The following is a 57,671-nucleotide window of genomic DNA, read 5'->3' as shown; positions in this document are numbered from 1 at the left end:
AGCCTGCTCAAAGCCTCTTCTGCCCAACGGGTAACACTTACAGCAAGCAAGCAACCGCTGGAGCCAAGCGGGCATGCGATCTATCTCGCAGAGCGCGGGGAGTTGATTTTCCAGGGAAGCCACCTCAAGAGCTTGCCCGAAGGTAAGACCTATGAGCTTTGGATTATTCCTTCCGATGGAAGATCGCCAATTCCTGCGGGCCTCTTTCGACCGGATGAGAGCGGTGAAGCCAGCTTGATGATGCCTACACTTCCTGTTGGGGTGAAAGCAAAGGCATTCGGAGTAACTATTGAAGAGCTGGCTGGCTCGAGCAAACCGACTATGCCTATTGTGCTGTCTGGCACACCAAACGGCGAAGCGTAGTTCGCCACCAAGGCCTATGAGCTTGAAGGAATGGCAGGTTGACATGCCTGAACATTTCCGAGATCCGCAGGCGTCACTTCACTATTCACTTCGAGAATGTCAATTGGCGTCGCCAATGGGTGCTTGGGGACCGATGAAGAAAGTAAAGTTCACGGTGTGGCTTTACAGTTCGATCTTCCTGAGTGCCCAGCTCCCCACAGCTTTGTCGGAGTCGCAACGAAACAGGTGAGTCTTGTACGATCGGCGATGCCGGGCGATTCTGCCTCAGTTCATCGACCAGATGCGAAATCGATAGCGCAGCGGCTTGAGGACTAACTAAAAGTTAGTAACATATTCAGGCAACGAATTTTTTACCCGTAGAAGGCAAAGAATTCCCCTCCTACTTTTCGGGTCTATTTGCGATATAGCTGAGATGGTTGGCTTTAGACAACGCGCTCTCTCTTTGGACACGCAATTGCATGCACAGTGAAGGTAATTCATTTCACACGCGATGCAATCTTGATTGATCACACGGCCCATAGGGAAATGTGATCAGGCGCATCGTCATGTCATCCTTCGACTGGTTTGTTGAGCTTCACACGAAACCAAAGAAAGTTCTTTTTGCAGTGAAAAAGGCCCTCCCTATCTTTCCTTTAAAACAACGGCAATTTGCTCTTTTCCCAGTTCTCGCATTATCCATACTTGGATTCACAGAGCTTCTACATCCTGTCGATACCCTGGCAGCACATCGGGGCTCTTCGCGCTCCGGTTCATCGAAGCCATCCGGAGGATCGAGCAGCAACTCCGGCTCCTCTACAACTCCTTCAGAGCCGACGACGCCCACGAACCCTTCGAGCTTCGTACTCAGCGGACTTCAATCTCCTGCCACCGTGACCGAGTCCATCTTTGTCTCGGCGAGCGGACTTCCCACAACAGCCTCCGTTTCTTACTACATCGACAACGTTCTGCAGACGACGGAGACGAGCAGCCCCTACTGGATGGGGGGAATATCAGGGACTTTGCCAAAGGGTTTGAGCATCAATGGCGCGGGGGCCGGTGCGCATGTCCTCCGTGCCACCGCGACCTTATCTGATGGGACAACCATTACGTCCAACGACATCACCCTGAATGTCGTTCCCTCGATTAATGCACAGTTCAGCAATGCGCTTTCGACGTATGCCAATCAGCCGACGGCGCAGCAAACGAGTGCAAGCACGCTTCTGGCAAACATCACCACGGCAGGTGCTTCTCTTTCTGCGACTGAACTGAGTACGCGCCAGGCAGTGATGGCGATGTATCTCAATTGGGGAATCGATCCATCGATCGACACGAACAATGATGAATCCAGTGTGCTCACGGGCCTGGCGCCCAAGAGTTGGCAGGCACCTGCAGCCCCTGTATCAGCGAGCGCAAATCTCAGCATGGCCTTCTCGCCAGATGCCCCCTACTATCATTCGATTCCCTCCTCCTGGCCAAAGGTCGCGTTGCCAAGTGGCTACATTCAGCAGCTCCAACTGAATGCTGCTCATGGCGGAGACGGCATCGGATATGGACAGACCGTTGCTTCGTCGACCGACCCACAACTCACCGTCACGAGCGAATGGTATTCCGAACAAAGCACACTGAAGACGTTTCCGTTTCGCATGAAGAAGGATTGGACCACCAGCCTTCCGAGCCTTCCGGCAGGCGACATGCATGTGATCTTTATCGATCCTTCAACAAACAGCTTCGTCAGCACCTACAAGACCAGTCTGAATCAGCAGACTGGCGGACCGAATGCCTTATACGCCAGTTCTCCGACTTCCGTGAACTCGCTTGGAGATGCGGGTGGGTCGACGGCTTCAAAGTTTGCTGAGCTGCCGGTAATGATTCAGCCGGGCGAGGTCACAAATCCTACGACGCCGATCCGACACGCGATCGGCGGCCCTGTGGAACGAACCTGGGGAGCACGCGTCTATCCGGCATCGGCGCGTGACGCAGGCATGCTGACGAGCAAGAACTCCTGCACGAACAGTGGCTACACCAATACAGGACTGGTGCCCTATGGGGGCGTTATCCAGCTAGATCCGAAGCTCGATCTCACGAAGCTCACCCTCTCGCTTCCTGCACTCCGCATTCTGCAGGCGATGCAGACCTATGGCTATTACGTGATGGACTTTGGCTGTGGGGACATGGATATCTACACGGCAATCACAGAGAGCGAAGTGGAGCCGTATGGTGGCATGTACGGCAATGTGAATGGGCCGGGCGTGCAGAACGAAGTGCAACGGGTTATCTCGACCAACGAGCTTTACGTTGTGGCGCCACTTACCAAGAAGCAATAGAAGCGAGGGAGGCCAAAGCTATTTGGCCTCCCTCTTTCCTTCCATCTATATATCTTTCAAGAGCGCCGACAGAGAAACATCCATCCCCAAGGCGATCACTTCTAGTGTAGGAAGAGAGATGGCTTTCCGACCGCGTTCTACCTCGGAGATATAACTACGGTCGATACCAAAAGCGATTGCCATCTCCAGTTGTGTCATATTGCGGGACCTCCGAAGCTCTCTGAGCCGAGCTCCGAAGCGGCTAGTGATGTTCACTGACGAGAAATCAATACTCCTCGTCAACTGTGCGAATCTCGTCAAATCCTGGGGTACAAAGTTCCGACTCACTTGAGGCGGTTGACCAGGCAGAATTCGATCATTAGGTATCATGCTTCTTACCTCATGGAGAGAAATGAGCCCTTGGTCCCGTAGTTTGTTCAAGCAGACAACGAGCCTGTCTTGCTAGTGATCTTCGATGAATGTCTCTATTCCGTGAATGCGAAGCCCGCGTCATCTGGAGTAGCTCGGCCATTCTAGCTTGGAAATTTCACCTATGGAAGAAGATTGTGAGCACCTTGTGCCGGTGAGTCTGTCGTCGTCGCATAGTTGGGTTGTAGCGGTACATTCACAACCCAATTTCTTCCGGTACCGTCTGGCAGTAAACTACCCTGCGACATGATGTAACTCGATGCCTGAGACATCGTGGCACACGTTGCATGAACGTTTTGCAATGTTGCAAACAATTGCTGCCATTGTGAGAGGGAAAATTCATCATAGCCGTGCGAGTAGACCGACAAAACTCCGCCGGCTGCTCCTAATCCCTCCGCTAGCGCACCGATGGATGCGGCGGGCTTCGTCGCATCGTATCCATCAGGAAGCCACTCGGCACCGATGTTGTAGATGTCTAGGCCTGAAAGAAGCCAGTTCCCATTCGGCGTGTAATCCGGCGTAAAAATCCCATTTCTATTTGCCAACACGCCAGCTGCGTGCATCTGGTTTTCGGTCGTAATGTTCGATGAGGTAAATGGCGTCGCAAATGATTTGACGACATAACCAGGGATGTTCGCCTGAATATCAGCAATAGACCCGTTGATCTCGAAATTGAGAAATCCACTGCTGGCCTGCGCCAGATACGGAGATTTGATATTCGCCTGGGACACGTCTGCAAGCATCAACGGAGTAAAGAAATTTTGATTGTCCTGGATCACGCAGCTATAGGACGGATTCGCGTTAATCTGTGTACAGACATTCAACATGCTGTTGTAGGAGTCTAGCAATGGCACATTGAGATCCGGTGTCGCCTGACCGTTCAGGTAGGTTGTAACAGTCCCTGCCGCCTGATTGATGCTCATCGTCGCGGTTGCAGCTGTTCCAAGATAGCTCATCGTGAAAACGTTATTATTTGCAATATCCGCATGGCTGCGAGTATGCGCGACAATCTCGTTCCCGGCCGCTGCCAATGCTGCAATGCGAGACCAATCGGCAGGCGTGACAAGTTTTGTGTTGACGGCATAACTGATGTGACATCCATAATTCTGAGCCATCGCAGCTACCTGCTCTGCTACGCCCAGATTGTTGTAGTCATCGACAAACGGAAGGATAAATAGTGGGGCCGCGCGAGCTTGAAACTCCGGACTTTGGTACACATTTGTTCCCAAATCCGTCACCCCAACATAGGTAAATGTCTTGGGATCGAACGGATTTGGGAGAATGACCGAATTGCCTATCTGGAGCGCGTAAGAACTCCAATTCGAAATTGTATTCCAGGTTGCCGCGCTCGTTGAATTGCCGGTGATCGTGGAACTGTCAATCACGCTGATGCCTGTGGTTCCGTATATTTCGATTGCATCATCGATGTTGCCGCTCAGGATCGAGTTGGACATGGTGATGCCACCTCCTCCACCGACTCCGAGGCCTGTTGCGTTGTAAAGTCCCTTGCTGTTCGTAATGGAGGGCGATCCTGAATCTACGCGGAAACCCTCGTAAGGCGCTCCCTGCCACACAACATCGTTGAATGTCTGATATCCGGTCACACCAGTTGCCAGGTAGATGCAGGTGTATGTCGCATTCACGAATCCAAGATGTTCTACAGTGATGTTTCCGACGTTCTGCACCAGCAAGGATCGATCGCGCTGAGTAACCTCAATTCCAGGCGCACTGTACGCTGTCGATGGGTTCGCCGTGGAGTAAACATAAAGCTTGCTGGAAGCATAGGCCCATTGGCCTGGACCTATAATCGTGGACGAGGTCGCGACCTGTTTGCCCAACACCGCGTTGAACCAAACCTCTGTTGGTGCGTAGGATCCCAAGGAATATGACCAAACTTTGGTTGTGACCTGAGTCCAGCCAGTCGTTACCAGATTGGCTCCAGTGATGATCGGCCTGCTGCCAGTCCCATAGGCTCCTAAATAAATGCCACTTGATTTTGGCGTGAGCATCTCGCGCCATGTGCCGCCTCGCAGGAATAAGATCTGATCGCCTGAGCTAAATGTAGTGCTATTTACTTTGGCGATCGTCTTCCACGGCTGTGTCGTCGACGTCCCCGGGTATAAATTGTTTCCCGTTGGACTGACGTAGTAGGTTGTTGCTCCCGCGGTGCAGGCACTCACCACGGCAATCAGCAGAAATGCAATTTGTATCCATCTACGAGTCATGATCACGCCTTCGATCTGGGGTGTATGCCACCCTGAGCTATTGATACGCACGAACTCCTTTCCCCTGCGAGAAATTCTCTGTGTGCTGAGTGATCGCTAAGGAAAGATCTACGGGAACTCGCGCCGACTTGATTTCCTGATTGAGTTTCCGTCTATCTTCGACGACACAGTATCGCTGTTAGACAGAATGTTGTCCGATGACAACACAGACCCACTTCCGGGTATGACAAGCTCAGCGTGCATTTACAAACAAACAGCCTTGCAGTTCGCCTTTGTTACGAGATGAAGAGCCCGTGGACTATCTAGACAGACAAATCGACGTAGAACCTCACTTGATCGAGCGGATTGTGAACAAAAAGCGTCTCGCAGTCAGCGCTATGCTCATCATGCTTGCTGCCATCATAGCGATCACTTTCCTACTTCCTCGAAAGTATCGTGCTGACCTAAAGGTGCTGCTGAAGAACGAGCGGGTGAATCCGATCGTAAGCTCCGGCCAAGATGCGGAGGGGCTTTATTACCTCGATGAAGTCAGCGAGGCCCGCATCAACACCGAGAGCGAACTGATGAGAAGCCGTGCACTATTACGCGAGGTTGCATTGCGAACCGGCCTCGATGCACAGGAGCATGCCAGATCTGAGGAGAAGCGAACTGATCTTGCGATCAACCATCTTGAAGAGAAGCTGACGATTGCGCCCATTCGACGCTCAAATATTATCGCCGCAAGTTATATAACGAAAGATCCGCAGCAAGCCGCCGTAATTCTAAAAACCCTCATGGAGCAATACCTAGAATTTCATCTCCGACTGCATAGCGCTCCAGGAATGGTCTCTGTCTATCAGCAGATGGCCGCGAATTACGCAACCGAGCGCGATGCCGCCCAGACAAAGCTCAACGAATTCAAGATGCAACACACCCTTACCTCACTACCAGATGAAAAAGCGCTGACGATTCAGCGAGTCGCCGATCTCAGCAAACAATGGTCCGATGTGCAGGTAGCTCTCAAACGCAGTCAGAATCAGGGACGACGCCTCCAAGAGGTGATCGGTTCGACACCTGCCATCGTGGAGAAAGAGAGGCGCTCCATCCCCAATCAAATGGAGACGGAGCAGTTGAATGTCGCTTTAATCAATCTGCAGAGCAAACGCGTGGAGGCGGCTGCTCGATATCAGCCCACCGATCGAGTTATACGGGACCTCGACAGCCAGATTCAGCTGACGCAGGATGCGCTGCGAAAAGCACAACAAAACAAAACAGAAGAGGTCTCCACGGAAAGAAACTCTCTTCATGTCTCTGTACAAGGCGATCTCATCAAGACCGACATCGAGTTGGCCGGGCTGACGCAGCAAGCACGCGAGATTCAAACTCAATTGATCACAGAACAGAAGAGGATCGTCAGCCTCGACAACCAGACGGCGACCTATGACAACCTTACAAAGGCAGTTAGCCGATTGACCGATCTAAATCAGACGTATGAAAAGAAGGTATACGAAGCTCAGGCAGGAGAACTGCTCGACAAGCAGGGTGTAGCTAATGTCGCCATCGTAGAAGAGCCAAGAATCCCATCGACACCGGTATCACCGAAGAGAGGGCTAATGCTTCTGATCGGTACAGTCTGGTCCGCCGCGTTTGGCATTGCACTCGCGCTGATCGTCGACCTGAAAGAGCGACGCATTCAATCACCCTATGAACTTGAGCTTGCACTCGGAGCACCTGTGGTGGGCCTGATACCCGCCAATGCAGCTATCCCTGGATATGACGACAAGACCGCAAAAATTTACAGTTCGCTACATCGTCAGACCGTTCATCCGGCATGGAGGTTGTCATGAGTATCGCTACTCTATTACCTGAACGAGCTGCGAGACAGCAAGTAGCTCCTGCTCATTCTTCCCTATGTGCTGAGAGCGCAGTATCAGAGATCATCCATAAGATCTTCATCGACACCGGAGACGCCGGTTATCAGGTAGTTGCCTTTACGTCCCCAGGCACAAAAGATGACGTTTCCTTGCTGAGTGCACTCATTGCCGGAAGGCTCGGAGCGATGCACGGAACGGTGCTGGCGATCAGCGCCGAGGGTCTGCTGAACGCGTCAAGCGATGAATTTCGTGACTCCGATTTTACGAAGGTGCATGACTCCACAATCTGGGTCTCGACGAAAAAGCCACCGACCATTACGGCAGCACAGCTCAGTCACACAGCGATGCTCCGCACGATGGCTATCTTAAAGCTTCGCTTCGATTTCATCATCGTGGATGCCGGAGGCTGCACGACACTGGATCGAACAAAAGAGCTTATTGCCTACATTGACGGCTTTGTCCTGGTTGTAGCGGAACGCCAAACCAGCGTTAGAAAGATCATCCAGGCTCGCCAATATCTCGAAAGCAATGGAGCCCGCATGATCGGCGCAATTTACAACGAGGCGCCAAGAGAGAGACAGACCAAATGACAAAGCTCCGACACGTTTCTTTACTTCTTGCCCTGATGGTTAGCTCTTCCGTCTTCGGACAGCAGCTCAAGACGCATGGCACACCATACAAAATTCAGCCGAGTGATGTTCTGGAGGTGCGCTACCGGTACACACCAGAGTTCGATCAAACCGTGAATATAGGTCCCGATGGTCAAGCATCGATACTCGGTCTCGGCGCGGTCGATGCCGGCGGGCTCACTGTCGACGAATTCAAGGAGCGCCTGACGAAGCTTTCTTCCTCCCGTCTTGTCGATCCGGATATCTCCGTCTTCCTGAAAGAGTACGTCAAGCCGCACATCTTTGTAGAAGGCGAAGTCAACACGCCGGGCCGGATCGAATATAGAGGCCACATCACGGCGTTAGATGCAGTGGCACTTGCTGGCGGAATGAAGAATACGGCAAAGGCCTCCGAGGTGCTTATTCTTCGCCAGAGCTCGAACCAGACAAGGGTGATCAACCTGAAGCAACTTATTCATGATCACAAGCTGGAAGAGGCTCCCGATCTTCTGCCCGGCGATGTGGTGTACGTGACCCAAAGTACATTTAGCAAGATTGAACGATTGGTTCGTCTAGGACAATTCGGTGCCATTTACAACCCAATGCGATAGCTATACAGCCGCAGAAACTTCGCTGGAGACGGTTGATGTCTTCCCGGCACGGCACGATCAGCACGTTAGTCAATCTCACAGTCTTCGACGATACCGTGGGATGGCTCTTAACGGCTGCACCTCGTTACTCGCAAAAGCCGGTACATTCGCGATCAGTCTGATCGTGTCACCAATGGCCTACCGACATCTTGGCGCAGAACGATTCGGCCTGTGGATGACCGCTACTTCCTTTGTACTGTTCACCACATTCGCGGACCTGGGAATTGGAAATGGCCTGACAATGCGTATCGCGGAGGCCAATGGTGTTGATGATGAACGGTCTGCCGTGCGACAGATATCTTGCGCGTTCTATCTACTCTGCGGAATCTGCCTCTTTTCCGTCCTGATAGCCGCAGTCTGTTTTCGTGCTGTGAATTGGGGACGCTTCTATGGCCTGAATACGCCGGGCGTGGCGCATGAAGCAGCCCTGTCGACACTCGTCCTGATGCTGTGCACCGCCGCGAATATGCCGTTGGGTGTTGCCCCCCGGATGCAGCTCGGATATCAGCGTGGATTCGTGCCGGACCTCTGGAATGGGTTGGCAAATCTTCTCGTCCTCGCCGCTTCCCTGCTCGTGATTATCTACACGAACAGCCTCCCTCTTCTCGTCTTCGTGTTCGGCGGAATCCCGGTGTTGACCACCTTAGGTAACTTCGTGACCGAGTTCGGAGTTCGTCACCCATCGTTGCGGCCACGAATCGCTTTGTTTGACATGAAGACGGGGTTACATCTCGCTGCGGTGGGCTCTCTGTTCTTCATCCAGCAGTGCTTTGGGCTGATCTACTATGCTAGCGACAACATCGTTATCGCAAAGGCGATGAGCGCGACCGATGTGGCCAGCTACGCCATCATTCAAAGAGTCTTTTCCATCGGCCTCATCACGCAATACCTGGTAGCGCCACTATGGCCCGCTGTAGGCGAGGCGCAGTCCAGGGGTGATTATCCCTGGGCCGCACGCGCTACCCGCCGCGCAATCATAGGCGGAAGCTTATTCAGTGCAGCTGTGGCAACCACGCTTCTGATGACGAGCCGGCAACTGATACGGGCATGGTTCAAGGTCGATCCGGGACCTATCGATTCTCTAAGAGTTGGTTTTGCGTTCTGGGTTGTCATCGCGGGCTATATTGCCACGATGAACGCGCTGCTGAACCAGCCTGCGCTCATGCGACGCCATCTGATGCTGTTTGGCGCGGCATCCATTACCAGCCTCATGCTCAAAATTGCTTTTGCACGTCATGACATGCTGTCCGGTGTGGCTTGGGGAACGGTGATTGCCTTCGGCATCATCTATGTTGTTCCAACCGCCAGATTGGCGATCCGCTCCTTTCCGCAAAAGGGGGTTGGCCTGCCATGAGCAGCATCGCCTGTGATGAGCGTTGCGCCAGTCGAGCGGCGATCACAATCAGCTTGATCCCCATCTTCGACTGCATACTGAACCAGCTCAATACTGCCTTTGGTGCGAGTCTTGGCGGCATGAGCCCACTACAAGCTACGCGCGGTTCGCTTCTGCTGGTCTTTATGGGTATATGCACCTGGACAATTGTTCGTAACCCACGCAAGCTACTCTCTGCTCCATTGCCTGTTCTGGCGGGAGTGGCACTTATTGCGCTGGCCATATCAAAAGAAATTAGTCAGACAGGAAGCATCTCTCTTTCCGGCATCGTGCCATACGGACAGTTTCTCTACTGGCTCCTGCTCTGGATGTCGGCGGTCTTCCTCTGCTCTTCGAAAGAAGATGCGCTGGCAATTCTTAAAGGATTGGCCATTGGATCTGTCATGACTGCGGCTTCCGTCTTTCTCGGACTTGCACTGGGCACTGGAAATTTCTACAGCGGCGATGCGGTGAAAGCATCCGCGGGCTGGTTTGAGACGGCAAAGATGATTACTGGCGTGCTGACGACCGGAGGCGTAATCCTTCTTTACCTGGGACAACAGCGGCAGGGATGGATGTATCCAATCCTCGCCTGCCTCAATTTCAGCGCATGCATTTTGACTTATGCTCGGGCAGGCACGGTAGCGATGGTTGTTGCTTTGGTGTGGCTCTTTGTGTGGCTATGCCTCTGGGGGCACGAATCGCGACGCTCCGGAATTAAATTTGTCGTTCTGTGCACCGCAATCGGCATCGTAGCCATGGCGATGATGTCGCCTGCACAGGTGCTGTCGCGATGGAACGACATGGAAGATGGAGGGGGCGCCGGATCAGGCCGAGCGACATTCTGGAAGATCGCCATTGATGACTTTTACCAAGCAGACGTTCTCGATCAGGTAGCAGGACGAGGATATGCCTCGATGTCCACGATGTTATTCCAGAAGTATGGGGACGACATTAAGCACACGCACAATGACGGCCTCGACATGTTGCTTGTCGGTGGCCTGACGGGTTGCTTCTGGCTGTTTCTTTTTGTCCTTGATCTGTCTGCAAAAATTTTGCGTCGCCCCATTTCCTCGAAGACGACGGCGGCAGCTATCGCCATTCTCCTGATCTATCTGTGCCATGGCCAATTGACAGGCCAGATATGGGGGACCGACGCGATGAGCTACTACACACTTGCGCTGGCCTCGCTTTGCATGATCGATGATCTTCCCGTTCTGAAGCAGGCCACAGAGCTTGCTCACTCCGTGGACCTCACAAATATCAGACATCCCTACCCCATCACGTAAAGAGGCAAGCTATGTTGGCGTTCGCACGAGAAACAACATCTGTCCTGAATACAGCAATCGACGTGACAACAAGGAAAGAAGCCTGCACGAGAATTGTGACGCTCGCACAAGAACGCAAGTCAGCCTACATCTGCTTCGCAACCGCACATATGCTGGTCGAAGCAACGCACATCTCGGCTATCGATGAAGCATATCGCTTCGCCGAGATGGTGAATCCCGATGGAGTTCCAGTCGCATGGTGCCTGAAGGCGAAAGGCTTCTCTAATGCTGAGTGCATCAGTGGACCACGCCTGTTTGTCGACCTGCTTCAACGGGCTGCTAATGAAGGAGTGCATGTTGGCTTTTACGGGGGCCGCGAAGAGACGCTCGGACTCATCCTCTCCCGCATCCGACGCGAACTACCGCAGTTGACGGTCTGCTACCTGCACTCACCTCCATTTCGTCAGTTGACGGAGGAGGAACAAAGAGAAGATATTCGCGAGATCGTTGAATCGGAAACGCAACTTCTCTTCGTGGGACTTGGCTCTCCTAAGCAAGAGATGTGGATGCGGCAGTGGGCAGGTACGATGCCATGCGTCAGTCTCGGTGTGGGAGCTGCATTTGAGTTCTTTTCCGGCGAGAAAAGATTGCCTCCATTATGGGTTCAGCGGCTTGGGCTAAATTGGCTGGTGAGACTGTGTCAGGAGCCGAGACGACTGATCCGTCGCAATCTCGCGTCCCCTGTGTTTGCATACCTTGCGCTCAAGCAACTTCTCCGCGAACCCCTTCGTCGACAGGCTGGGGATGCCTAACCACACGCAGTGGATAGAGCAAGGACTAAGGAACAAGTATTGGGGTCGTGATACATGGGCAAGTTTGGGCCGGAAGAGATCACTCGACAGATCCAACAATCGGAGATCACCCATGAGCGTCTTGTTAGTAGTTGCTAGTCTGCTTGCCTGCGGCTGGTTATCCTGGTTTGGCACCAAGAAATATCTTCTGATTGCTCTCGAGCATAGAGTTGTCGACATACCGAATGATCGCAGCTCTCATTCGGTTCCGACGCCACGCGGCGGCGGCATTGTCTTTGCAATTGTCTTCCTCGCTGGTGTCGCGTGTCTATCTGCATTACATCTGCTTCAGCCGCTCGAAGCTGTCAGCCTGTTTGCAGGAGCCCTGGTTGCCATCCTTGGATTCTGGGATGACTGCGCGGGATTACCGATCGTCGGTCGCCTGATCGCTCAGGTGATGATCTCTGCAGCAGCGGTGATCTGTCTCCTGGCAACGTGGTGGCCCCAGGTGTGGCGTCATCCCCTTTTGCCCATCATCCTGATCGGTGCAGTCTTTGGCTTCGTCTGGCTGATCAACTTGACAAACTTTATGGATGGCATCGATGGCATTGCAACAACAGAGATCATCTGCGTGGGCGCTTCATGTTCCCTTATCGTCCTGGCACGGCACAATTTTGATACCGTCGCCCTATCATTCGCACTCCTTGCTGTCAGCACTTCAGGATTTCTGATCTGGAACTGGCCTCCAGCTGCTGTATTTATGGGAGACGCCGGCAGTTGCTTCCTCGGCTATGTCATGGGTGCTCTCATGCTGACGGCTGTGGTGCGAGGCGATCTCGCATTTCCTGTACCGCTGATTCTGCTCGGCGTGTTCATCATCGATGCAACGCTTACGCTTGGCAAGCGCTTCCTTCGCGGGGAACAATGGTATCTCCCTCACTGCACGCACGCTTTCCAGCACGCAGCAAAGCGCTATGGCCACCTGCGCACGACGCTTGGAGTCGCTGCCATCAATATTCTCTGGCTTGCGCCACTGGCGTTCCTGGCAGAGTACCTCCCATCGTGTGGTTGGCTACTGCTGATCATTGCATGGCTGCCACTACTCGCAGTGGCGCAACATCTTGGCGCAGGTGTTCAGCAAACGCAGCAGCGGGTGGTCTCCGTAAGGATGGGCTCCGCACGGCGCATCGCAGCAATAACCTTGGTCCGGACACGCTTCGCTAGTCTCATCAACTCATCTGCGCTGATGAATGCAACCAAAATCTTTCTGCTAGTAGGAATAAGCTGGCTCGCCCTTTATTTGACGTTGCTAAGTCAATTTCCTGCCTCCTCCGTTCTCGGGCTTGCCTTATCGCGGGTCGGCATTACATGGGCGCTCACACAGTGCGGTGTGCTTGTGCTCTTCCGCATATACCGGAGCCAGTGGCGCCTGCTCTCTCTGGAAGAAATTCCAACTATTACCGGCATGAGTCTCGTTGCAGGCCTGGCCGGTGCACTCGTTGCACTTGCCTTGTGCCCATCAAGCGTGATCGCGTACCCTCGTTTCATTCTCTTTGAATGTCTCTTCCTGATCGTTCTGAGCGTGGGACTGCAGGTAGCGACACCCTTAGTGTTGAATGCATGCAGGCCCCGCACCAGTCCGAGGAGCAGGCGGCGTATTGCGATTTTTGGAGCGACGCAGGCTGGAGTGGATATCCTCTCAAGCCTGCGGCGTCTGTGCCCGGACTGTGAACCCTTAGGCTTTATCGATAGCCGTCCGGAGCTGCGAGGGGCCTACGTCTGTGGCCTACCATTGCTCGGCAGCACGAGTAATGCCTTAAACACGGTTGAGACCTATGGGATTCATGAACTGCTGCTGCCGTCTGCAGAAGTTTCGTCGGGGGCAGCTCTGTCCTTGATCCAGTTGTGCAAGTTGAGTGGAATCACCTATACCATCGTCCACTCCATCGAGCAGGATATCCTTCCACCCGCACTCGGTCCATCAAGGTTTTCCCCATCCCCGCTGGGCATGGCCTTCTCCATCACTCATCCAGCGACAGAAGCATCGGCAGGCTCTAGGGCAGGCGCATAAATGAAGACTCTCGATCAAGACTTTATCGTTCTTGTTATTGCACCCGCTGACGGGCGGGGAGGGATTGCATCCGTCGTTCGCCTGCACTCCCAGACAGAGGCCTGGCGCGTGATGCGGGCCCGGCTGTTGTCGACGTACGACGATCGAAGCTCCTGGCGAAAGATCCTTTCGGCGGCCAAGGCCTACGTGGCAGCCCCACTTCTGATTGCTCGCGCGACGATTGTGCATGTGCATCTTGCCGCCCAAAAGAGTGTGTTGCGGAAGCTTCCATTGATTCTGATGGCGAAATCTCTGGGCAAGCCGGTCATCGTTCACGTCCATGCTTTCAGCATGGAATCGCTGTTCGACAGTACAACGCTTTATGCGGGACGCCTGACTCTCAGGCTCGCGGACCATGTTATAGCGCTTTCGCAGGTGTGGGCTGATGCCATGACCGCACGCGATGCTTCTCTTTCTGTATCAGTCATTCAGAATCCCGTCTCGACATTCAGGAGAAATAGCTGGACTCCAGATCAGACTCCGGTTGTGCTCTACGCAGGAAAGCTCGAAGCCCGCAAGGGCTACCAGGATCTACTTGCGGCGGCAGTGCCGATACTAAAGGCATTTCCAAGCACACAATTCTGGTTCGCTGGTCACGGGGATATTGAAGTCGCCAAGGCAATGGCAGATACATATGGGATACGCGAGTCGGTGAAGTTCATGGGATGGCTGAGTCCCGAAGAGATGTCGAAGGCTTACGAGTCTGCCACGATCTTTTGTCTTCCCAGCTACAACGAGGGAGTTCCAATGGTAGTTCTTGAGGCCATGGCGCGTGGCATACCTGTCGTTTGCACCAAAGTCGGCGGACTTCCGAACTATATCGAACACGGTGAGAATGGCCTCTTTGCCGACGCTGGAGATTCTGTCTCCATCGCCAAGACAATTCTCTTTTTGCTTATGGATTCATCTCATGCGCAGACCATCGGCGAGCGCGGTGCGAAGACAATCCAAAACACATGCAGCCTCGAAGCGGTCTCCAAACAGCTTGAATCGCTGTATTGGCGGCTTCTGCACGGGAAGCCTGCGGCGGAGGTACCGCAATTCATCCATCCAGGCCACAAGTGATGCTATGCGGACTGCTTAACACGAATAACGGCAACCTATGAATTGGCTTATCCTTCTATTCACGCTCGATCTACTGGCAGCGGGGAGGTATTGTGTTGCGCAGACCAACTCGCAACACACGGAGCCTGCACATCGAGAGATACGGCTCAACGGCCTGACAAGTCCGGCAATTGTAAGTGGAACGGTCTTTCTGAGTATCGACGGCGCTCCTTCCAATGCAAAGGTCATCTTTGAGGTGGACGGAAAGCCTATCGATAAGCAGGACGTTGCCCCTTACTGGCTGGGAGGAACCTCCGCAGAGGAGCCACGTGGTTTCAACATCGAAAGCCTGGGCTATGGTGAACACCACATACAGGCCCGCTTTACAGACACTTTAGACCGAACTGATCGGAGCGACATCCTGACGATTCGCGTCATTCGTTCCAACAACGATGCCTTCAGCAAAGACCTTACGCCGTATCCTTCCCGACCACACAATACGACTCATGCTGCACCTCTTTTCCCATGCAAGAACGCTGAAGATTCATTGAACTGCATATCTAACCAAGAGCACAGAAGAGAGATTGAAGCCATGTATCACAATTGGGGCATCGATCTTTTTTTAGATGCAGACGAGGATCGCTCCAACATCCTTCGAAACCTTGCACCCAGAAGCTGGGCTCCTCCCAATAGAAGCGACGGAAAGGCACGTTGGAGCATGATGTTCTCGCGCGACACCGTGTTCTATCACGCGATTCCTGCACAGTGGCCCAGGGTTCCGCTACCGGCAGGATACCTCCACAGCATCCAACTCAATACAGCGCATGGCGGTGACGGCATTGGTTTCGGCCAGGTTTTTGCCAAGACAAGCAGTCCGGAGCTGATCGTCCGGAGCCAGTGGTACAACGTAAGTTCCACCCTTGAGACGATTTCATTTCGCATTCCTGCCGACTGGTCGAAACACTTACCCACCACTGTAGCTGGAGACCGCCATGTGATCTTCATTGATCCGCAAAGCAGATCGTTCGTCAGCACCTACAAAGCATCCATCAATCCATCTTCGGGGTCTCCCAATGCGCTCTATGCGGCGGGGCCTACCCCGTTTGATTCGATGGGAGACAGAGGCGGCTCCATTGCGGCAAATTTCGCGGAGCTTCCACTCCTCATCCAACCCGGCGAAAGCACGGATCCGGCAAAGCCTATATCCCATGCCATCGGCGGTCCCGTTCGCCGAATCTGGGCCGCTCGAGCCTATCCTGCGAGCGCCTGGGACGCAGGTGCAAGCACAGCTAAAGATTCCTGTTCAGGGCAGGGGGCGATGAATACCGGCCTCGTCCCCTATGGGGGAATCATTCAACTAGACCCCAAGCTCGACCTCAAAACGCTAGACCTGTCACTGCCCGCATTCCGCATCCTTGAAGCGATGCAGACGTACGGCTACTACGTGATGGATTATGGCTGTGCGGACTTGGATATCTACACAGCGCTAGACGCCGACGAATTCGAACCTTACGGGGGGCTGTGGGGATCTCAGCGAGGTGTCGGCGTACAAAACGAGATCCAACGCATTCTGAATATAAGCACGCTCTACGTCGTGGCTCCACTGATTAAGCGGCAATAACTCTCATTTCAAATGCACGGACTACAGCGAGAACTATTTCTACAATCAAAACGCAGCCAAGGGTTGAGAGCCCATCCCGGGCTGCATTTATGCGGAGTCCCCTTCTAAAGCGCTCGCATTTTCGCTAGAAGACATGCCTAACCAGCGTTGAAGTTCCGATGGCCGAAGAGGTTTGAGAATGAGAAGCGTGTAGAGGTGGCCTCCCATTCTCAATCTTATCTTCCGATTAGTAATACAGTTTGAGTGCCAGTTGAATCTGTCGTGGATCGCGCGCGGCGGTCACGTAACCGAATTGACTGCTTCCCATAACAGTCGAGTTGATTCCGTTCTGCGGCCCCGGAGCCGCGAAAAGGAAGTTCGTATGGTTGAGCACGTTGAACAACTCCGCCCGGAATTCAAGGTGTGTGGTCTCATGAATGGGAACTTCCTTCATCAGCGAGGCATCCCAGCTAATCATGCCCGGCCCCTTCAGGCTATTGAGCGAAACATTTCCGAATGAACCAAGTGCAGGATCCGCAAACGCGCAGGTATTGAAGTAAGTTCCTGCGACACACGGCTTATCGGAGGCCTTCACTCCTGGAACAAAGTCAGGACGCTGCTGACCATCAGAGTTCGCAAAACCAGCGTTCGAGTCCGTCACCGTGAAGTATGTTCCGGTGGAAAGCGTAGCAATCCCGGAAGTTTGCCATCCGCCGATGACCACGTTTGCAAAATTTCCCATATTGCCCAGGAGAAGTTTCCCGCGGCCGATCGGCAGCTGGTAAGTGTAGCTGGCAACAAAACGATGCCGCACATCGAAGTCGAGATTGCCGTACTCCCATTCGGGGTGCTTGCTCCACCGGAAGCTATCGTTATTCTGCGAACCGAGATTCGCATTGGACGAATTGCCGAGCGCGTGGCTGTAGGTGTAATTCACCAGTGCCGAAAGGCCATTGCCAAATCGATGCTCCACGCGCGCTTGCAGGCCGTCGTAGAAGGAATAACCCCATCCATTTAAGTTGCTGATGGATGCATTGATCATCGGAAACGGTCTTCTGGATGCCGTTGGCGATGAGGCATCCGCAGTTGGCGCAGCCTGGTTCAGGTTGCTGAAGGTATACAGCTTCGTCCCCTTGGAGCCTACATATCCCAGCTCCAGCACAGTCGAGGTGCCTGCCTGGTACTGAAGCGTGCCGTGCCACTGGATGACATAAGGCGTACGAAGACGTGGATTCTCCGAAAAGAGATTTGGGGTATTCGGATCGCTCAGAGACGTACTCGGAAATCCATTCGAAAGCTGTTCCAAACCTGGGACAGAACAGTCGACAGCACTTCCGGTATAAGCCGACTGGCTACAATTCGCATTGAAGCTCTGACTCGAGAAATACGGTGGGTTGAATCCTGGACTTGGGTTGCTGTACGGTCCATTTTCATCGCCGTTGAAGAACATACCGAATCCTGAGCGATATAAGAGATTCTTCGAGATGCTGTAGGCCAGACCAACACGTGGAGCAAAGTTATTGCGGTCTGCCGCAATCAGTGCGTTTGGAGCATTGTGATTGACGGTCAGCAACGTGGCCAGTGTGGGCGTCAGGGACACATTGCTGCTGCGAGGAATATCGAGCTGGCCTGTATCAGGATTGAAATTCGCCTGAGCATTATGCCGCTCGGTGATGGGAGAGTAATACTCGTAGCGGATGCCAAGGTTGAATGTAAGCCGGGGCGTTACGCGCCAATCGTCCAGCGCGAAGACGCTCCATGCATTGCGGAAGTAATCGACGTTGTTCAAGTTGTTGATTCCGCCACTTCCCGGTTGCCCTGTCAGCAGCGTTGCAAATCCACTTCCGCCAGATCCTTGGGCTGCAGGATTGTCGGTGTATTGCGTTCCGAACGACAGGTAGCCGCGCGGAGCCGCAGGCTGATAGATCGTAAACTCCTGCCTGCGCACCTCCCCACCAAACTTGAGGCTGTGGCTGCCCATCACCCTGGTCAACGTGTCGGAGAGGATGTACGTGTTTTGAATTTCATTCGATGGAAGATAGGTTGGACTGCCAATCGTCGCCATGTCGTTGAACGAGAGTTGCGGAAGGCCGCCGTTGTCCGTACCTGGAGTATAGGGGACACCCGGGAAGCCTATTGTTCCCGAAACATCTTCACCGTAGTTGAATTGATAACGGCTTGAATGAAGCCTGTTGTAGCCGATGCGAAACTCATTGACCAGCTTCGGGGAAAAGATATGCGTCTCACTCGCCGCGATGCTATATCCATTGTTCTGCTCGATACCGGTGAAGAAGCCTCCTCCATCGGCGAGTCCTGTAAACGGTCCTGGGATGACAGCAGGCTGGCGCGACATGCTGAAGCGATAGAACGCAGTATCGTTATGTCCAAGCGTCTGATCGACACGAGCATCGCCCTGATCACGGTTGCGGGTTTGGATGGGATTGTAAGCGTAGTTGTAACCAGAACCGTTGTAGTTTGGCTGTGGGTAAAGGGCTGCCAGCTTCGCGCCAAGGCCATCCTGCCTGCTCGCCGGAATCACATTGGAGGGCAGGTTACCGTTATAGCCGAATGGAACTCCGCAGTAGCCGCTGCTGCTCGCAGCAGATGCCTGGGTCTTCTTCGTATCGAAGAGCTCTCCTGCATAGGTCGACATTCCGTTGCAGTCGCTGACTCCGGTTGGTGACGATAGATCAAGCTGACTGGAGAAATCTCCATTTCGCTGTGCCTGCGTAGGAACCAGGGCAACATCCGTCAGTCCTTGGCGAATACGGAGGCCTTCATAGTCCACGAAGAAAAAGAGCTTATTGCGGACGATCGGGCCGCCCAGCGTCGCGCCAAATTGGTTCTGCTTATAGGGTGGACGGCGCGTATCAAAATAGTTGCGGGCATCGAAGGCCTCATTGCGAAGAAACTCGTAGACCACTCCGTGAAATTGATTCGTACCGCTCTTAAGCGAAGCATTCACCACCGCACCGGTAGCGCGTCCGAATTCAGCCGAATAGGAATTCGTGCTTACGCGAAATTCTTGCAACGCATCGACCGAAGGCATGATGACATAGTTTGTCTCGTTCAGGAGGTCCGGGAGATACGAGTTGTTGTCGATTCCATCAAGCAGAAAGTTATTCTGCAGCGAGCGGGCTCCGTTGGCACTGAAACCATAGCCACTTTCATCACGCGATCCGGGCTCGCTCATCGTGACACCGGCAGATAGCTGGGCAAGCTGCACGGGATTTCTACCATTGAGTGAAAGATTCACCATCGTCTGGCTGTCGATCAGCTGAGAGCGCTCCGACGTGCTGGTCTCCAGCAGTGGAGCTCGCTCCGTTACAGTGATCACTTCATTGTTCGAGCCTGTTTGCAGCTTGGAGTCCAGCTGCTGGCGTTGCTGGACATCAACTTTGACCGCGGAGAAGACCGTGGGACGAAAACCGTCCGCCGAGATCGTCACCGTGTAGGTGCCAATCTTTACGGGACTAAGTGTCCACTGGCCCGCACTATCACTTTGCACATTGTAGGTCGCGTTGGTTTCGGTCTGTTTCGCCAGAACCTTTGCCCCAGGAACAACGGCCCCTGTTCCATCGGTGACTAGTCCCTGAAGAGTCGCGGAATCTTTCTGGGCAAAGAGGGAGAGGGGGCTAAGAGTAAGTAGCATGAAGGCTGCACGGCGTGCGAGGTGGTGCATATTACCTCCTGTTCGCTTCGTTTACGTTGTATTACTGTTTATATCTTTTATGATCTTTGTTAGCGCAGTCTAATCGCGAAAAAATAACATGTCAAAACTTTTGTTTGGCTAAACACTCCAATCGAAATAAGGAAAAAGTATTTGACAATTCCTTTTGTCGCGATCTTGGAAACCAAATCGAAATAAAAAGCAATTACAGCTAATGACTGATGCTTCCGCTCTGAAGGTCTCGCGAAAAGCCAGATCGAGGATGCCTCCTATGCCCTCCGGCCTTTGCCTATGGTCGCTGCTCGCATTCCGTCAGGTGCGCGGTCTATTTATGTTGAGAAGGCGTCCTTCGGAGTGAACTGCAGCACATGTCTAACTTGTGCATGAGCGCTGAAATAGCAGCTCGATTCGTCGAATTTGACGGCCTTTACAGAAGGGCGTGGGGAAATCGGGAACCTGCTGGCTGGATGTGGCAGGTGCCGGTGCAACGGGAAGTTCCTGCGCCGCTATTGGCGTGCCAGCACAAAGGAATACCTCCACGGATAGCCCAGGCGACATCCACCCCAAGACGCCTTTACCGCATAGAAGATCGATAAAAAGGAAAGAGCCCGGTTCCCCGGACTCTTTCCTTGCGAAATTGCTGAAGCTACCTAGACATTGCGAAACATCTGCTTGATACCGCGCAACGCCTGTCGCGTCCTCTCCTCATTTTCGATGAGGGAGAAACGGACATAGCCATCACCGTGTTCGCCAAAGCCTACACCGGGGCTGACGGCCACCTTGGCCTCGGTCAAGAGCTTCTTGGAGAACTCAATGGAGCCGAGCGAGCGATACTGTTCCGGGATCTTCGCCCAGGCAAACATCGTCGCCTTTGGCAGCTCGACCGGCCAGCCCAACTTGTTCAGTCCCGGAACCAGAACGTCGCGACGGCTCTTATAGTTCTCGACGATCTCCTTAACGCAATCCTGCGGGCCTTCCAGGGCCTGGATCGAAGCAACCTGGATCGGCGTAAAGGTGCCGTAGTCAAAGTAGCTCTTGATACGCCCCAGTGCGGCGACAAGCTGCTTGTTCCCCACCATGAAACCGACACGCCAGCCTGGCATGTTATAGCTCTTGGAGAGCGTGAAGAACTCAACCGCAATATCCTTGGCGCCGGGAACCTCGAGCACGCTTGGAGCGCGGTAGCCATCAAAGACCAGATCGGCATAGGCCAGATCATGAATCAGAAAGATGCCGAGTTCCTTGCAGAGAGGCACCAACCGCTCGAAGAACTGAAGGTCGACACACTGTGTCGTTGGGTTGGCTGGAAAGTTGAGGATGAGGATCTTCGGTCTCGGCTCCATACGCGGCAACTCATATTCCAGGCGCGCCAGAACCTCGTCGGCGGTTGAGTCCGCGATATTGATGCTTTGCACGCGCGATCCGGCGATCACAGGACCGAAGATGTGGATGGGATAGCTGGGATTCGGCACGGCGACGGTATCGGCATCATCCAGCACCGCGAGGCACAGATGGGCAATACCCTCTTTGGAGCCGATCGTGACGATCGCCTCGGTCTCAGGGTCGATATCGACGTTGTAGCGTGTCTTGTACCAGTTGGAGATCGCACGGCGCAGGCGCGGGATACCACGCGACAGCGAATAGCGGTGTGTCTGCGTCTTCTGCGCCGCCTCGATCAGCTTATCGACGATATTCTTCGGGGTTGCCCCATCGGGATTTCCCATCCCGAAGTCAATGATGTCTTCACCGCGTTTACGGGCTGCTGCCTTCATCTCGCCCGTAATGTTGAACACATACGCCGGCAGTCTCTTCAGTCTTCTGAACTCGTCCATTGCCCTACCGCTCACCCTCGTAGAAACATCATGCATTACAAAGCGGCCGCTCTATATAGCGGCCGCAGGAAAAATCTGCGTCCGCTACTTCGCGGTTACTGCGATTGCGATGGGGAGGCTCTTTGGCGGGTAGCACGCCGCGTGATCGCAGGCCTGATACCGCAGCGTTGCTTCAACGGTATGCGTGCCCGCAGTCGCAACCACTGGAACCTTGACCTTGAAGGTCCCTGTATAGACATCCAGCTTCTCGTTTGGCTCGAAGCTGAAGCTATAGGAGATTCCCGCAGGATACTCCGGTACCGCGGTCGTTACACCCTGCACAGGCTTCAGTGTGAGATTGGTGGGAATCAGTAGCTCAGATTTCGGGGTATGCGAGTTCACATGGTAGCCCTCGGCCACCTTGAAGATCAGCTCGATGGTCGACTTCTTCCCTGCCTGAACCGCCTGCTCCTCTGCCGTGTAGGCAATATACTGCTTCGGCTTTACCGCAGGACCATTCAAGCCGCCTAACTGGGCGAACGAAGCTGTACTTACTCCCAGCAGAACTCCGACCATCACCATCGAACGCATCACATCCCACCTGCCTGCGTCGAACCCGAAGCGATCACCTTTTTGATGTTGGCCTCAATCTGATCCTTCGAGCCCAGACCAGCTGTCTGCTCGACGATCACACCGTTGCGATCCACATAGAACGACATGGGCAGCACTTCGAGGCCACCATAGGTGGTCTGCACCTTACCGTCGGTCAACAGGATGGGATACGTGACACCAGCCTTGCCCGCGACCTTGGCGATCAGGTCCTTGCCAGCATCGGCATCATCGGTCAGCCCCAGGATCTCGAATCCCTGCGCGGCGTATTGCTTGCGAAACTCTTCAAACCAAGGCATCTCGACCTTGCAGGGTCCACACCACGTCGCCCAGAAGTTCACTAGAACCGGGCGTCCTTTGTAGTCCGCCAGCGAAACCTTCTTCCCCTCCAAGTCGGTCAGCGAGAAGGCGGGTGCAACTTTACCGAGCATCTGCGGCATATCGCCTGCGGATTCGCCGCCTTTATCGGGTATCAGCATCACCTGGCTATCGCGCGCCTTCTGCATCGCCAGCTTGCGCTCCCGCAGGTTGTGCCAGCCAGCCCACAGCATCAGCGCAATGCCGGCTACCATTACGCCAAGAACCAGTACTCTCCGCATCGCTTTGCCTGTTATCCTTCCGCCCGCAAAGAACGCTGGGCCATCTTATTCAGTTTAGACGCAAACCGGGCTTTTCGGTGGCAGATAGCATGCGCCGTGCTCTGCTAACCTCAGTACGATGTCCGACTACGCCACAGGATCGCCAGCGCCCTCATCGTTCATCCGGATCGAGGCCAAGGCCCTTGAAGAACTTGCAGCCAGGCTCGACGGCACGATGTTGGGCCATTTTGAGCAGGCCGTTTCTCTACTGCTGGATTCGTTCGCTCGCCGCAGCCGCGTCATTGTGACTGGAATCGGCAAGAGCGGCCTCATCGCCCGCAAGATTGCGGCAACGCTGCGCTCGACCGGAACGCCGGCACATTACCTGCACCCCGCCGAAGCCATCCATGGCGACTTAGGAATGCTGTCGCGCGGTGATACCGTTATTGCCCTGTCGGCAAGCGGTGAGACCGAAGAGCTGCTTCGCCTGATTCCCTTGCTGAAGAGGCTGGCAGACAGGCTGATCGTCTTCTGTGGCAACGCAAACTCAACCCTCGCTGAGGCAGGCGATGTGGTGCTGGACACCAGCGTCTCCGCAGAGGCATGCCCAAACAATCTTGCTCCCACCGCCTCCACCACCGTGATGCTAGCCTTGGGGGATGCCCTTGCGCTCGAGGTAAGCCGCCGTCGCGGCTGGAAGGCCGAGGACTTTGCCGAACTTCACCCCGGCGGCCGACTTGGCAAGAAGCTAGCGCGAGTATCTGACCTGATGCACACGGGTGATGCCCTTCCCCACGTGGGTCCATCGACGCCCATGCCCGACGTCATCTATGAGATGTCCCGAAAACAACTGGGCATGACGACCGTTCTCGATGGAGATGGCCAGCTGCTGGGCATGATCTCGGACGGCGACCTGCGCCGCCTGTTGGAGCGCGACGGCGGCAAGGCCCTCGACCATGCCGCCGAAAATATCATGAACGTCGCCCCTCTGACGATTGCAGGATCTGCCTTCGCATCCTCTGCCCTGGCGCTAATGGAGGAGAAGAAGATTACCTCTCTGATCGTCGTCCGCTCTAACGGACAGGCTGAGGGTGTGCTGCACCTGCACGACCTTTGGACGCTGGAGCTGCTCTAAAGCCCCGCCTACCATCATGTCTCCGCCTGGACGCCGTAGCTGATGCCGCCGCTCTTGTTCTGATAAATCGTGCCTCCCACCACCCATCACGTAGATCCTACGGAACGTTATAATCAAAAGACTTAGCAGAAGATATCGGGAGATATCAGGAATGGCATTTCTCATTGCTCCAATCTGCTGAAGCTCTTGAACGCTACGCCCCGCTCAGGGTTCGCATCAGCTCGCCGACACGAGGTCTCCATGAATGATCAGATTGTTCCTGTTGAACCTGGCGAATTATGCGACAGAGATCTATCCCTCATCCTTGAGAGCTTTGGGATAAATCAGGTTCACCGGACTCCCACATATCAGTTTCAAATGCGCAGAACGCAGACGGGCGAAACGCTCGGCACCATTCGCCTGCGGATAGGCTCATCCGAGCACATCCATCGGTACGCAGGACACATCGGCTACAGCGTGCTACCTGAGCATCGCGGGCACCGCATGGCAGCACGAAGCGTCCTGCTGCTCACTCCGTTGGCAGCCAAACTTGAGATCGACCCGCTGTGGATCACCTGCGATCCTGAGAATATGGCATCCAGAAGATCCCTGGAACTGGCCGGCGCAGAGTTCGTAGAGATAGTTGAGGTCCCTTCGGACTGCATCATTCACCAGTCAGGACATCCCAAAAAGTGCCGCTATCGGCTGTCCACCGGCGATTCTGCGCAACTCCACTGCGGAAGTTAGAATAGGAAAGATTAAACCGAACGGACAGAAAAGGTTATACAGACGCATGCATCGCTGGTCCCAACTTTTTATTCCAACCCTTCGTGAGGCCCCAGCAGACGCCGAGGTCGCAAGCCACAAGCTCCTCCTGCGCGCCGGATACATCCGCCAGCTGGGCTCTGGTATCTACAGCTACCTGTTTCTGGGCAATCGCTCGGTCAACAAGATCGTCGCCATCGTGCGCGAAGAGATGGACAAGGTCGGCCAGGAGTTCCTGCTGCCCGCGCTGAATCCTCGCGAAGTGTGGGAAGAGTCAGGCCGCTGGGCAGTGATGGGTGAAAACATGTTCCGCCTGAAGGACCGCAAGGGCGCCGACCTGTGCCTTGGCATGACGCACGAAGAGGTCATGACCTCGATCGCCCGCAATGAACTGCGCAGCTATAAACAGCTGCCACAGATCTGGTATCAGATCCAGACGAAGTTTCGCGACGAGCCGCGTCCCAAGTCGGGTCTGCTGCGCGTGCGCCAGTTCATCATGAAGGACGCCTACTCGTTCGATATCGATGAGGCAGGCCTGGACGAAAGCTACAACAAGCATGACAAGGCCTACCGCACGATCTTCAAGCGCTGTGGTCTGGACTTCATCGCCGTCGAAGCAGATTCGGGCGCCATGGGAGGGTCGGCCTCGCAGGAGTTCATGGTCTACACCGATGCCGGTGAGGATCTGATTGCCAGCTCCGCATCGGGATACGCTGCAAATCTCGAGAAGGCGACCTCTCGTCTCGAGGCTATCGAGGATCTGGCTCCTACCGGCGACGGTCTGCCGGAGCTTGTTCACACGCCAAATCAGCGCACCATCGAAGAGGTCGGCACCTTTCTGAGCGTGAAGCCGCAGTACCAGATCAAGACGATGGCCTACATTGCGGAACTGCCTAAAGCCGACCACGCCAAGCTGGGTAAGACGCGTCCGGTCGTCGTCTTCCTGCGCGGCGATCACTCTCTGAATGAGGCGAAGCTTGGAGCCATCAGCGGTGGCGAGCTGCGTCCGATGACTCCAGAGGAGATTGTCGAAGTCTTCAAGGCTCCCGCAGGCTATCTCGGCCCCATCGGCGTCGAACCGGCACCTCATCCGAAGAAGCCGGGAACGCTTGTCATCCTCGACAAGGCTCTCGAAGGACGCACGAACCTGATCGCTGGCGCGAATAAAGAGGAATATCACCTCCGTAACATGACTCCCATGCGCGACTTCAAACCGACGCTGGTGGCTGACGTGCGCAATATCCTCGAAGGCGAGGGCTGCCCGATTGACGGTTCTCCGCTGCGCCTGGGTAAGGCCGTCGAAATCGGACACATCTTCAAGCTCGGCTACAAGTATTCGAAGTCGATGGGTGCCTCTGTGTTGAATCGAGACGGCAAAGAGGTTACACCGATCATGGGCAGCTACGGCATCGGTATCGAGCGCATTCTTACCTCTGCCATCGAGTCCTCGGCAGCGGCAAACGGCGGATCGGCCTACGCCCTGCATCCGGCGATCGCTCCGTTCCAAGTTGTCGTCACTATTACGAACGTACGCGGACGCCAGTCTGCTGGCTGCAGGAGAACAGGTAGCCGCTGAACTCTCCGCCAAGGGGCTCGATGTCCTGCTCGACGACCGTGATGAGCGGGCGGGCGTGAAGTTTAAAGACGCCGATCTGATCGGCATCCCCTATCGAATCAACATCGGACGCGGTGTCGCCGAAGGTAAGGTTGAATTCGTTGACCGGCTGAGCAAACAGACGCAAGATGTTGCACTGGATCAGGCCGCAAGCCTGGTAACGAATCAGATAACATCGGCCCTACAACCTTAGCTCCCCGGTAGCGCAGTCAAACGTCATATAAGAAAGAGCGCCTTGCCCGTCAAACTCAAATACGGCAGCAATAAAGCGAGTGGGAACCGGAGCCTGATCGAGCGGCTGCATCTGGATAACAGCATCGTGCGCGGACTTTTGGTCTTTGTACTCGGTTGCGTGGTGGTTGCCATCTCCGTACTCGGCTACTACTACTTCAAGTACGAGCACGTCGTCGATCAAAGGCTGCATGGCGGCCCGATCTTCGCAAATATCTCGCAGATCTACGCTGCTCCACGCGAGATTCGCCCCGGCCAGAAGATCTCGGCCGATCGAATCGGCGTCGAGCTACGGCGCGCTGGATATAACTACAACTCGCAGCTGGGTACGTACGAGATCAAGGGCGAGAATATCTTCATCAAGCCCGGGCCGCAGAGCTACCACACCACCGATGGCGCGACGATCTCTACCCCCGGTGGCGTCGTTCAGAGGATTACGGCCGAGAATGGTGCGTCTCTAAGCGCCTATGAATTAGAGCCTCTGCTGATTACGGCTCTCTCCGAGGACAACAGCCGCACCAAACGACGGATTATCACCTATAAGGACATACCGCCGCGCATGGTTGAGGCGGTAACTTCGATCGAAGATCGCAACTTCTTCGAGCACAGCGGCGTAAACTTCCTGCGCATCATCAAGTGCGGCATCGAAGACGTCGCCAGCGGCCGCAAGCGTTGCGGTGGCTCTACCATCACCATGCAGCTGGCGCGCGGCTTCTTCCTTACACCGGAGAAGCAGCTCAAGCGCAAGATGATCGAGATCATGATCACCTTCCAGCTGGAGTCGCGCTTCTCGAAGCAGCAGATCTTCGAGATGTACGCCAACCAGATCAACCTGGGACATCGCGGCAGCTACGACATTAATGGCCTGGGTGAAGCATCACAGGCCTTCTTCGGCAAAGACCTGAAGCAGCTGGATACGGCAGAGTGCGCCCTGCTCGCCGGCATGATCCAGAGTCCCAGCCGTCTCAACCCCTATCGTCATCCCGAACGTGCGCTGACACGCCGTAACGTCGTGCTCGAATCGATGGTGGAAACGAATGCGATTACGCAGAGTGAGGCCACGCGAGCCAAGGCAGAGCCACTGCGCCTGGCTGCTCCGAATGTCGATGCCAGCGAAGCGCCCTATTTCGTCGATATGGTGCACGACCAACTGGTCCAACGGATCAACGATCAGGATCTTGCACACCAAAGCCTGCGGATCTACACCTCGCTCGATCCTGAGCTGCAGCAGGTGGCTTCAGAGGCAGTTGAAGCTGGCATGAAGGACGTCGACGAGCTCGTCCGGAAGCGATACGAGCGCAAGAAGGAAGGCGGCCCCATTACCTATCCTCAGGTTGCGCTGATCGCAATGAATCCTCATACCGGGCAGATTCTCGCCCTGGTCGGCGGACGAAGCTATGCGGCCTCACAACTGAATCACGCGGTCGCTCAACGACCGACTGGCTCGATCTTCAAGCCTTTTGTCTATGCCGCTGCCTACAATACATCTCTGAACGGGACAAATCTTGATGGCAACGGTCCCTTCACTGCCGTTACCCGAATCAACGATGATCTTCAGGACTTTGGCACAGCGGGCAAATCCTATATGCCCAATAACTTTGTGAAGGGTGAATACCCTGGCATGGTAACGGCAGTCGATGCGCTGGCGCACTCGCTGAACATCGCGACCATCTCGCTGGCGCAGGAGGTGGGCTATAACAACGTCGCCTCGCTCGCCCGTTCTGCTGGCATCGTCAACGCTCGTGGAACTCCGTCGGTCGCGATCGGAACCTATAACGCAACGCCAATCGACATGGCTGGAGCGTATACGGTCTTTGCCAACAACGGCGTCCATATCAAGCCGTGGATGCTCGCTTCCGTACGCAACTCCTCGGGCGATATCGTGGCAGATTACTCCGCCGAGGCCAAGCAGGTCTTAGATCCTCGCGTCGCCTACCTGACACAGTCCCTCATGGAAGCCGTGATGAACTACGGTACGGGCGGCACGGTCCGCGGTCGAGGCTTCACGGCTCCCGCCGCCGGTAAGACGGGAACGGAACACGACGCATGGTTTGCGGCTTACACCTCAAGCCTGCTCTGCGTGGTGTGGGTCGGAAACGATGACTATACCGACATTAAAATTCAAGGAGCTGATGCCGCTGCCCCCATTTGGGCAGAGTTTATGAAGCATGCCATCAAGCTTCCTCAGTACTCTGACGTAAAGCCCTTCTCTCCGCCGGAGGGTGTCTCCATAGCCCGGATCGATCGTGCCACGGGGCTTCTCTCTGATGCATCCTGCACCGATAAGAGTATGTCGGTGGCGTTCCTGGACGGGACTGCTCCGACAAGCTCGTGTACGCAGATGTCAGATAACCCACAAAATTTCATTCAAAAGATTCTCGGCTTAGGTGGACATCAGGATTCTCCTGCCGCAACACCTTACGTTACCCCAAGGGCACAGGCTCCGAATGGGGTAACACCGACACCTGCTCAGCCGGCGAACGCGGCTGCACCTGCGGCAACGGATCAGCCAGCCCAGGAGACCAAAAAGAAGAAGAACATCTTCCAGAAGATCTTCGGTGGCGGCCACGACGACAAAAAGACCGATCCCAACTCTGGCCAACCACCGCAGTAGATCCTGGCCGCCTCGTCCAGCTGACGTTTCTCATAACATCTGGACGGGGCGGTAAAAGTACGACCTTTCTTCTTCTGAAAACTCTATGTTGAATCGATCCGTGGACTCCTCGGCCTGCTCGGCATTGCCCAGCAGCAGGTAGCCATCACTTGCCATCTGTCGGTGAACCGAACGAAAGACCACGTTTCGATCCTGCAGAGAAAAATAGATCAAGACATTACGCAGGAGCACCAGATCAAAGCTGGGTAGCGGAGGCAGTGGCGCGCACAGATTGGCGCAAACAAAGCGGCAGAGGGAGCGCACAGACGGGACAATCTCCCATTCCTCGCCGTGACGGATCGTATAACGAAGCAGCATGGAAGCCGGAAGCCCACGATTGATCTCCAGCCTGCGATAACGGCCGCGTTGAGCGTACTCGATGACGCGGCTGGAGATATCCGTTCCGACAATCTCAACGTCCCAGGATGCGACCTCCGGAAACCGTTCGAGAAGCAGCATCGCCATGCTGTGGGCTTCCTGACCGGTAGAGCTGGCCGCACTCCAGATGCGAAGCTGTCGCGTCGCCCTTCGGCTCTCAATCAATCTGGGGAGAATCGCCGTTCGCAACAGATCAAAAGGCTTCACATCGCGAAAGAAGCTAGTCTCATTGATCGTCATCGCCTCGGCGACGGCGCGATGCAGATGGGCAGGACGGCGTCCCTTAAGCATCGCAACAAGATCTTTCAAACTGGAGACGCCTGCCATGCGCGTGACAGAGATCAATCTGCGATCAAACAAAGCATTTCGCGACGGATCGATGAGATTAGCTGACTGATGAAAGACAATCTCGCGCAGGTAAGCATAGTCCGCATCAGAGCAGCCCATGAACTACCTCCGGCGACCGCTGCGGCTTTTCTGCAATATCAACACCAGGCAAGGAACGCCCCTTCCGGCTCCTTTTGACGCGTTGCGTAATCTCGCGGCCGATCACAGAGAGAGGCAGCACCGCTGCCGCGATACCTGACTCCGCGATCCTGCCCGGCATACCCCATACCGCCGACGACATCTCATCCTGAGCAAGCACCGTGCCCCCCGCAGCAGCAATGGCGTGAGCCCCTTCAAGACCGTCCGACCCCATCCCTGTCAGCACCAGGGCCAGAGTCCCGGCGCCGTAGAGGCGAGCTGCTGAGTGAAAGAGATAATCCACCGAAGGCCTGCAGTGGTTCAGCGGTTCCTGGTAGTGAAGTTTCGCCGCAAAGCCGCGGACTACTTCCAACGATCCGGGACGAGTAACCGCTTTGGGCATGATCTCCATATGGGCATCCCCGGGAGCCAGAAGGACAGCTCCTGCGCATAGGGGAACGCCATGACTTGCTTCGACGACTTTCAGCCGGCAGAAGCGATTGAGTCTCTCGGCAAGGACTCCGGTAAAGAGCTTCGGCATGTGCTGGACGACCAGCACGGGCACGGGAAAATCCTCTGGAAGCTGTGGCAGCAGCTGCTCGAGAGCTGCTGGCCCTCCGGTTGAGACTCCAATGACGACCACCTCGACCGCGCTACAGGACTCTCTACGGACGATTGCACCGGTAGGTTCATTGAGCGGTATCGCGCCCGGCACTTTTGACTGCCGCAGAGAGTTGGAGGCCAACGCTGCGATCCGGGGAAGAAGTTGCTGGCTCAGTGACGCCAGTGCGCTCTCAAAGTCATGGTGGCCGGTTGGCTTCATGACGTAGTCCGAAGCTCCACGCGCAAGCGCATCCAGCGTCGCCCGGGCGCCGCGCTCGGTATGCGAGCTGCACATGATCACCGGCACCTTGCTGCGTATCGCGCGCAGCCTGTCGAGTACCTCAAGCCCGTCCATGCGCGGCATCTCCAGATCAAGCACCAGCACATCGGGAGCGAGCTTTGCGATCTCCTCGAGGCATTCCATGCCGTCGCGCGCTATGCCCGCAAGCTCCATACGCGGCAGTTCTCCACGCGACTCACCATGGCGCATAAAGAGCGTGCGCATGATCCCTCGCATAACCGCGGAATCGTCCGCTGCCAGCACACGCAGGGTGCGCTCCTTGAAGACTCCCATGCCAAACGTCCCCTCTCCCTGGTTAAATGAGGCTGCTTGTGCACTCAGGCAGCAAACCCGAGGAGCATCATCTTTTCCCGCAGGCTCTCGGGGGTAAACGGCTTCATCAGAAACTCATCCGCGCCATGATCGAGCGCTCGCGAGATGAGTGCACTATCGGCCTCCGTGGTGACCATCATGACCTTCATCTCCGGTTGCAGTTTGGAATTGCGGATGGCCTTGACACACTCAAGCCCATTCATGACCGGCATATTAACGTCGAGGAGAAGGAGATCGAAGGTATTCTCTTCGGCGAGAACCTGCAGCGCTGCGCTCCCGTTCGACGCCTCCATGCAGGAGATCCCCATCCTGCCAAGCAGCTTGCGCATGTACTCTCTGACAAAGATCGAATCATCGACGATGAGGACCCTCATGCGGCATCACCACTAGAACCCTGACGGAACATGCCTGACTCTGCAAGGCGCGTGGGACGCAGCTTTTGCGGGTCCAGCCTGACCATAAGCCCGGACGGCATCTTGTACGCTCCATCGAAGAGCCACTTGCATCGTGACTCCAGGGTGCAGGGATTCACCTCGAGCATACGGCTATTGACGGTGACAACTCCGCCGACGCTGTCTACAACCAACCCAAATCGTTCACGAACATCATCGTCTTCCAGAACCAGAACGCATCCTGCCTCGGCACTCTCCGGAAGGCCAAGAAGTGCACGAAAGCTCACCGTCGTCAGAACATCACCCCGATATGGCACTACACCAGCAACGAATGCAGGCGCCATGGGGACACGTTCCAGGTCACGCTTTCCGAGAACCTCGCGAATCTGTGCGGTATCGATACCGAAGATATCCTCTCCCGCAAACATCGAACAGAGGGAGACGTTCTCAGCTTCTTCGAGCATCATCTCTTGCTTCACAGCTGTCTTCATGCGACCTCCTTCCAATCAGGCTTCTGCTCGAAGCCACGAAAGATCGTGGTGAGCCTGTCTTTGACCAGCGCCAGCTCACCGCCGCCCGCAGCACCGTCGTCCTGAATCAGAGACCCCTCAGAGACATCCAGCACACGGCGGACGACGACACCCATCCGTTGTCCGGTCTTCGATCCCGCCTCCCCGCAGATGAGGATGGTCGCCGCAACATCATCCAGGTTTCCGCCGGCAAGTTCGACCTCATCGAGGACGCGGCCATCATCTCTCAGGGGAAGAAGCTCGCCACGGTATTGCAACAGCGGCCGACCATTGGCATACTCCACTTGGCTGAGGGGAACACTTTCGATGCGCTCCACGATCTCAAGCGGCAGCGCCGTGCGCTCTCGCGCCTTGTCCTCAAATACAAGGAAGGATTCTTCGTCCGTCTGATGCACCTCGACAACTTGATCCTCGTCCTCCTCTGCAACCGGCTTGACTCCCGCTCGGGCAGCTGTTGCAGCGATATCGAGGATCAACGCAAGCGTTCCGTTTCCAAGAACCGTTGCCCCGGAGAACAGGCCGATCTCGCGCAATACCGTTGAGAGGGGCTTAACGACGATCTCTTCCGGGGCCAACAGATCATCGACGACCAGGCCATAGCGGCATCCTTCCGCTTCCAGAACAGCCATGTAAAAGCCATGATGATCCGTGGCGTTGTTCAGGCCGAGCAGGCGATCCAGCCAGACCATCGGCAGTAGCCGATCGCGTAAGCGATACACCTCTGCCGCCCCCACGCGCTCAATCACCTTGGCAGCATCGCGCGTGGGAATATAAACCAGCTCCACCAGCGTCGTCTGCGGCAAAGCGAAGCTCTGACGGCCGCTGCGCACAACGAGAGCAGGAACAATAGCCAGCGTCAGAGGGACCCGCAGGCGCAGGGTCGTCCCCACGCCAACCTTCGAGTCCAGCTCAACGCTTCCGTTCACCTTTTCGATGTTGGCACGGACGACATCCATACCAACCCCTCTGCCAGAGACCGTAGTGACAGCGGCAGCGGTTGAAAAACCCGGCAGGAAGATTAACTGCAGGACCTCGCGCTCGCTCATGGCAGCCGCTGTGTCTGCAGGTACAAGGCCGCGTTCAACCGCCTTGGCTCGCACCTTTTCTGTCGCGATGCCGCCGCCGTCATCAGAGACCTCGATGACGACCGAGCCTCCCTGATGAAAAGCCTTCAGCGTGACGCAGCCCTCTGAAGACTTCCCTGCGCGGAGTCTCTCCGCAGGAGGTTCGATACCATGATCGACCGAATTACGGACGGCGTGGGTTAGAGGGTCCTTGATCGCCTCCAAAAGACTCTTGTCTAGACCGGTCTCCTGGCCGAAGAACTCGATCCGCACTTCGCGCCCACAGGTCCTGGCCAGGTCGCGCACCATGCGCGGGAATTTTCCAAAGAGATTGCCCACCGGCTGCATACGGGCCTGCATGACGGTCTCGCGCAGGTCCGCCGTCACGCTGTCCAGCCTGCGTGCAAGTTCGGGAAAATTGGTCGCTTCGACGCCGCTCTGCAGCATCTGATTGCGCGTCAACACCAGCTCACCGACCAGGTTCATCATCCGGTTGAGGACATCGACGTCGATGCGCAAGGTCTTGTCGTTGGAGCCTACTGCGCTCTGAACAGCGACCGCTACGGACGGCGACCCGGCACCCGGCTCAACTGCCGCCGGGTCTGTGGGGACGACGATCGGAGCCAGATGCGCTCCGCCGGCCGTGGGCGGCTCCTCTTCGTTTAAAGCGGCGAGCTCCGCGATCAGCGCCTTATCGTCCGCGCTGCCTTGCTCGCCTTCATTCCCCGTATCCTCAATCAGCTGTACGATGGCGCGCAGACCATCCAGGAGACGAAGCAGCCCGCTGACAAGTTCCTCGGTCACCGCAAGCCGGCCTTCGCGCAAGGAGCCCAACAGATACTCGCCGGCGTGCGCCAGCTTTTCGAGCCGCGAAAAGCCGAGGAAGCCGGTCGTTCCCTTGATGGTGTGCACCGCACGGAAGATCTCGCCGACCAGCTGTGCGCTGTCTTGCGGTCTTGCCTCAAGCTCAGTCAGGCATCGCTCCATGCGATCGAGCCCTTCCTGGCTTTCCGTAATGAATTCTTTCGTCAGGTCGTCCACAACGCTTCTATCGGACGACGGTGCCAATCGCGTGAACTGTTCGCGCTTGCCTTTGCCGTTCGCAGCCTTTAGCCTCAGTGCCATGTCTCAAAATGAATCAGCCGGCACCGTCAGCAACTCCCAGTTCGAACAGCTGCGAGAGCTGGCACTCGCTGTCGCTGCCAAGGCCTACGCTCCATATAGCGGCTTTCGTGTCGGCGCGGCCGTTTTGCTGGAAGATGGCCGGACGTCGCAGGGCTGCAACGTGGAGAACGCCTCGTACCGCCTCACCACATGCGCGGAGCAGGCCGCGATCAGTTCGGCGGTGGCGCTTTACGGCCCGGCGATTCGCATCCGTACCGTGGTCATCGTCAACCTCAACCAATCTGCATGTCAGCCCTGCGGTGCGTGCCGTCAAACCATCCAGGAATTCAGCTCGCACGATACATTAGTCTGCTTCCCTGCAGAAGACGGCCAGATGACGCAATCCACCATCGCCGCTCTTCTGCCTCACGCCTTCGTTCTTGCAGAGTAGGGCATCCCGGTTAATCCTCATGAATCAAATTCACCCCATCGATGTCATCCTTCATAAACGCGACGGTGCAGCACTAAGCGACGAAGAGATCCAAGGCTTTGTCCGCGCTATCGTGGAACGCACTGGCGAACGGCAGCTGGTCACAGATGCCCAGATTGCTGCCTTCCTTATGGCCGTCTTTCTCAAGGGTCTCGACGCCAGAGAGCTGGCCACTCTGACCGCCGCGATGCGATTCTCCGGGGATACCTTCGATGCCTCCTCGTTGAAGACTTTTACCATAGACAAACACTCGACCGGAGGCGTGGGAGATAAGACGTCGCTGCTGATTGCCCCGATTCTCGCGGCGGCCGGCATTGCTACACCGACATCGGAAGAGGTTCCCGGCATCTGTGTGCCGATGATCAGTGGACGCAGCCTGGGGCATACCGGCGGCACCCTCGACAAACTCGAAACAATCCCCGGCTTCAACACCCAGCTCGGACTCGCACAGTTGGCCGAGGTTCTCCGCCGCTGCGGGGCGGCGCTCATCGGACAGACCCCGCGGATCGTGCCAGCCGACCGCACACTTTACGCTCTGCGCGATCATACCGGCACAGTCGAGTCCCCATTTCTTATCACCGCAAGCATCATGAGCAAGAAGCTGGCGGAGAGCCTGAACGCACTGGTGCTGGACGTCAAGGTTGGCTCGGGTGCCTTTATGCCGAGCTACGAACAATCCAGGTTCCTCGCGGAGTTGATGGTGCAGACCGGCGAGCGCGCCGGAACGCGTACGGTCGCCTTACTGACGAACATGGAACAGCCACTGGGCCGATTCTCCGGCAACTGGGTGGAGGTCTGGGAGTGCGTCGACATCATGAAACAGGTTCGCCATCCGATGTCCGCAGACCTGATCGAACTGTCGAATCTTCTCTCGGGCTCGATGCTTCACCTTGCCGGCCGCGCAAAGACCCCGGAAGAAGGCGCTGGGCTGGCTGATGAGATCCTCACCTCAGGAGCAGCATACCGGGCATGGCTGGGGATCGTCGAAGCGCAGGGCGGAGACCTCTCCGTCTTTGAGGACCCGGCAAGCCACCATCGACCACAGGCATCAACCGTGATCAAGGCCAGCCGGCCCGGCTACCTGGCATCGATGGACTGCAAGCAGGTCGGGTGGGCGGTCCAGCGCCTGGGAGCAGGTCGAGCCAAGCCGGGCGATCCCGTCAGCGCTCACGCGGGCATCGAATCCCATGCCAAACTGGGCCAGCGCGTGGAGGAGGGGCAGGCTCTGTTTACGCTCTTCAGCGAGGACGAGTCCCTTCTGGAAGAACCTCGAAAGATGCTGCTCGATACCCTGGTGATATCGGAGAAACCCGTGAACGCTCCCCCCTTGCTGCGTGAAGTGGTCTCAGCGGCAGGGCACGAAAGCATCTCCTAAAGCCACAGAGAAAGCCTTTAGCGGGCTAAAGTGCGGCAAGAGTCGTTTTTTCACTATTGCTTCCCTCGATCTTTCGCGGATAATGTTGGCACGCGAATCCCACCGGCAGGCTCAATTCCGGGCCCCGTACTTCTTTTTGACAGCAAAAAAAGAGGCCTGCTGGCAGAACAAAGTATGGAGCCCTTGATGAACTACGCCTTTCTCCCTGATCTCTCTGCATTGGCGATCCTCATCGCCATCCTGCTACTGATGCGCCGAAAACATCCCCAGGAGCATACAGATCTCTGGCTGATAGGACTTCTCATTACACTGGTCGAGTCCATGGCGCATATCTTCTACGCGCCTGACGGCTTGCCAGCGACCGTTCTGCATGTCGTCGTAGTGGACTGCTATCTTCTGGCTGGGCTGGTCTTCTGCTGGGACTCCCGCGAACATCCTATCCCCGCAATGACCCGGATGCTGTATCTGGTTATTAACGGGCTTCCGCTGCTAGCCATCAACACGACCTACGGCCTGCATATCTTTCGTCCAGCCCCCTATTATCCATGGATCGCGGTTGGCGTGCTGACGGCCATCGGCAGCTCCATTATCCTTCACCGTCCGCGCTTCTCCACGGTTGTTCATCTTGCCGGCTGGATCGCCATCGGGATACTCGTCGACCATGGCAAATATCGGGATGCGGTTTACTGGAGCCTCTCCGGGGTCTATGCCATCGCCGGCATCAAGTTTCAAAAGAGACTACCCACCCAAAGCACCGGGAGGCTCGCGATCATGACGGGCTTCTTCATCTGGTCGATCTGCTTCTTTGTTCACCCGTTCATCGTCACCTTCCGTGCCTATGCAGACATTGCATCGCATGTTTGGAATATGCAGAAGTCACTAATCTCGATCGGTATGATCCTGGTGATGCTCGAGCAACAGCTCAGCTGCAATCGCTGGCTTGCGCTACACGATGAGCTCACCGGCCTTCCTAACCGCAGGGCCTTCGAGGATCAGCTCTCGATAGCACTCGACCGCTGCCGCAGATCCGAGACCACACTGGCTCTCTTCATGCTCGATCTCGATGGTTTCAAACAGATTAACGATAACTTCGGACACCAGGCCGGCGATCAGATGCTGCGCCACGTCGCTACATCGCTACGAGAAAACCTTCGCGGCTTCGACGCCATGGCGAGGCTCGGAGGAGATGAGTTCACCCTGGTCACCTGCAATCCGGAAGCAACACAATCGATCGAACAGATCAGCGATAGGATCTGCTCGATTATTGAGCGTCCACTTCTCTACGACAACCAGACATTGCGGGTCTCGGCCTCGATTGGCATCGCGATCTTCCCCGATGACGCGGCCGATTCGACGCGCCTGCTGCGCATCGCCGACCTGCGCATGTATTCGCTCAAACAGAAGCGGACACCGCTACGCCATATCCGCCTGGACAGCGTGCCTTCCCTCACCGCGAGCGGACGGTTTCGGAGCCACATGGCAGGTGGACATTAGCCTCCCAGCGTTCTCGCGGCGATACAAACCACTGGTTCAGCGCCCCGGTAAACCGTTACACTCATCCCACACGCCATCACAGCACGGCAGGGAGCGACTCACCTTTGTCTCGGTTCATCGGTCTATTTGGTCTCATTGTTTTCCTCGGACTCGCGTATGCCTTCTCCACGGATCGGCGCGCCATTCGGTGGCGAACGGTGGCGTGGGGGCTCAGTCTCCAGATCTTCTTTGCCATCCTGGTGATTAAGTGGAGTTACGGACAGACGCTGCTGCATAAAGCCTCTGTCGTCGTCACGTCGTTGCTGGCGCACTCGGTGGATGGCTCCTCGATGGTCTTCGGGTCGCTTGGCACTCCGGGCAATCCTCTTTCCATCTTTGCCTTCGCCGTCCTGCCAACCATCATCTTCGTCTCAGCGTTCTTTGCCATCCTCTATCACATCGGCCTGATGCAGCAGATCATTCGCGTCGTGGCCTGGGTCATGCAGCGCACCATGGGAACCAGTGGCGCGGAATCCACCAATGTGGCAGCCTCGATCTTCATGGGACAGACGGAAGCTCCGCTGACGATTCGCCCCTTCCTCGACGGAGCGACACGATCGGAGTTGATGACCATCATGACCTCCGGCATGGCGCACGTCTCCGGCGGCATCATGGCCGCCTATATTAGCTTTGGCATCAACGCACAGGATCTTCTCTCCGCCGTCATCATGACAGCTCCGGGAACTATTCTCGTTGCCAAGATGCTTGTCCCCGAGACCGAGGTTCCGGCGACCGCAGGAACCGTGAAGATGCCGCCGCAGGAAGAGCACTCCAGCGACAACTTCATCGCCGCTATTGCTCGAGGCACCATCGACGGCGGAAAGCTGGCCTTCAACGTTGCCATTATGCTGATCAGCTTCCTCGCTCTCGTCGGACTCTTCAACGGAATCATGCTGGGCATCTCCAATTTTCTCTGGGCCCACGGGCACATCCCCTTTCCACACTCTCTGAACTCCGTCCTGGGAGTCGTCGGGGCGCCTGTAGCAGCAATCATCGGCATTCCGTGGCATGAAGCCCGCGCCATCGGCAACCTTCTAGGCACCAGAGCTGTTCTCAACGAATTTGTCGCCTACACGCAGCTCGGCCTGATGAAGTCACAGCTCTCTCCCAGAAGCTTCTCCATTGCAACCTTCGCTCTCTGTGGCTTTGCCAATATCGGATCGATCGGCATGCAGATCGGAGGCATCGGAGCATTGGTGCCGAATCGGCGAAACGACCTCGCGCAGCTTGGGCTTCGCGCTATGCTGGCTGGCACAATGGCCAATCTGATGAGCGCCAGCATCGTCTCGCTGCTGATCCGCTAGGCGTGCAGGCTCGGTTACCTATCGGCGCGCAGGATGCAACCGACAAGCTCTTCCGTGTCTTGGATCGCCTTATTGCGGCTTAATCCATAGGCCTTCGGATGCGCCAGGAGAAGCGCCGCGGCTCCGTGCAGCGTCATGACGATCTGACGCAATCGCATATCGACAGTCTCTTTTGGTGTCTCCAGGGACAGAAGCTCCTGAACCACCTCGCGAATCCCCTGCAAGAACTCCTTTCCCAGACGATCCCGCTCCTCGTTCAGCAAACGATCGCTCTGTCGCTGCAGAAAGATCAGCGAATAGTGGTCTGGATAGGCAGTCGCGAACCCGATCATCTCCGCAATAAAGAAGTGAACCTTTTCTCCGGCATTGCCGGCGGCATTCAGCTTCCGGTTTATCCTTTCGGTAAATCTCGTATAGAGCTCCAGGCAAAGATAATGAATCAGGGCGTCTTTATTGGCAAAGTGCCGATACATTGCCATCTGCGAGCAACCGGCCTTCTGAGCGACGTGGCGCAGGGAGAGGTGCTCGTACCCCTCCTCGATGAGGACACGGCTGGCGGCCTCAATGATATGCTTTCGCAGGTTTCCTGTCTTCGTGGACGGGCTCGTTTTTTCTATTGCCATGATCATGTTTACAGTGTAATCTAATTTTAGTTTACAGCGAACACATGATTTCGAACACACGATCTCGATGGTTTCTGTCCCTCCTTCTCCTGAACGCAGGAGCCCTTTTTGCTTCTGGACAAGTGAACAGCAGCTTGCCGCCGCCACTTCCTGATTGCTCAATGGTTCTGACCACGCGTGACGCCGCACGCTGCATCGGCACGACCCGGACGGACACACCGATTCCGCATCTGGACGAGAGCCATCGCTATACCCTCCCCGAGTTGATCGACATCGCGGAGAGTTCCAGCCCGGAAGGGCGTATTGCGTGGACCGAGGCCAAGCGTGCCCTCGAAAAAACCAGCATTAGCCGCGCCGAATATCTTCCTCTGTTGACGCTCGCCGCTCAAGGAAGCGACCTGCGCGCGATCGTTCCCTTCCCAAAGCCTATTGCGCCGCGCGGTTATGTCACCGTGGAAGAGCCTCAGGTCGTTGCCCAACTGGAGCTTCGCTACAGCCTCCTCGATTTTGGTCGCGGAAGTCGTCTGGAAGGCAGCAAAGCTCTCGAGATCGCTTCGACACTGCGCCTTGGGCGCGTACACCAGACGCTGGCATACAACACTGCGATGCAGTTCTATCGCACGCAGCAGGCCCTCGGCCTGCTCGACGCTGCGAAAATCATTCACCAGACAGCTGACACCTTACAGAAGAATGCTCAGTCGCAGTTCGACAACGGTCGCGCAACCCTGCCTGACGTTCAAAATGCTGTAGCGGGCGAAGCAGAGGCACGTTACAACCTTGCCGCCGCCGAAGGCGAAGTCGAGAAAGCAAAACTGTCGCTTACGGAATCAATCGGAATCGAGCCGACCACTGCGATCGAGATTGCTCCCGAGACCCCGCAGGCAGCGGAGAGCTTTGAGCGCTCAGTCGAAGAGCTCATTCAGGTCGCATGGAAGTCGCGTCCAGATCTTCTCGCACGCGCACAAGAGCTGCGCCATGCTCAAGAGGCTTATCGTACGGCGCACGCGGCCTATCTTCCGAAGGTTGGACTGCAGGCTGCAGGTGGACAGACAAGCATGTGGCCGACCGCCGACTACGGACAGCTTGGTCCGGCAAGCGTCTCCACGTGGCAGGTTGCCGCCCAGCTGCAATGGGATGTCTTCAACGGCGCACGCGGCCATGAACAAAAGGCTGCTCTCGCCGAACAGAAGGCTGCTGCCGAAGCACAGCGTGCAACCCAGGACAGTGTAACGCGCCAGGTCTGGGAGGCATATACCGACTACCAGACTGCGCTTGCGCAAGAGAAAGCCGCAAAGAGTTATCTGGATTCGGCACAGGTCTCGTATGACTCCTCCCTCGATGCCTTCGGTTATGGCGTACGTTCGCTGGTCGACGTCGTGCAGGCCGAACGCCAGCTGGCACAGGCGAGGCAGGAGTCGGTCCGGGCACAGGCACGACGTCTCCAGACGGAGATCGCTCTCAGTTACGCCACCGGGCAACTTGCACCACCCAAACTTCCCGCAACAGGAGCACGTCCGTGACACGATCATTCCGTTTCGCCGTATCTGCACTGCTGACCTACTCTTTAGCCGGATGCAGCAGAAACCCGAATGTTGAGATCGTCGGGTCCTATTTTCCCGGCTGGATGATCTCTCTGGCCGCTGCCGTGGCATTGACCGGCGTTGCCCACGTTCTGTTGCGCAGAAAAGGCCTTCTGCATGCAGTCGGTCATCCAGCGCTGATCTACCCCAGCATGGTACTGCTGTTCACCTGCCTGCTCTGGTTATGCTTCTTTGCCTGATAGGAATTCACCATGAATCCGCAAGAAAAAACGACGTTTGGACGTAGGCTCGGCATCGCCGTCGTGGCGCTAGCCGTGATCGTTCTCCTCATCGCGGTACTGCAGGTTGACCGCCATCCACGGACCGACGACGCGACCGTCCGCGCAAATGCCATCGCCTTTGCTCCTGAGGTGGAAGGACGCCTTACCAAGCTGCTGGTGCAGGATAACCAGGTCGTCCGTAAGGGCGATCTGCTATTCGAGATCGATCCTCGTCCTTACGAATATGCTCTGGCGCAGGCGCGAGCCGACCAGGCGACCCTCGAAGGACAGATCAACGACGAGAGACGCCGCATCGCAACCGAGCAAAGCGCCGTCGGAACGGCTCGCGCAGGCGTCCTAAGCTCCAAGAGCGGTATCAGCGCGTCTGAGGCCAACTATCAGGCATCCCAGGCTGCAGTGGAGCGAGCCAATGCAGCCCAGACCTCCGCAAATGCCCAGCTGAAGTTTGCCCAGAACGACTACGACCGCATCGCCCCGCTGTTGGCAAAGCACTACGTGACCACACAACAGGTCGACCAGGCACAGACGGTACTACGCGTTGCACAAGAGGCTGCACATCAAGCCTCGTCCCAATTACTGCAGTCCCAGGCACAGGCGTCCATGGCATTAGCAACCAAGCAGGCCGCTGAAGCTGGTTTTCAGGCCTCTCAATCGAAGCTTGGAGAAGCCGTGCATACGGTCGATACGCTGGAGACTCTGATGGCTCAGCGGCCAAATCGAGCCGCCAAGCTGCAGCAGGCTGAGCTCAACCTGGAGTGGTGCCAGGTCCGCGCTCCCTTTGACGGTTACGTCACCAACATGAACATCTCGGAGGGCGCTTATGCGCATCCGGGAACGCCGATCTTCACGTTGATCGATACGACGACATGGTGGGTTCTTGCCAACTACCGTGAATCAAAGCTAAAGCACATTCAGCCTGGAATGCATGTTGAGGTCTATCTGATGGAGCATCCCAGCAAACGCTTCAATGGTGTCGTCGATAGCGTCGGCCGCGGCGTCTTTCCGGAAGATGGTGGCGTGACCAACGGCTTCCCTGCCGTCGATCGCACACTGAACTGGGTACATCTCTCGGCAAGATTTCCTGTTCGCATTCGCGTGACAGATCCGAATCCCGATCTCTTCCGCGTAGGAGCAACGGCAATCACGGTCGTTCGTTAAGGGCGTTATGACATCCGCATCCATTGTCGAAAGTCCTCTCACGCTCATCAGGCGGGAGATGGCGCCTCATCCTGGCAGGCTATCCGGAAGCCTTAGAGATACGCTCGCAATCAGCATCATCATCGTGATCTCGATGACCCTGCGCGTGCAGGGAGTTTCCCTGGCGCTGGCTCTTCTCTACCTCATGCAGCGTGAGCGTCCAGGCCTAACGTTCAGAGTCGGTCTGCAGATTCTGGCTGGTGCCGCCGCGGCCTGTGCCATGTCGTTCTTCTGGGTGCAGCTCACGGATGGGACAGAGGTCTTTCGTTTTCTTGGCGTAATGTCCTGCATCTTTGTCTCTGCCTTCTGCATGGCCGGAACGACCATTCCGCTGTTCTGGACCATCCTCGCTTTTTACGGTTTCGTCGATCTGGCAGGATGGGATACCCACCGCTCTGCCGACGCAATTGTCACCAGTACGCTGTATAACGTCGCAGCACTCGCAATCGTAGTCCTATGCGCCGGTGCCGTTGAATATGTCTTTGGAACCCGCCATCCGGCTGAAGATCTCTCGCGAGAGATGAGAAAGCGCATCTCCAGCCTGCAAAGTTTTCTTACCGCGCTGGCAGAGTCAACAAGCACCCCGGACGCAGAGGTTGCCAGGCACCATCGCAGTCTTATCCAATACGCGCATGCAGGCGATCTCTATCTGAATGAACTTTACGACCGTCTCCGGGATGCGACACCAGATCCATCGCAACTTCCTCTTGGTCTGCATTATAGGATCGGGCTCGTCGGCAGGATGCTCAACACCTGCATCGTCTTTGGCTTTCGGTTGCCGCAATCCTCTACAGAAGAACAGCGGGAGGCCTATCGCATCGTGGCGTCGCTGTGTGATGACCTGCTCCACGTCCGTCCCCTTCCCCAGGAACTTTTCCTGCCGAACGAGACACCCGAACCGCTTCGCGAGATCGGACAGGAGCTGCTTGAATTTGGCACCATTGAATCGCCCACAACGCAGGCAGCCGAAAAGCCAAGCCGGCGCCCTTCAGCATCACTATCCTGGAATATCTTCCTGCCCGGCGTATTCGATTCTCCGGCGACTATCTTTTATGCGCTCAAGCTGACCCTTGCAGCCACCATCTGCTACCTCATCTACAACGCCTTCGCGTGGCCCGGGATTCTTACCTGCGTCGTTACAGTGCTCTTTACGGGCCTCAGTTCTACTGGCGCCATGAAGCAGAAGCAGCTCTACCGATTCTCCGGTGCCGCCATCGGTGGACTTCTCGCAATCCTGGTGGTCTCGTTGTTTTATCCGAATATGGATTCGATTACATCGCTTGTCATCGTCGTTGCACCCGTCGCCTTTCTTGCTGGTTGGGTGCTTCGCAGCCAGCAGATGAGTTACATCGGCGTTCAGATCGGCTTCGGCTTCTTCCTGACAGCTCTGCCCGGCTTCAGTGCGGCAACACAGATAACACCCGCGCGAGACCGTGTCATCGGCGTCGGACTTGGCATCCTCGTCATGTGGTTCATCTTTGACCAGCTATGGCCCATTCGCACGACGGATGCCCTTCATAGCAGCTTGAACCGCATCCGGCATGCAACTGAGGAGCTGTTTCAGCTGCTTTCGAAGCCGGAAGCGGAGCGCGATCCGGGCGCATTTCAGCGCTTACGATCCGCAGTCTCTCTCGAACTGGTTAACGTGCATCAGCTGGGTTTTTCTGCCAACTTTGAGGTTGGCAGGCACAGGAAGCGCGAGCTTGCGAGGACACGACGGCTGATCAGCAAGATCGAACACTCCTCGGCTGAGTTTTATTCGGCTGCGATGCAGGGCTATCGCTCGTGAACACTTAGTCAGCTCCCGTTTAACGAGGAAGCTGATAGGTGCCTTCAATCGTCAGCTTTATAGTTTGTAAAGACGGGCCGGCAACCGGCTGGGATCCTCCGATTGCGATCTTGTATTCACCTGCCTGAACTGAGCGAATTCCTTCACCGTCCACCTCCGAGAGATCGCGCGGAGAGAGCTTGAAGAGAATACGGCGCTCCTCGCCCGCCTTGAGGCTCACCCGCTGCACGCCCTGCAGATGCAGCCTAGGCGACAGCCCCTGATTTCCATTTGCAGGAGGAATCAGGTACAGTTCGGCGATCTCGTCTCCAGCCAACGCGCTTGTGTTCTTGACCATCACACTGGCTTCCAGAGGCTCCCCTGCTTGGAGCTTCGGCTGCGACAGCTTCAGGCCGGAGTAGGAGAAGCGGCTATAACTCAAGCCATAGCCGAACTCATACAACGGCATCCCCTGGAAGTAGCGATAGGTGCGGTTCTTCATCGAGTAGTCGTCAAATGGAGGAAGGTCGCTGACGGAGCGATAGAACGTGACTGGAAGCCTGCCGCTGGGATTGTTGCGTCCATTCAGTGTCTCGGCGATCGCACGGCCTCCGAACTCGCCAGGGTACCAGGCCTCGAGCAATGCATTCGCGTGATCGTGGGCCCAGTTCAGTGCCAGCGCGGAGCCGTTGAGCGTCACAACAACCATTGGCTTGCCGGTTGCAGCAACATCCTCCAGCATCTTGACCTGACTCGCCGGCAGGGAGATATCGGTGCGATCTCCACCGGCAAAGCCATCAATATGGACCTTCATCTCCTCGCCTTCCAGCTCGGGAGATAGACCGATCATGGCAATGACCACATCGGCCTTCTTTGCGGCGTCGACAGCCTCCTGCTGCAACAGTCCGGCAGGAGGAGCCCACTCCAGCGTCATGCCGCCGCCAAAGAGTGGAGCATGATGGATGTACTCAATCACCAGGCTGCGTGGTTTGGCGTCTTGAAATGTGACGGGGAACGACGGTGTCGTATTCTCGCGAATGGTCTCACCATGTGATCCATAAACACCCACCTGTTGCCCATCAATCTTCACGGAGAAAGACTCCGTATCGCTACAGGGATAGCAGTTGGCAAGACGTACGTTAAAGTGAAAGGTTCCGGCCCTGGGAGGAAGAATTACTCCAGACCATCGGATAGCAAAAGCATCCTGTGAGAGACCGGCTACTGGCGCCGCTGAATTCCAGTCAAAATCAATCTGACGGTCGATGCGCGTTACGATCGGCTTTGCCGAAAAGTCCGGTTTGGAGTCCGCTCCCGAAAGAGCAAAGTACTCCCCCTTCAATCCCTCCTCACGGGAAGACACAGACGGACGAAGCATCGTGCGTGGAATCGGAAGCGAGGCTCCATCAGCATACGGAGAACCTTCGGCATAGACGATCTGCGCCCCAGGAAACGCTGCACGAATACTATCGAGCGGCATCTGCGGGTCCTTCGGGATTGCGTTGTAATTGCCCTCCAGAGCCGAAAGCGATGCGGCATTGGGCCCGATCACGGCAATTCGCTTATACCTGTCCTCGCGAAGAGGAAGGATGCCATCGTTCTTCAGCAGCACCATCGATTCGCGCGAGGCCTTCAGCGAGACAGCAAGATGCTCCGCCGAACGGTCAGCGCTGAACGGAATGCTGTTATAGGAAACCTTATCTGCAGGATCGAACATTCCAAGACGGATTCGGGCGACGAACAGACGCTCCAGTGCCTTGTCGATGTCACTCTCTTTCAGCAGGCCCCGTTTTACTGCATCGGGCAGCACGCGATAGGTCTCGCCACAGTTGGTATCGGTGCCGGACAGAATTCCCTGTGCCGCGGCAGTCTCTTTATCGCTGGAATAGTGATGAGCCGTCTTCTGATAAAAATCATCGATGGCGCCACAGTCGGAAGTTACAAAGCCATCGAACTTCCAGTCTTTGCGTAGAACGTCCTTCAGCAGAAAGTCATTTCCACAGGCCGGAGTTCCATCGAGCGCGTTATAAGCGCACATAATCGAGTCTGCATGAGCGTCAACGATCGCACTGCGAAACTGAGGCAGATAGGTCTCCCATAGATCGTGCTTCGACGGATCTACATTGAAGCGATGACGCTCGCTCTCCGGTCCGCTGTGCACCGCATAATGCTTTGGTGTCGCGATCACGCGAGGATGCAGCGGATCGTCTCCCTGCAATCCGGTGATAAATCCACGTCCAAGAGCAGCCGTCAGGAATGGGTCTTCTCCGTACGTCTCCTGCCCCCTACCCCATCGCGGATCGCGAAAGATATTAATGTTCGGCGACCATACCGTCAGGCCAAAGTAGATATTGTGATTGCCATGGCGAATGGCATCGTTATATTTCGCCCGTGCTTCCGTGGAGATGACCTCTCCGATCTGGTGCATCAACTCCGGGTCCCACGTAGCCGCCATGCCGATCGCCTGGGGAAACAGCGTCGAGTATCCGGAACGCGCCACGCCGTGCAGCCCTTCGTTCCAGTAATCGTAGGCTGGAACACCAAGCCTCGGGATCGCAGGAGCGGCATTGATACTCTGCATGGCTTTCTCTTCCAAAGTCATCCTGCTTACCAGATCATGCGCGCGCACTTCAGGCGACAGCGTCGGATCGAGGTATGGCGCTTGCTGCGCTCCAACCGTTGGTACGGCGAACAGGCAGGATAAAAGCGCCCCCAACACAATCAAGCGATGACGCGCATCGCTCAACCACTCCAAATGATTACGAACCATAATTGCACTCCAGATCAGCAGATCAGGGAGAATGTCTCCCTGAAGAACCCATACGATGCGCCTTCGAAACGCGCATTTGCGACATCGATGACGCCTTTCGTCCCGCGATAAACGACGCCATCTCTTGCAAGAGGGAATCTCCGTACATGCAGAGATTTCATCCCCGAGCTAGAGGATACGACACGTGTGGATGAGCTTGCGTCCATTCGGGCTCTACAGTGCGCTATAGGATCAGTGGGACGAGCTGGCTACGACCAAACGAACCGTGATTCCCTAGGCATCCCGCACCACGAAAAAGTCCGGGCGCGACTGATCGACGCTGTACCCCATGCGTTGAAGACTCAGTGACGCGGCATCCCTAGTCTCATCCCCCGGAAACACAAGCTCCCAGTACAGGAGTCTTGCGTTTTGAGCTGAGCCACAGGCGATCCCACCGCCCATACATTCAAGCCGACATGATGGTGGTCTCCCCCTGTGGACACCCATAGATTTTCCTGAACCATAGCCCACTGCAAGCCGGCTCAAATAAGTATTCAAACACCGATATAAATGACGTGTACTAAATAGCCAGGGCGCGGATCTCCGCCAGTACCTCGAGCACGGAGCTGACCTTGTTGCCGCTGAGTCCATCGAACTGCGCCCGATGAAACTCCATCAAGGGAATATCCACCTTATCCAGGAGTGCTTCGCCCGCCTTCGTAATCGTGCTGGCGACCTGCCTTCTATCGTCGCGATCACGCGAACGGTGAATCAGGCCCGCTCTCTCCATACGATCCAGCAGACGGCTCATATCCGGCGCAGCCGTAATCATGCGATCCGAGATCTCATTGCGACAAAGACCGGCCGGACCAGCGCCCCGCAGAATCCGGAGCACGTTGTACTGAATCTGCGTGATCTCGAAGGAACGCAGGAACTGATCCGTCAGATGCGAGAGATCGGAAGCAGTCTTCATGATGCTCAGATACAGCTCCTGCTCTGGAAGCCTAAACGGTTGCCGCTGTTTAATGGCCGATGCCAGAGAGATCTTTTCAGAGGTAGTCATGTTTAACGTTCTATCACTTTGTGTATAAGACATGCCGTGCCAATCCTGTTCATATCGGCGGATCGGCCATTCGATTGGCGGCTCGACCATCGAGGACGGTTTTGGCTAACTGCGCCCGATGCGTTCTCAGACCATCTCGCCTGTCGCCCAAATTGCTAGTAAAGCGCCGATGAGTATAAATTCGTCACTCTTGCGCTGAAGGAGGCCGCGGTTCGATCGTGATCACATCATACTGATCCTCACTCAGCGTCAAGTCTTGCCTTTCATCTCCATTCACTGGACATTAGCCGCTCGGTGAATCGAGAGTCTCCAATCGATCGACCTGGAGCATGGGGCTCATACAAGCCAAAAGGCCAGTCCTCTCTCGGACTGGCCTTTTGGCTTAAAACAGCTGCTCCAAGAGAAACCGATTTACTGCCATCCGCCCCCGAGCGCCTGATAAAGTTGAACTAAAGAAAGTGCTTCGTTCTGCTGTGCACTGATCAGGTTAAGGCGTGCGGTGAATAGGTTCGTATCCGTTGTCAGCACTTCCAGGTAGCCAGTTGAGCCTGCCTGATAGCGAAGGCGAGCGAGCCTTGTGGAGTCTTGTGCAGCGTCGACCAGCTTCTGCTGCTCTGATCGCGTAGCCCTAACCTTATTGACCGCAATGAGAGAGTTCGACACATCACGGAAGGCGGTGATGATCGCCTTCTGATAGGTGAGCAGCATCTCCTCTTTTTGCTGCTTCGAGAGCTCATATTGGCCGCGCAGCTTTCCACCCTGAAAAATAGGCTGGGTAAGTGAACCGATGCCGTAGATCGTTCTGGAACCGGTGTCGAACATGTTTGAGAAACTATCGCCGCCAACGCCCCCCGAAGCGCTGATCGAGAGTTGCGGGAAGAACTGTGCTCGCGCTACTCCGATCTGAGCATTCGCAGCCTTCAGTTGAGCTTCAGCTTGCTCGATGTCGGGGCGACGTTCAAGGAGTTGTGATGGCAAGCCCACAGGCAAGTCTTGCGGGACAGGCGAGAGGGCGTTTGGATCGGTGTGTACGACCGGTCCAGGTGTCTCTCCTAGCAGAAATCTCAGTGTGTTTTCTTGCTGCTGGATCAGTTGTTCCAACTGAGGGACCTGCGCGCTCGCCGTGTAGAGCAGCTGCTCAGCCTGGCGAACATCAGAGAGAGGAGCGGAGCCACCCTTCTCAAGGGTCGTTGTCAGCTTGACCGAGTCCTGCCGTGCCTTGAGCGTTTGCTTGGCGACCTCCAGTTGCTGATCGAGTGAGCGCAGAGTGAAATACGACGTCGCGACCTGGCTTACGAGCGACATGCGAACAGCCCGTTGCGCCCACTGCTGAGACAGCAACTGGTCGCGCGCCGCTTCCGTCTGCTTGCGATAGAGTCCCCAGAAGTCCGGATTCCAAGAGGCAGATAGGTTAAAGCTCCCCGCCACCAGTGGATTGGAGCCGCCGAGGGAACTTCCGAGTGAATCGGGGAGTTCTGCGCCGAGGCCGCTACCACCCACACTGAGGGTAGGAAATTGGGCCGAACGAGTGACGCGGACCTGCGACTGAGCTTCGAGCACCTTTTGGGCTGCAACGCGAAGATCATAATTGTTGACGAGCGCCTGCTTGATCAGCTCCTGCAGTTCGGGCTCGCGAAAAACTGCACTCCACTGTTGGTCACCCAGAGAGTCTTTTGCGTCGCTCGAAACTGCTGTGTCATCCGGTCCTCGGTAAGCAGGCGGTGCCGGCACCTGGGGCCGCTGGTACTTCGGGCCAATATTGCAGCCCGCAAGCACTAATGCAGTCGCGCCGGTGAGAAGTGCGGTTGTACTTTTCACGAGAGCCTTCATGCGTGATCTCCCTTTTTGGGCTGGTCTATGCCAGCCTGTTTACCGAGTTCGCGGGGGTCGATATCGTGTTCGGAGTCCATGGTCGTTCCCTTACCGCCCTTGGTATAGCGGTGCGATACGTACTCGACGAACGAGAAGGTTACAGGAACGAAGAGGATGCCGAGCGCTGTCGAAAGCAACATGCCGCCCACGACAACCGTACCCAGAATCTGACGCGAGACACCACCGGCACCTGACGCAAACCAGAGCGGCAAGCAACCACAGATGAAGGCCAGTGCTGTCATGATGATCGGGCGAAGACGGAGCCGGGCTGCGTTCAACGCTGCGTCGGCAATGCTTTGGCCGTTCTCATAGTTACTCTTGGCGAACTCGACGATCAGAATGGCGTTCTTCGCGGAAAGGCCGATCAACATAATCAGACCGATGGTTGCGAAGACGTCGTTCTCCAGTGCGCGCATATTCAAGGCGACGTAGGCGCCAAGAATGGCTACCGGTGTACTAAGCAGCACGCTGAACGGCAACGTCCAGCTCTCATATTGAGCTGCGAGGATCAGGAAGACGAAGAGGATAGACAAGCCGAAGACGACCCATGACGGCAGGCCCTTCGCTGCTTTGTCTTCCTGATACGACATACCTGAGTAGTCGAAGCCCATATCAGAAGGCATCGTCTGGTGAAAGGTGTCTTCCAGCGCCTTCATGACTTGTCCGGAGCTGTACCCAGGGGCTCCCACAATCGTGATTTGCACCGCGTTGTATTCATTAAAGCGAAGGATGAACTCCGGCCCATTGATCTTCTTAATGTTGATCAGCGAAGCTAGAGGAACTTGCCCTCCGTTAGCGCTTCGTACATAAAACTGATTGATGTTTTGAATCTTACTTCTTGTGTTGGACTCAGCTTCGACGTAGGTCTGCCATTGGCGCCCAAATCGATTGAAGTAGTTGGCGAGGTAGCCGCCCATGAATGTCTGCATGGTTGCATACACGTCTGAAAGCTGCACCTGCTGCTGAACGACCTTGTCCTTGTCCACTGAAGCGTAAATCTGCGGCACAGCGGGAAGGTACGCAGGAACCGAAGCGAGAATTTCGTGACGACTCTTCAGGGCGCCCAAGAACGCGCCAAGGTTCTTCGTTAGGTAGGTCGGATCGTCGTTGCCCGAGCGGTCCTCCAACACAAACGTCACACCGCCCGATGTGCCAACGCCTGGGATCGATGGCGGAGGGAAGCTGAACGCAATGCCATCCGGATTCATACTTAGTAGCTTTGCGACGTTCTGCTGGATCGCGCCGAACTGCTCTTCCTTCGATTTACGAACGTCCCAGTCTTTCAATGAAACGAAGAAGAACGCAGTGTTTGTGCTCTGCGTCTGCGTCAGCAGGCTGAATCCGTTGACCTGGATGACGCCGCCGACTCCCGGTGTCTTCATCAAGGCATCAGATACCTTGAGCGCAGCTTCGTCGGTACGCTGGAGCGACGAGGCGTCCGGAAGCTGCAGGGAGACGAAAGCATAGCCCTGATCTTCTGTAGGGATAAAGCCCGTCGGCAAGCGAGCTCCCAAAAGCACAGAGATGACAGCTACCGCAACCAGCGCCAGCATGGAGAAACCGGCCTTATGCAGGAGCACGCTCGAAGTCGAGACATAGTTGTCGGTAGCACGACCGAAGAACTTGTTGAACAATTCGAAGAAACGTCCGAGTAGGCCTTTTTTCTTCTCTTTGTTCGTCGGCTTCAAAAGGAGCGAGGCAAGCGCGGGGCTGAGCGTCAACGCGTTAAACGCTGAGATCAGAACCGAGATAGCAATTGTGATCGCAAACTGTTGATACAGGCGGCCGGTAATACCGGGGATCGCTGCCGTCGGAATAAAGACTGCGGCAAGAATCAGTGCGATGGCCACAACAGGGCCTCCCACCTCTTCCATTGCCCTGATGGTCGCATCCTGCGGACTCATTCCCTGGTCAATATGGTGCTCAACGGCTTCCACGACGATGATGGCGTCATCGACTACCAGGCCGATCGCCAGCACGAGCCCGAATAGGGAGAGCGTGTTGATAGAGAAGCCCAGGAGGGGAAAGATGATGAAGGTGCCGATCAACGAGACAGGGACGGCCAGTAGCGGGATCAATGTCGCGCGCCAGCCCTGCAGGAAGATGTACACGACGACGACGACGAGGGCTAGAGCCTCAAACAGTGTCAGTACGATTTCATGTAAGCCTGCCGTAACTGCCTTGGTGGTGTCGAGTGGAATATCATATTTCAGCCCGGCGGGAAAGCTCTTGGAGAGTGTCTCCATCCGCTGGTTCACATCCTTTGCAACTTGCACAGCGTTCGAGCCCGGAAGTTGATAGACACCAAATACGCCGGCCGGAGCCTTGTTATAACGGCCGTTCAGGGTATAGAACTGCTGGCCCATCTCGACGCGAGCTACATCGCTCAGGTGCAGCACGGAGCCATCGGCATTGGCGCGCACTACGATCTTGCCGAACTCCTCCGGGGTAACCAGACGGCCTTCTGTTCGGACGGTATACGTGAACTGCTGGCCCTTGGGAGCAGGGTCGCCGCCCACTTGGCCGGCAGGGTTCACGTTGTTCTGTGTCTGCAGCGCCGCAATAATCTCCGTTGCGGTCACACCGAGCTTCGCGAGTTTGTCCGGCTGCACCCAGACGCGTAATGCGTACTGTCCGCCAAACACCTGCACGCGTGCCACGCCGGGGACGCGTGTAATTTCGTCCTGTAGCTTAATGATCGCGTAGTTTGTGAGGAATTGCGCGTCGTACTTGTTTTCGGGTGACGAGAGCGCGACGATCATCAGCGGTGAAGTCAACGACTTCTGCACGGTGATGCCACCGACAGTCGCCTGCACCGGCAATTGGGCCTGGGCCTGCGATACACGGAGCTGCGTCAGAATCTGGTCAGTATCGGGGTTCGTCTTAACATCGAAGTCGACAAAGATCTGCGACTGGCCGTTGTTCGCGTTCACCGAGTACATGTAGATCATGTTGTCGACGCCGGTGATCTGTTGCTCCAACGGCGTGGATACCGCCTGCAGCAAAGTCTTCGCATCGGCGCCAGCATAGTTGGCCGTAACGTTGATTTCTGGCGGGGCGATGTCGGGAAACTGTGCTGTCGGCAGTGTCAGCATCGACACCACACCAATGATGGTGGTGAGGATCGCGATGACAATGGCCACAATTGGCCTACGAATAAAGAATTTCGACATGCTTATCTCCCAGCCGCGTCTGATGCGGCCACGGGTGACGCAGCGTGCGGAGACACCGGTACGCCTGCGCGCAGCTTTTGAATGTTGTCAACGATGAGCTTTGAACCCGCAGGCAGGCCGCCTTCGACTACCCAATCGGTGCCAACCTGCGAGCCGAGGGTGACATTGACGACCTTGACCTTGTCATCCGGGCCTACGATGTAGGCCTGTTGAGTACCCTGCAGTTCCTGGATCGCAGCCTGCGGCACCAAAATCGCGTTCCGCTGCACGTGTGTCTCTGCCGAAATGCGGCCGAACTGTCCTGGGCGAAGAACGTTGCCCGGATTCGGGAACGACGCGGCGACGCGGATCGCGCCGGTTTGAACGTTCAACTGGCGATCAACGTACACGATGTGGCCCTTGCTCTCGTACTTGTCGCCATTCGACAGAGTGAGGGTGAGAGGCAAGTCCGCAGAGCTGCTTAACAGATCGCTCGTTTTACCCTTCAGGGTCGAGAGGGCAAGGTACTCGCTGTCGCTGATCGAGAAATATACCTTGATCGGATTCATCTGCGAGACAGCAGTCAGCACCGCGTTCGGACCTACAAGGTTGCCAACCTGGGTGGTCGCCTGACCCGCAACGCCGGAGATGAGTGAGCGTACTTGCGTGAATCCCAGGTTCAGTTTGGCCGTTTCTACCGCGGCTCGCGCAGTGGCGATCTGTGCTTCGGCTGCACGCACGTTCGCGGCCTGCTGCGCAGCTGTCTGCTTATCATTGTCCAGCTGGCTCTGAGCAATCGCGCGCTGCTCCGCTAGAGGCGCGTCACGATTCACATTAATCTCGGCGAGCTGAAGCTGGGCCTTCGCCTGCCCCAACGCTCCCTCTGCCTGACCAACCTGGCCCTCTGCTTGGTCCAGGGCGGCCTGGAACGGCCGAGGATCAATCTGGAAAAGGACTTGCCCCTTGCTCACCACAGAGCCTTCACGGTAGGTCTGCTTGATGAGGTATCCGCTTACCTGTGGCTGAATCTGAGCATTAACGTATCCGTCCATCGTTCCCACCCACTCGTTGCGGAGTGGAACGTCAGTTGTATGGACGGTGATGACCGAGACCGGCAAAGGGCCCGTGGCTGGCGGCGCCTGCTGCTTCTCGCAGCCGGTCGAAAAGAGTAACAGGACGGCGGAGAGCACCAGTCCTCCGGTCGTCTGCATATTGCGGTCGCTTTTGCTCGCCGATGCGGCGGGAGGGCTCGTCTGGAAGCGCATTGAAACTCCTTGCTCAAATATCTTGCCGAACCGATGAGGCTCTTACGAATAATAGTAGATAACATACATGGATGTATGCTTGCTAAATGGATGCTTAGGAACGATGACCGATTCATTAAAGAGGCGAAGAACCAAAGAAAGCCAGCGGAAATCCTCTCCCCCGCATACGCAGGAACGTGCGATTCAAACTCGCCAAGATCTACTTAATGCGGCGCGGTTCATTTTTGCACGAGACGGTTTTGCTGTGGCAAAGTTGGAAGAAATTGCTCAAGCGGCTGGCAAAACGCGTGGCGCCCTCTACGCTAATTTCGAAGACAAAGAAGATCTGTTCTTTGCCCTCATTGCAGAGGACCTTTCACAGGACTATGAAACTTACAAGCTTAAGTTAAGTCCGAGTTCTTCTTTGGAAGAGCGTGCCCAAGTATTGACGGATAGACTCGTCGATCTGGTCCATGATCGGCAGCGCATGTTGCTCCACATTGAGTTCAAGCTGTTCACCCTCCGTCATCCCCACCGACAGGAACGTCTCGCGGAACTGCATACGGCGATGTGCTATCAGGGGTCCAGCAGCACACGGGACCTAATTCCAGAACTACACATTGAGGATACTCTCGAGCGTCGGCGGGCCATCGCCTCGTTCGGTGCGATCCTCGATGGAACGGCAATCAATCTGTTTTTCGATCCCATCGGATCGAGCGAGAGCGAAATTCGCCGCAAAATCGAACGCGAGGTCCGCGAGCATCTTGGGGATAAACTGCATGCGATGAGCGCGCCCCCACTTCTTTAGAGCGGAAATAACACTCTACGCGAGCTACTCCCGAACGGAATGAATAAGCTTTCTATTCTCTAGCGTCGATGGCTTTGGTGAGTGCTCAGAAGCCAGGGCAAGGTATTAATTTACCAGTCACACACTGAATGCAGGTCACGATATAGGCTGGCGAAAGATTTTGCGACCATACCGACTAGTTGGTAGTCTACTTAGCATGCACGGAGAAATGGCGGAACGGATTCTGAAAACGGCAGAGGCATTGATGGTTGAAAGAGGATATTCGGCTTTCAGCTACGCAGATATCGCGGAAGCAGTGCAGATCAGAAAGCCGAGCATCCATCATCACTTCCCGACAAAGGCGGGGCTTGCTGCAGCCGTTCTCAGGTCGCATCGAGAAAGGCTAATTGAGGCAACCGAACAGCTCGACCAGCAGATCGCAAATCCCTGGAAACGCCTTCAGGCCTACGTTCAACACTGGGAGGGGTGTATCCGGCGGCAGACCGTGCCGTTCTGCGTTGCTGCGCTCATGGGAGCGGAGCTCCCGTCATTGCCGGAGGAAGTGCAAATCGAAGTGCATCTCCATTTCAGTGCATTGGGTAAATGGATGGAACAAACCTTGAAGGCAGGCGTAAAGGCAGGCGTCATCAAGCTGCAGGATTCGGTGGCAACAGAAGCCCAGACGTTGATGGCTATTGTGCATGGATCGATGCTCTCTGCGCGCGCCACTGGTGGCTGCGACGTCTTCCAGATCGTTACGACAGGCGCACTTAAGCGCATCGCTGCCGCAAAACACTAACCATCGAGGCCGATCCATGCGCCTCGTCTCACCTCAAAAACCTACCTACTAGAAGATAGCGAGACATCATGCAAACGAACTCCTTTCAATCAGCCCGCTCGTTGCGGAATCTGTACTTCATCCGAACAATGTTCCAACTCATCTGGGCCGCGGGCGTGCTCTCAACGGCCCTCACGCAGCCGCGTTTTGCTGCCGCGTTGCTGATCGTATACCCGCTATGGGATGTCGCCTGCACTCTCTACGATCTGAAGACCTCTGGCGTGACCGGAAGCGCAAGGAATTCGCAGGTTATCAATGCACTTCTGGGTACGGCGACTGCTCTCGGTATCACGCTAACGGTCTTTAGTAAGCCTGCTTTTTCCATCGCAATCTTCGGTGCGTGGGCATTCGCAGCTGGCCTGCTACAGCTCGTTGCCGGGCTCATTCGCCGCAAGCAGCTCGGCGGTCAATGGGCGATGATCCTGAGCGGCGCGCAATCCACTGCGGCAGGCATCGCGTTTGTGCTCGGTGGTCTTAGCGGAAAACTTCACGCGAAAGACATGGGAGGCTATGCCATCTTCGGGGCAATTTACTTTCTCATCGGCGGAAGTCTACTGAATCGAAGACTCTCGCAGGTTTCCACAGCCCCATAAGAAGAGGGACCGGAAAGGTGTCGCACCTTCTTGCGGATCAATGATGAGGAGACGACATATCGTTCATCCCTGAGTGCATAGCTATTCGGCATCCATTAAGGATTGATCGCGCGAAGTTTGATATCAGATTCTAATACCAGACGACTACTACATCTTCGTCAGCGAAATCATGAAGGCGGAGAGAGCGTGACGGTCATTCAGGACTCTGCGCCATACCAACAACCGAATCACTCTTGAGGCCTAACAACAGGTCAACAGGACGCTAAACGAAAGCCGCTGTGTCACTTCAACGATCTGTTCGTTATTCCAGCGAGCAAACTCTGCTTCCCCGCTGACCGCAAAAACGACGATGGCTCCCTCTTCGTAGGGAGCCCAACTTTTGCCTCGTTACTTGCCCAGGAGGAAGATACTTTTTCTTCAGGGTCTTTGCTGTCCGCTCAAGATTCCAACTTAAGTCTTTGGAATCTATGGCGG

Annotated in this window: 42 protein-coding genes and 1 pseudogene (1 of these 43 running past the window's edge); 26 read left to right on the top strand and 17 right to left on the bottom strand. The window is 55.8% G+C overall.

Annotated elements, in window-relative coordinates:
• Both PW789_RS00215 and PW789_RS00210 read left to right on the top strand, forming a co-directional pair.
• On the top strand, positions 1-363 hold the final stretch of the coding sequence (locus tag PW789_RS00215) for an anti-sigma factor (RefSeq protein ID WP_299370045.1). The gene continues 444 nt to the left of window position 1, outside the view; 363 of the gene's 807 nt are visible here — the last part of the coding sequence; its start codon lies beyond the left edge, outside the window; it ends in the stop codon at positions 361-363.
• A gap of 869 nt (positions 364-1,232) precedes the next feature.
• Complete coding sequence (locus PW789_RS00210; protein ID WP_299370043.1) at positions 1,233-2,666, top strand: hypothetical protein; 1,434 nt, start codon at positions 1,233-1,235, stop codon at positions 2,664-2,666.
• Between the two features lie 45 nt (positions 2,667-2,711).
• On the opposite strand, the gene PW789_RS00205 is transcribed toward PW789_RS00210, so the two are convergent.
• Together PW789_RS00205 and PW789_RS00200 are read right to left on the bottom strand one after the other, a co-directional pair.
• Entirely contained in the window at positions 2,712-3,035 is a 324-nt protein-coding gene (locus PW789_RS00205; RefSeq protein WP_299370041.1) for a helix-turn-helix transcriptional regulator, read from the bottom strand.
• Between the two features lie 161 nt (positions 3,036-3,196).
• On the bottom strand, positions 3,197-5,350 hold the full coding sequence (locus PW789_RS00200) for a hypothetical protein (protein ID WP_299370039.1): 2,154 nt from the start codon (positions 5,348-5,350) through the stop codon (positions 3,197-3,199).
• A gap of 242 nt (positions 5,351-5,592) precedes the next feature.
• Here PW789_RS00200 and PW789_RS00195 point away from each other — a divergent pair, with 242 nt between their 5' ends.
• From PW789_RS00195 to PW789_RS00155, 9 genes are all read left to right on the top strand, one after another.
• A complete protein-coding gene (locus PW789_RS00195; RefSeq protein WP_299370037.1) occupies positions 5,593-7,125 on the top strand; it encodes a hypothetical protein in 1,533 nt (510 codons plus the stop codon).
• Positions 7,122-7,742 carry a hypothetical protein gene (locus tag PW789_RS00190; RefSeq protein ID WP_299370036.1) on the top strand — a complete coding sequence of 207 codons (621 nt, stop codon included), beginning with the start codon at positions 7,122-7,124 and terminating at the stop codon, positions 7,740-7,742. The genes PW789_RS00195 and PW789_RS00190 overlap by 4 nt, the downstream gene beginning before the upstream one ends.
• A complete protein-coding gene (locus PW789_RS00185) occupies positions 7,739-8,371 on the top strand; it encodes a polysaccharide biosynthesis/export family protein (RefSeq protein WP_299370034.1) in 633 nt (210 codons plus the stop codon). Before PW789_RS00190 ends, PW789_RS00185 begins: the two co-directional genes overlap by 4 nt.
• Positions 8,372-8,471: 100 nt before the next feature.
• On the top strand, positions 8,472-9,764 hold the full coding sequence (locus PW789_RS00180) for a lipopolysaccharide biosynthesis protein (RefSeq protein WP_299370032.1): 1,293 nt from the start codon (positions 8,472-8,474) through the stop codon (positions 9,762-9,764).
• Positions 9,761-11,071 carry an O-antigen ligase gene (locus tag PW789_RS00175; RefSeq protein ID WP_299370030.1) on the top strand — a complete coding sequence of 437 codons (1,311 nt, stop codon included), beginning with the start codon at positions 9,761-9,763 and terminating at the stop codon, positions 11,069-11,071. The genes PW789_RS00180 and PW789_RS00175 overlap by 4 nt, the downstream gene beginning before the upstream one ends.
• Positions 11,072-11,082: 11 nt before the next feature.
• Positions 11,083-11,862 (top strand): WecB/TagA/CpsF family glycosyltransferase, encoded by a 780-nt coding sequence (locus PW789_RS00170; RefSeq protein WP_299370028.1) that lies wholly within the window; start codon positions 11,083-11,085, stop codon positions 11,860-11,862.
• 112 nt (positions 11,863-11,974) lie between these two features.
• Entirely contained in the window at positions 11,975-13,912 is a 1,938-nt protein-coding gene (locus PW789_RS00165; protein WP_299370026.1) for a hypothetical protein, read from the top strand.
• On the top strand, positions 13,913-15,016 hold the full coding sequence (locus PW789_RS00160; protein ID WP_299370024.1) for a glycosyltransferase family 4 protein: 1,104 nt from the start codon (positions 13,913-13,915) through the stop codon (positions 15,014-15,016).
• Between the two features lie 37 nt (positions 15,017-15,053).
• Positions 15,054-16,616: a hypothetical protein gene (locus tag PW789_RS00155; RefSeq protein WP_299370022.1), complete on the top strand. Its 1,563-nt coding sequence runs from the start codon at positions 15,054-15,056 to the stop codon at positions 16,614-16,616.
• Between the two features lie 226 nt (positions 16,617-16,842).
• On the opposite strand, the gene PW789_RS00150 is transcribed toward PW789_RS00155, so the two are convergent.
• The 4 genes from PW789_RS00150 to PW789_RS00135 form a co-directional block, all read right to left on the bottom strand.
• Positions 16,843-20,277 (bottom strand): TonB-dependent receptor, encoded by a 3,435-nt coding sequence (locus tag PW789_RS00150; RefSeq protein ID WP_299370020.1) that lies wholly within the window; start codon positions 20,275-20,277, stop codon positions 16,843-16,845.
• Between the two features lie 638 nt (positions 20,278-20,915).
• Positions 20,916-22,097 (bottom strand): alanine transaminase, encoded by a 1,182-nt coding sequence (gene alaC / locus PW789_RS00145; RefSeq protein WP_299370018.1) that lies wholly within the window; start codon positions 22,095-22,097, stop codon positions 20,916-20,918.
• Positions 22,098-22,181: 84 nt separating this feature from the next.
• Positions 22,182-22,667, bottom strand: a complete 486-nt coding sequence (locus PW789_RS00140; RefSeq protein ID WP_299370016.1) for a protein-disulfide reductase DsbD N-terminal domain-containing protein — start codon at positions 22,665-22,667, stop codon at positions 22,182-22,184.
• On the bottom strand, positions 22,667-23,284 hold the full coding sequence (locus PW789_RS00135; RefSeq protein WP_299370014.1) for a TlpA disulfide reductase family protein: 618 nt from the start codon (positions 23,282-23,284) through the stop codon (positions 22,667-22,669). Before PW789_RS00135 ends, PW789_RS00140 begins: the two co-directional genes overlap by 1 nt.
• A 118-nt stretch (positions 23,285-23,402) precedes the next feature.
• On the opposite strand from PW789_RS00135, the gene PW789_RS00130 reads away from it, so the two are divergent.
• From PW789_RS00130 to PW789_RS00115, 4 genes and pseudogenes are all read left to right on the top strand, one after another.
• Positions 23,403-24,398: a KpsF/GutQ family sugar-phosphate isomerase gene (locus PW789_RS00130; protein ID WP_299370012.1), complete on the top strand. Its 996-nt coding sequence runs from the start codon at positions 23,403-23,405 to the stop codon at positions 24,396-24,398.
• A gap of 240 nt (positions 24,399-24,638) precedes the next feature.
• Positions 24,639-25,124 (top strand): GNAT family N-acetyltransferase, encoded by a 486-nt coding sequence (locus PW789_RS00125; protein WP_299370010.1) that lies wholly within the window; start codon positions 24,639-24,641, stop codon positions 25,122-25,124.
• Between the two features lie 46 nt (positions 25,125-25,170).
• Positions 25,171-26,950 (top strand): annotated as a pseudogene (locus PW789_RS00120) (proline--tRNA ligase).
• 42 nt (positions 26,951-26,992) lie between these two features.
• A complete protein-coding gene (locus tag PW789_RS00115) occupies positions 26,993-29,602 on the top strand; it encodes a transglycosylase domain-containing protein (protein ID WP_299370008.1) in 2,610 nt (869 codons plus the stop codon).
• A 30-nt stretch (positions 29,603-29,632) separates the two neighbouring features.
• On the opposite strand, the gene PW789_RS00110 is transcribed toward PW789_RS00115, so the two are convergent.
• From PW789_RS00110 to PW789_RS00090, 5 genes are read right to left on the bottom strand one after another with little or no spacing between them, the layout of a single operon-like run.
• The gene (locus PW789_RS00110) at positions 29,633-30,466 is read right to left on the bottom strand and encodes a CheR family methyltransferase (RefSeq protein WP_299370006.1); all 834 of its coding nucleotides are present in this window, start codon (positions 30,464-30,466) and stop codon (positions 29,633-29,635) included.
• On the bottom strand, positions 30,453-31,661 hold the full coding sequence (gene cheB, locus PW789_RS00105) for a chemotaxis-specific protein-glutamate methyltransferase CheB (protein ID WP_299370004.1): 1,209 nt from the start codon (positions 31,659-31,661) through the stop codon (positions 30,453-30,455). Before cheB ends, PW789_RS00110 begins: the two co-directional genes overlap by 14 nt.
• Positions 31,662-31,705: 44 nt before the next feature.
• On the bottom strand, positions 31,706-32,074 hold the full coding sequence (locus PW789_RS00100) for a response regulator (RefSeq protein ID WP_299370002.1): 369 nt from the start codon (positions 32,072-32,074) through the stop codon (positions 31,706-31,708).
• On the bottom strand, positions 32,071-32,583 hold the full coding sequence (locus PW789_RS00095) for a chemotaxis protein CheW (RefSeq protein WP_299370000.1): 513 nt from the start codon (positions 32,581-32,583) through the stop codon (positions 32,071-32,073). The genes PW789_RS00100 and PW789_RS00095 overlap by 4 nt, the downstream gene beginning before the upstream one ends.
• Positions 32,580-34,811 (bottom strand): chemotaxis protein CheA, encoded by a 2,232-nt coding sequence (locus PW789_RS00090; RefSeq protein ID WP_299369997.1) that lies wholly within the window; start codon positions 34,809-34,811, stop codon positions 32,580-32,582. Before PW789_RS00090 ends, PW789_RS00095 begins: the two co-directional genes overlap by 4 nt.
• Here PW789_RS00090 and PW789_RS00085 point away from each other — a divergent pair.
• The 4 genes from PW789_RS00085 (at position 34,810) to PW789_RS00070 (ending at position 39,492) form a co-directional block, all read left to right on the top strand.
• Positions 34,810-35,241, top strand: coding sequence for a cytidine deaminase (locus tag PW789_RS00085; protein ID WP_299369995.1), 432 nt, complete (start codon positions 34,810-34,812; stop codon positions 35,239-35,241). The genes PW789_RS00090 and PW789_RS00085 overlap by 2 nt on opposite strands.
• 19 nt (positions 35,242-35,260) lie before the next feature.
• A complete protein-coding gene (locus PW789_RS00080; RefSeq protein ID WP_299369993.1) occupies positions 35,261-36,655 on the top strand; it encodes a thymidine phosphorylase in 1,395 nt (464 codons plus the stop codon).
• A gap of 186 nt (positions 36,656-36,841) precedes the next feature.
• Entirely contained in the window at positions 36,842-38,149 is a 1,308-nt protein-coding gene (locus PW789_RS00075) for a GGDEF domain-containing protein (protein WP_299369991.1), read from the top strand.
• 104 nt (positions 38,150-38,253) lie between these two features.
• Positions 38,254-39,492, top strand: coding sequence for a nucleoside transporter C-terminal domain-containing protein (locus PW789_RS00070; protein WP_299369989.1), 1,239 nt, complete (start codon positions 38,254-38,256; stop codon positions 39,490-39,492).
• Between the two features lie 14 nt (positions 39,493-39,506).
• On the opposite strand, the gene PW789_RS00065 is transcribed toward PW789_RS00070, so the two are convergent.
• A complete protein-coding gene (locus tag PW789_RS00065) occupies positions 39,507-40,277 on the bottom strand; it encodes a TetR/AcrR family transcriptional regulator (protein WP_299369987.1) in 771 nt (256 codons plus the stop codon).
• Between PW789_RS00065 and PW789_RS00060 the strand changes: the two genes are divergently transcribed.
• From PW789_RS00060 to PW789_RS00045, 4 genes are read left to right on the top strand one after another with little or no spacing between them, the layout of a single operon-like run.
• Positions 40,277-41,635: a TolC family protein gene (locus tag PW789_RS00060; RefSeq protein WP_299369985.1), complete on the top strand. Its 1,359-nt coding sequence runs from the start codon at positions 40,277-40,279 to the stop codon at positions 41,633-41,635. The genes PW789_RS00065 and PW789_RS00060 overlap by 1 nt on opposite strands.
• Positions 41,632-41,895 (top strand): YtcA family lipoprotein, encoded by a 264-nt coding sequence (locus PW789_RS00055; protein ID WP_299369983.1) that lies wholly within the window; start codon positions 41,632-41,634, stop codon positions 41,893-41,895. Before PW789_RS00060 ends, PW789_RS00055 begins: the two co-directional genes overlap by 4 nt.
• A gap of 12 nt (positions 41,896-41,907) precedes the next feature.
• Positions 41,908-43,095 carry a biotin/lipoyl-binding protein gene (locus PW789_RS00050; RefSeq protein ID WP_299369981.1) on the top strand — a complete coding sequence of 396 codons (1,188 nt, stop codon included), beginning with the start codon at positions 41,908-41,910 and terminating at the stop codon, positions 43,093-43,095.
• A 58-nt stretch (positions 43,096-43,153) separates the two neighbouring features.
• Complete coding sequence (locus PW789_RS00045) at positions 43,154-44,923, top strand: FUSC family protein (protein WP_299369979.1); 1,770 nt, start codon at positions 43,154-43,156, stop codon at positions 44,921-44,923.
• A gap of 19 nt (positions 44,924-44,942) precedes the next feature.
• On the opposite strand, the gene PW789_RS00040 is transcribed toward PW789_RS00045, so the two are convergent.
• From PW789_RS00040 to PW789_RS00020, 5 genes are all read right to left on the bottom strand, one after another.
• Positions 44,943-47,669: a glycoside hydrolase family 3 C-terminal domain-containing protein gene (locus PW789_RS00040; protein WP_299369977.1), complete on the bottom strand. Its 2,727-nt coding sequence runs from the start codon at positions 47,667-47,669 to the stop codon at positions 44,943-44,945.
• 559 nt (positions 47,670-48,228) lie between these two features.
• Positions 48,229-48,621, bottom strand: coding sequence for a MarR family transcriptional regulator (locus PW789_RS00035; protein ID WP_299369975.1), 393 nt, complete (start codon positions 48,619-48,621; stop codon positions 48,229-48,231).
• Positions 48,622-49,122: 501 nt separating this feature from the next.
• Positions 49,123-50,541: an efflux transporter outer membrane subunit gene (locus PW789_RS00030; protein ID WP_299369973.1), complete on the bottom strand. Its 1,419-nt coding sequence runs from the start codon at positions 50,539-50,541 to the stop codon at positions 49,123-49,125.
• Positions 50,538-53,756: an efflux RND transporter permease subunit gene (locus PW789_RS00025; protein ID WP_299369972.1), complete on the bottom strand. Its 3,219-nt coding sequence runs from the start codon at positions 53,754-53,756 to the stop codon at positions 50,538-50,540. The genes PW789_RS00030 and PW789_RS00025 overlap by 4 nt, the downstream gene beginning before the upstream one ends.
• A 2-nt stretch (positions 53,757-53,758) precedes the next feature.
• Positions 53,759-55,000, bottom strand: a complete 1,242-nt coding sequence (locus PW789_RS00020) for an efflux RND transporter periplasmic adaptor subunit (protein ID WP_299369971.1) — start codon at positions 54,998-55,000, stop codon at positions 53,759-53,761.
• A gap of 103 nt (positions 55,001-55,103) precedes the next feature.
• Here PW789_RS00020 and PW789_RS00015 point away from each other — a divergent pair, with 103 nt between their 5' ends.
• The 3 genes from PW789_RS00015 (at position 55,104) to PW789_RS00005 (ending at position 57,197) form a co-directional block, all read left to right on the top strand.
• Positions 55,104-55,787: a TetR family transcriptional regulator gene (locus PW789_RS00015; RefSeq protein WP_299369970.1), complete on the top strand. Its 684-nt coding sequence runs from the start codon at positions 55,104-55,106 to the stop codon at positions 55,785-55,787.
• Between the two features lie 208 nt (positions 55,788-55,995).
• On the top strand, positions 55,996-56,565 hold the full coding sequence (locus tag PW789_RS00010) for a TetR/AcrR family transcriptional regulator (RefSeq protein WP_299369969.1): 570 nt from the start codon (positions 55,996-55,998) through the stop codon (positions 56,563-56,565).
• A 68-nt stretch (positions 56,566-56,633) separates the two neighbouring features.
• On the top strand, positions 56,634-57,197 hold the full coding sequence (locus tag PW789_RS00005; RefSeq protein ID WP_299369968.1) for a hypothetical protein: 564 nt from the start codon (positions 56,634-56,636) through the stop codon (positions 57,195-57,197).
• Positions 57,198-57,671 lie beyond the last annotated feature (474 nt).

Origin of the sequence: Edaphobacter sp., from assembly GCF_028283685.1 — a bacterium.
In the GTDB taxonomy this organism is placed as follows: domain Bacteria; phylum Acidobacteriota; class Terriglobia; order Terriglobales; family Acidobacteriaceae; genus Edaphobacter.
Note: the sequence above shows the minus strand (reverse complement) of the source record. Positions and strands in the feature narration are given on the sequence as shown.

Excerpts from the sequence above, each read along its gene's own strand:
- PW789_RS00150 (WP_299370020.1), bottom strand. The coding sequence starts at position 20,277 with ATGCACCACCTCGCACGCCGTGCAGCCTTCATGCTACTTACTCTTAGC.
- PW789_RS00010 (WP_299369969.1), top strand. The coding sequence starts at position 55,996 with ATGGCGGAACGGATTCTGAAAACGGCAGAGGCATTGATGGTTGAAAGA.
- PW789_RS00110 (WP_299370006.1), bottom strand. The coding sequence starts at position 30,466 with ATGGGCTGCTCTGATGCGGACTATGCTTACCTGCGCGAGATTGTCTTT.
- PW789_RS00170 (WP_299370028.1), top strand. The coding sequence starts at position 11,083 with ATGTTGGCGTTCGCACGAGAAACAACATCTGTCCTGAATACAGCAATC.
- PW789_RS00160 (WP_299370024.1), top strand. The coding sequence starts at position 13,913 with ATGAAGACTCTCGATCAAGACTTTATCGTTCTTGTTATTGCACCCGCT.
- PW789_RS00165 (WP_299370026.1), top strand. The coding sequence starts at position 11,975 with ATGAGCGTCTTGTTAGTAGTTGCTAGTCTGCTTGCCTGCGGCTGGTTA.
- PW789_RS00085 (WP_299369995.1), top strand. The coding sequence starts at position 34,810 with ATGTCTCAAAATGAATCAGCCGGCACCGTCAGCAACTCCCAGTTCGAA.
- PW789_RS00045 (WP_299369979.1), top strand. The coding sequence starts at position 43,154 with ATGGCGCCTCATCCTGGCAGGCTATCCGGAAGCCTTAGAGATACGCTC.
- PW789_RS00180 (WP_299370032.1), top strand. The coding sequence starts at position 8,472 with ATGGCTCTTAACGGCTGCACCTCGTTACTCGCAAAAGCCGGTACATTC.
- PW789_RS00135 (WP_299370014.1), bottom strand. The coding sequence starts at position 23,284 with ATGCGGAGAGTACTGGTTCTTGGCGTAATGGTAGCCGGCATTGCGCTG.
- PW789_RS00015 (WP_299369970.1), top strand. The coding sequence starts at position 55,104 with ATGACCGATTCATTAAAGAGGCGAAGAACCAAAGAAAGCCAGCGGAAA.
- alaC (WP_299370018.1), bottom strand. The coding sequence starts at position 22,097 with ATGGACGAGTTCAGAAGACTGAAGAGACTGCCGGCGTATGTGTTCAAC.
- PW789_RS00205 (WP_299370041.1), bottom strand. The coding sequence starts at position 3,035 with ATGATACCTAATGATCGAATTCTGCCTGGTCAACCGCCTCAAGTGAGT.
- PW789_RS00175 (WP_299370030.1), top strand. The coding sequence starts at position 9,761 with ATGAGCAGCATCGCCTGTGATGAGCGTTGCGCCAGTCGAGCGGCGATC.
- PW789_RS00040 (WP_299369977.1), bottom strand. The coding sequence starts at position 47,669 with ATGGTTCGTAATCATTTGGAGTGGTTGAGCGATGCGCGTCATCGCTTG.
- cheB (WP_299370004.1), bottom strand. The coding sequence starts at position 31,661 with ATGGGAGTCTTCAAGGAGCGCACCCTGCGTGTGCTGGCAGCGGACGAT.
- PW789_RS00025 (WP_299369972.1), bottom strand. The coding sequence starts at position 53,756 with ATGTCGAAATTCTTTATTCGTAGGCCAATTGTGGCCATTGTCATCGCG.
- PW789_RS00100 (WP_299370002.1), bottom strand. The coding sequence starts at position 32,074 with ATGAGGGTCCTCATCGTCGATGATTCGATCTTTGTCAGAGAGTACATG.
- PW789_RS00060 (WP_299369985.1), top strand. The coding sequence starts at position 40,277 with ATGGTTCTGACCACGCGTGACGCCGCACGCTGCATCGGCACGACCCGG.
- PW789_RS00155 (WP_299370022.1), top strand. The coding sequence starts at position 15,054 with ATGAATTGGCTTATCCTTCTATTCACGCTCGATCTACTGGCAGCGGGG.
- PW789_RS00030 (WP_299369973.1), bottom strand. The coding sequence starts at position 50,541 with ATGAAGGCTCTCGTGAAAAGTACAACCGCACTTCTCACCGGCGCGACT.
- PW789_RS00185 (WP_299370034.1), top strand. The coding sequence starts at position 7,739 with ATGACAAAGCTCCGACACGTTTCTTTACTTCTTGCCCTGATGGTTAGC.
- PW789_RS00050 (WP_299369981.1), top strand. The coding sequence starts at position 41,908 with ATGAATCCGCAAGAAAAAACGACGTTTGGACGTAGGCTCGGCATCGCC.
- PW789_RS00095 (WP_299370000.1), bottom strand. The coding sequence starts at position 32,583 with ATGAAGACAGCTGTGAAGCAAGAGATGATGCTCGAAGAAGCTGAGAAC.
- PW789_RS00035 (WP_299369975.1), bottom strand. The coding sequence starts at position 48,621 with ATGAAGACTGCTTCCGATCTCTCGCATCTGACGGATCAGTTCCTGCGT.
- PW789_RS00125 (WP_299370010.1), top strand. The coding sequence starts at position 24,639 with ATGAATGATCAGATTGTTCCTGTTGAACCTGGCGAATTATGCGACAGA.
- PW789_RS00090 (WP_299369997.1), bottom strand. The coding sequence starts at position 34,811 with ATGGCACTGAGGCTAAAGGCTGCGAACGGCAAAGGCAAGCGCGAACAG.
- PW789_RS00080 (WP_299369993.1), top strand. The coding sequence starts at position 35,261 with ATGAATCAAATTCACCCCATCGATGTCATCCTTCATAAACGCGACGGT.
- PW789_RS00190 (WP_299370036.1), top strand. The coding sequence starts at position 7,122 with ATGAGTATCGCTACTCTATTACCTGAACGAGCTGCGAGACAGCAAGTA.
- PW789_RS00075 (WP_299369991.1), top strand. The coding sequence starts at position 36,842 with ATGAACTACGCCTTTCTCCCTGATCTCTCTGCATTGGCGATCCTCATC.
- PW789_RS00005 (WP_299369968.1), top strand. The coding sequence starts at position 56,634 with ATGCAAACGAACTCCTTTCAATCAGCCCGCTCGTTGCGGAATCTGTAC.
- PW789_RS00140 (WP_299370016.1), bottom strand. The coding sequence starts at position 22,667 with ATGCGTTCGATGGTGATGGTCGGAGTTCTGCTGGGAGTAAGTACAGCT.
- PW789_RS00130 (WP_299370012.1), top strand. The coding sequence starts at position 23,403 with ATGTCCGACTACGCCACAGGATCGCCAGCGCCCTCATCGTTCATCCGG.
- PW789_RS00020 (WP_299369971.1), bottom strand. The coding sequence starts at position 55,000 with ATGCGCTTCCAGACGAGCCCTCCCGCCGCATCGGCGAGCAAAAGCGAC.